53 protein-coding genes and 1 pseudogene (1 of these 54 running past the window's edge) are annotated in these 56771 nt (G+C 70.8%); 33 read left to right on the top strand and 21 right to left on the bottom strand.

The features are described 5' to 3' along the window. A protein-coding gene (locus OG349_RS12905; RefSeq protein WP_327234743.1) for a hypothetical protein crosses the window boundary here: on the bottom strand, positions 1-327 show its 5' portion. The gene continues 210 nt to the left of window position 1, outside the view; 327 of the gene's 537 nt are visible here — the first part of the coding sequence; it begins with the start codon at positions 325-327; its stop codon lies off the left edge, out of view. 56 nt (positions 328-383) lie between these two features. Here OG349_RS12905 and OG349_RS34830 point away from each other — a divergent pair. Both OG349_RS34830 and OG349_RS12900 read left to right on the top strand, forming a co-directional pair. After that, positions 384-590: pseudogene (locus OG349_RS34830) on the top strand (SDR family oxidoreductase); the annotation flags it as partial. A gap of 22 nt (positions 591-612) precedes the next feature. Next, the gene (locus OG349_RS12900; protein WP_327238555.1) at positions 613-906 is read left to right on the top strand and encodes an SDR family oxidoreductase; all 294 of its coding nucleotides are present in this window, start codon (positions 613-615) and stop codon (positions 904-906) included. Positions 907-977: 71 nt separating this feature from the next. Here OG349_RS12900 and OG349_RS12895 read toward each other — a convergent pair whose 3' ends face one another. From OG349_RS12895 to OG349_RS12880, 4 genes are all read right to left on the bottom strand, one after another. Beyond that, a complete protein-coding gene (locus tag OG349_RS12895) occupies positions 978-1433 on the bottom strand; it encodes an SCO4983 family protein (protein WP_327234742.1) in 456 nt (151 codons plus the stop codon). Between the two features lie 115 nt (positions 1434-1548). After that, positions 1549-2760: a pyridoxal phosphate-dependent aminotransferase gene (locus tag OG349_RS12890; protein WP_327234741.1), complete on the bottom strand. Its 1212-nt coding sequence runs from the start codon at positions 2758-2760 to the stop codon at positions 1549-1551. A gap of 119 nt (positions 2761-2879) precedes the next feature. After that, positions 2880-3833 carry a polysaccharide deacetylase family protein gene (locus OG349_RS34825; RefSeq protein WP_442806242.1) on the bottom strand — a complete coding sequence of 318 codons (954 nt, stop codon included), beginning with the start codon at positions 3831-3833 and terminating at the stop codon, positions 2880-2882. A 153-nt stretch (positions 3834-3986) separates the two neighbouring features. Beyond that, a complete protein-coding gene (locus tag OG349_RS12880; protein WP_327234740.1) occupies positions 3987-4847 on the bottom strand; it encodes a helix-turn-helix domain-containing protein in 861 nt (286 codons plus the stop codon). A 167-nt stretch (positions 4848-5014) separates the two neighbouring features. Between OG349_RS12880 and OG349_RS12875 the strand changes: the two genes are divergently transcribed. After that, positions 5015-5362: a DoxX family protein gene (locus OG349_RS12875; RefSeq protein ID WP_327234739.1), complete on the top strand. Its 348-nt coding sequence runs from the start codon at positions 5015-5017 to the stop codon at positions 5360-5362. A gap of 52 nt (positions 5363-5414) precedes the next feature. On the opposite strand, the gene OG349_RS12870 is transcribed toward OG349_RS12875, so the two are convergent. Next, positions 5415-7025: an N-acyl-D-amino-acid deacylase family protein gene (locus OG349_RS12870; RefSeq protein ID WP_327234738.1), complete on the bottom strand. Its 1611-nt coding sequence runs from the start codon at positions 7023-7025 to the stop codon at positions 5415-5417. Positions 7026-7085: 60 nt separating this feature from the next. After that, positions 7086-8456 carry an alanine racemase gene (locus OG349_RS12865; RefSeq protein WP_327234737.1) on the bottom strand — a complete coding sequence of 457 codons (1371 nt, stop codon included), beginning with the start codon at positions 8454-8456 and terminating at the stop codon, positions 7086-7088. Positions 8457-8674: 218 nt separating this feature from the next. On the opposite strand from OG349_RS12865, the gene OG349_RS12860 reads away from it, so the two are divergent. The 4 genes from OG349_RS12860 (at position 8675) to OG349_RS12845 (ending at position 12547) form a co-directional block, all read left to right on the top strand. After that, positions 8675-9715 carry a sugar kinase gene (locus OG349_RS12860; protein WP_442806380.1) on the top strand — a complete coding sequence of 347 codons (1041 nt, stop codon included), beginning with the start codon at positions 8675-8677 and terminating at the stop codon, positions 9713-9715. Then, the gene (locus OG349_RS12855; RefSeq protein WP_327234736.1) at positions 9712-10476 is read left to right on the top strand and encodes an IclR family transcriptional regulator; all 765 of its coding nucleotides are present in this window, start codon (positions 9712-9714) and stop codon (positions 10474-10476) included. The genes OG349_RS12860 and OG349_RS12855 overlap by 4 nt, the downstream gene beginning before the upstream one ends. Then, entirely contained in the window at positions 10473-10901 is a 429-nt protein-coding gene (locus OG349_RS12850) for a RidA family protein (protein WP_327234735.1), read from the top strand. The genes OG349_RS12855 and OG349_RS12850 overlap by 4 nt, the downstream gene beginning before the upstream one ends. Before the next feature lie 173 nt (positions 10902-11074). Then, positions 11075-12547, top strand: a complete 1473-nt coding sequence (locus OG349_RS12845; protein WP_167027840.1) for a GntP family permease — start codon at positions 11075-11077, stop codon at positions 12545-12547. Here the strand turns inward: OG349_RS12845 and OG349_RS12840 are convergent. Then, the gene (locus OG349_RS12840) at positions 12544-12684 is read right to left on the bottom strand and encodes a hypothetical protein (RefSeq protein WP_327234734.1); all 141 of its coding nucleotides are present in this window, start codon (positions 12682-12684) and stop codon (positions 12544-12546) included. The genes OG349_RS12845 and OG349_RS12840 overlap by 4 nt on opposite strands. Here OG349_RS12840 and OG349_RS12835 point away from each other — a divergent pair. Then, positions 12683-14047: an Nramp family divalent metal transporter gene (locus OG349_RS12835; RefSeq protein ID WP_327234733.1), complete on the top strand. Its 1365-nt coding sequence runs from the start codon at positions 12683-12685 to the stop codon at positions 14045-14047. The genes OG349_RS12840 and OG349_RS12835 overlap by 2 nt on opposite strands. A gap of 105 nt (positions 14048-14152) precedes the next feature. Here the strand turns inward: OG349_RS12835 and OG349_RS12830 are convergent, their stop codons facing one another. Then, complete coding sequence (locus OG349_RS12830; protein WP_327234732.1) at positions 14153-15874, bottom strand: chitinase; 1722 nt, start codon at positions 15872-15874, stop codon at positions 14153-14155. A gap of 337 nt (positions 15875-16211) precedes the next feature. On the opposite strand from OG349_RS12830, the gene OG349_RS12825 reads away from it, so the two are divergent. The 14 genes from OG349_RS12825 (at position 16212) to OG349_RS12760 (ending at position 27926) form a co-directional block, all read left to right on the top strand. Then, a complete protein-coding gene (locus OG349_RS12825; protein WP_327234731.1) occupies positions 16212-17090 on the top strand; it encodes a zinc ribbon domain-containing protein in 879 nt (292 codons plus the stop codon). A 91-nt stretch (positions 17091-17181) separates the two neighbouring features. After that, complete coding sequence (gene cpaB / locus OG349_RS12820) at positions 17182-17892, top strand: Flp pilus assembly protein CpaB (RefSeq protein ID WP_327234730.1); 711 nt, start codon at positions 17182-17184, stop codon at positions 17890-17892. A 7-nt stretch (positions 17893-17899) separates the two neighbouring features. After that, the gene (locus OG349_RS12815) at positions 17900-19201 is read left to right on the top strand and encodes an AAA family ATPase (RefSeq protein WP_327234729.1); all 1302 of its coding nucleotides are present in this window, start codon (positions 17900-17902) and stop codon (positions 19199-19201) included. Then, on the top strand, positions 19198-19641 hold the full coding sequence (locus OG349_RS12810; RefSeq protein WP_327234728.1) for a pilus assembly protein: 444 nt from the start codon (positions 19198-19200) through the stop codon (positions 19639-19641). The genes OG349_RS12815 and OG349_RS12810 overlap by 4 nt, the downstream gene beginning before the upstream one ends. Next, positions 19638-19991 (top strand): TadE/TadG family type IV pilus assembly protein, encoded by a 354-nt coding sequence (locus OG349_RS12805; RefSeq protein ID WP_327234727.1) that lies wholly within the window; start codon positions 19638-19640, stop codon positions 19989-19991. The genes OG349_RS12810 and OG349_RS12805 overlap by 4 nt, the downstream gene beginning before the upstream one ends. A gap of 85 nt (positions 19992-20076) precedes the next feature. Then, a complete protein-coding gene (locus OG349_RS12800; RefSeq protein WP_161306621.1) occupies positions 20077-21417 on the top strand; it encodes a CpaF family protein in 1341 nt (446 codons plus the stop codon). Between the two features lie 118 nt (positions 21418-21535). Beyond that, positions 21536-22477, top strand: coding sequence for a type II secretion system F family protein (locus tag OG349_RS12795; RefSeq protein WP_327234726.1), 942 nt, complete (start codon positions 21536-21538; stop codon positions 22475-22477). A 51-nt stretch (positions 22478-22528) separates the two neighbouring features. After that, complete coding sequence (locus OG349_RS12790) at positions 22529-23416, top strand: DUF5936 domain-containing protein (RefSeq protein WP_327238553.1); 888 nt, start codon at positions 22529-22531, stop codon at positions 23414-23416. 56 nt (positions 23417-23472) lie between these two features. Beyond that, complete coding sequence (locus OG349_RS12785; protein ID WP_327234725.1) at positions 23473-24753, top strand: sensor histidine kinase; 1281 nt, start codon at positions 23473-23475, stop codon at positions 24751-24753. Between the two features lie 2 nt (positions 24754-24755). Further along, on the top strand, positions 24756-25520 hold the full coding sequence (locus OG349_RS12780) for a response regulator transcription factor (RefSeq protein WP_327234724.1): 765 nt from the start codon (positions 24756-24758) through the stop codon (positions 25518-25520). Positions 25521-25730: 210 nt separating this feature from the next. Further along, positions 25731-25964: a hypothetical protein gene (locus OG349_RS12775; protein ID WP_327234723.1), complete on the top strand. Its 234-nt coding sequence runs from the start codon at positions 25731-25733 to the stop codon at positions 25962-25964. Further along, entirely contained in the window at positions 25964-26629 is a 666-nt protein-coding gene (locus OG349_RS12770) for a pilus assembly protein TadG-related protein (protein WP_327234722.1), read from the top strand. Before OG349_RS12775 ends, OG349_RS12770 begins: the two co-directional genes overlap by 1 nt. 29 nt (positions 26630-26658) lie before the next feature. Continuing rightward, positions 26659-27252, top strand: a complete 594-nt coding sequence (locus OG349_RS12765; protein ID WP_327234721.1) for a hypothetical protein — start codon at positions 26659-26661, stop codon at positions 27250-27252. Continuing rightward, complete coding sequence (locus OG349_RS12760; protein WP_442806241.1) at positions 27252-27926, top strand: OmpA family protein; 675 nt, start codon at positions 27252-27254, stop codon at positions 27924-27926. Before OG349_RS12765 ends, OG349_RS12760 begins: the two co-directional genes overlap by 1 nt. A gap of 126 nt (positions 27927-28052) precedes the next feature. Here OG349_RS12760 and OG349_RS12755 read toward each other — a convergent pair whose 3' ends face one another. Then, complete coding sequence (locus OG349_RS12755) at positions 28053-28439, bottom strand: DUF192 domain-containing protein (RefSeq protein WP_327234720.1); 387 nt, start codon at positions 28437-28439, stop codon at positions 28053-28055. A gap of 41 nt (positions 28440-28480) precedes the next feature. Between OG349_RS12755 and OG349_RS12750 the strand changes: the two genes are divergently transcribed. Both OG349_RS12750 and OG349_RS12745 read left to right on the top strand, forming a co-directional pair. Beyond that, the gene (locus OG349_RS12750; RefSeq protein ID WP_327234719.1) at positions 28481-29239 is read left to right on the top strand and encodes an A24 family peptidase; all 759 of its coding nucleotides are present in this window, start codon (positions 28481-28483) and stop codon (positions 29237-29239) included. A gap of 87 nt (positions 29240-29326) precedes the next feature. Beyond that, positions 29327-30112, top strand: coding sequence for a class I SAM-dependent methyltransferase (locus OG349_RS12745; protein ID WP_327234718.1), 786 nt, complete (start codon positions 29327-29329; stop codon positions 30110-30112). Positions 30113-30436: 324 nt separating this feature from the next. On the opposite strand, the gene mgrA is transcribed toward OG349_RS12745, so the two are convergent. Then, positions 30437-31474 (bottom strand): L-glyceraldehyde 3-phosphate reductase, encoded by a 1038-nt coding sequence (mgrA, locus tag OG349_RS12740; RefSeq protein ID WP_327234717.1) that lies wholly within the window; start codon positions 31472-31474, stop codon positions 30437-30439. Positions 31475-31631: 157 nt separating this feature from the next. On the opposite strand from mgrA, the gene OG349_RS12735 reads away from it, so the two are divergent. The 5 genes from OG349_RS12735 (at position 31632) to OG349_RS12715 (ending at position 37552) form a co-directional block, all read left to right on the top strand. Then, positions 31632-32393: an isoprenyl transferase gene (locus tag OG349_RS12735; protein ID WP_327238551.1), complete on the top strand. Its 762-nt coding sequence runs from the start codon at positions 31632-31634 to the stop codon at positions 32391-32393. Between the two features lie 394 nt (positions 32394-32787). After that, the gene (locus OG349_RS12730) at positions 32788-34110 is read left to right on the top strand and encodes a PhoH family protein (RefSeq protein WP_161306634.1); all 1323 of its coding nucleotides are present in this window, start codon (positions 32788-32790) and stop codon (positions 34108-34110) included. Positions 34111-34498: 388 nt separating this feature from the next. Beyond that, positions 34499-35218, top strand: a complete 720-nt coding sequence (locus OG349_RS12725; RefSeq protein ID WP_327234716.1) for a lytic transglycosylase domain-containing protein — start codon at positions 34499-34501, stop codon at positions 35216-35218. 148 nt (positions 35219-35366) lie between these two features. After that, a complete protein-coding gene (locus OG349_RS12720; RefSeq protein WP_327234715.1) occupies positions 35367-36782 on the top strand; it encodes an AI-2E family transporter in 1416 nt (471 codons plus the stop codon). Then, entirely contained in the window at positions 36779-37552 is a 774-nt protein-coding gene (locus OG349_RS12715; protein WP_327234714.1) for a hypothetical protein, read from the top strand. Before OG349_RS12720 ends, OG349_RS12715 begins: the two co-directional genes overlap by 4 nt. A gap of 53 nt (positions 37553-37605) precedes the next feature. Here the strand turns inward: OG349_RS12715 and OG349_RS12710 are convergent, their stop codons facing one another. Together OG349_RS12710 and OG349_RS12705 are read right to left on the bottom strand one after the other, a co-directional pair. Continuing rightward, positions 37606-38145 (bottom strand): alkyl hydroperoxide reductase, encoded by a 540-nt coding sequence (locus OG349_RS12710; RefSeq protein ID WP_327234713.1) that lies wholly within the window; start codon positions 38143-38145, stop codon positions 37606-37608. 6 nt (positions 38146-38151) lie between these two features. Beyond that, positions 38152-38706 (bottom strand): peroxiredoxin, encoded by a 555-nt coding sequence (locus tag OG349_RS12705; RefSeq protein ID WP_167027767.1) that lies wholly within the window; start codon positions 38704-38706, stop codon positions 38152-38154. A 318-nt stretch (positions 38707-39024) separates the two neighbouring features. Here OG349_RS12705 and OG349_RS12700 point away from each other — a divergent pair, with 318 nt between their 5' ends. Next, complete coding sequence (locus OG349_RS12700) at positions 39025-41265, top strand: transglycosylase domain-containing protein (protein ID WP_327234712.1); 2241 nt, start codon at positions 39025-39027, stop codon at positions 41263-41265. Positions 41266-41373: 108 nt separating this feature from the next. Here OG349_RS12700 and OG349_RS12695 read toward each other — a convergent pair whose 3' ends face one another. From OG349_RS12695 to OG349_RS12675, 5 genes are all read right to left on the bottom strand, one after another. Then, positions 41374-42837 (bottom strand): catalase, encoded by a 1464-nt coding sequence (locus OG349_RS12695; RefSeq protein WP_327234711.1) that lies wholly within the window; start codon positions 42835-42837, stop codon positions 41374-41376. Positions 42838-43116: 279 nt separating this feature from the next. Beyond that, the gene (locus OG349_RS12690; protein ID WP_327234710.1) at positions 43117-45030 is read right to left on the bottom strand and encodes an ATP-binding SpoIIE family protein phosphatase; all 1914 of its coding nucleotides are present in this window, start codon (positions 45028-45030) and stop codon (positions 43117-43119) included. A gap of 388 nt (positions 45031-45418) precedes the next feature. Next, positions 45419-46105 carry a cytidylyl-2-hydroxypropylphosphonate hydrolase gene (gene fomD, locus OG349_RS12685; RefSeq protein ID WP_327234709.1) on the bottom strand — a complete coding sequence of 229 codons (687 nt, stop codon included), beginning with the start codon at positions 46103-46105 and terminating at the stop codon, positions 45419-45421. Positions 46106-46154: 49 nt separating this feature from the next. After that, a complete protein-coding gene (locus OG349_RS12680; RefSeq protein ID WP_327234708.1) occupies positions 46155-47600 on the bottom strand; it encodes a class II fumarate hydratase in 1446 nt (481 codons plus the stop codon). Positions 47601-47744: 144 nt separating this feature from the next. After that, positions 47745-49421: a fumarate hydratase gene (locus OG349_RS12675; RefSeq protein WP_327234707.1), complete on the bottom strand. Its 1677-nt coding sequence runs from the start codon at positions 49419-49421 to the stop codon at positions 47745-47747. Between the two features lie 247 nt (positions 49422-49668). Between OG349_RS12675 and OG349_RS12670 the strand changes: the two genes are divergently transcribed. Beyond that, positions 49669-50355, top strand: coding sequence for a DUF1707 SHOCT-like domain-containing protein (locus tag OG349_RS12670; protein WP_327234706.1), 687 nt, complete (start codon positions 49669-49671; stop codon positions 50353-50355). A 206-nt stretch (positions 50356-50561) separates the two neighbouring features. Then, positions 50562-50936 (top strand): WhiB family transcriptional regulator, encoded by a 375-nt coding sequence (locus OG349_RS12665; RefSeq protein ID WP_161309903.1) that lies wholly within the window; start codon positions 50562-50564, stop codon positions 50934-50936. A 70-nt stretch (positions 50937-51006) separates the two neighbouring features. Here the strand turns inward: OG349_RS12665 and glpX are convergent, their stop codons facing one another. Continuing rightward, the gene (gene glpX, locus OG349_RS12660) at positions 51007-52038 is read right to left on the bottom strand and encodes a class II fructose-bisphosphatase (RefSeq protein WP_327234705.1); all 1032 of its coding nucleotides are present in this window, start codon (positions 52036-52038) and stop codon (positions 51007-51009) included. Between the two features lie 142 nt (positions 52039-52180). Between glpX and OG349_RS12655 the strand changes: the two genes are divergently transcribed. Further along, positions 52181-52711 (top strand): DUF4245 domain-containing protein, encoded by a 531-nt coding sequence (locus OG349_RS12655; RefSeq protein WP_327234704.1) that lies wholly within the window; start codon positions 52181-52183, stop codon positions 52709-52711. A gap of 994 nt (positions 52712-53705) precedes the next feature. On the opposite strand, the gene OG349_RS12650 is transcribed toward OG349_RS12655, so the two are convergent. Next, positions 53706-53939: an exodeoxyribonuclease VII small subunit gene (locus OG349_RS12650; protein WP_327234703.1), complete on the bottom strand. Its 234-nt coding sequence runs from the start codon at positions 53937-53939 to the stop codon at positions 53706-53708. Between the two features lie 387 nt (positions 53940-54326). Beyond that, the gene (xseA, locus tag OG349_RS12645; RefSeq protein WP_327234702.1) at positions 54327-55535 is read right to left on the bottom strand and encodes an exodeoxyribonuclease VII large subunit; all 1209 of its coding nucleotides are present in this window, start codon (positions 55533-55535) and stop codon (positions 54327-54329) included. Positions 55536-56771 lie beyond the last annotated feature (1236 nt).

Genomic DNA, 56771 nt, shown 5'->3' with positions numbered 1-56771 from the left:
GGCCGTGGGGCGGGGGACCGCGTCGGGCCACTTTTTGCGCGCGCCCTGCCGGGTGATGCCCCAGACCGCACCCATCTGCTCGTAACTCGCGCCGTAGGAGCCGGCCGTTCCCGCCGCGATCGCCGTCAGTCGCTTGACCTCCGTATCCACCACCTTCCAGGCGGCGAGGACGGACAGGGTCACCTCAACCGGGTCCGCCTCCCACATTTGCGCTTCGGGAACCCCCGACTCGCGTGAGCGAATGGCCGCCGCGAGTGGGTTGAGGGCATCGGTAAGGGCTCTCGCCAGTTCGGCGCGCTCTTCAGAGGTGATCTCTGTCGAAGTCATACGACAACTATAGTTACCGCCGCCCATCTCGACAACTGTAGTTAACGGCGCGCCGTCTGGCCGCGGCCGGAGCGGATGTCGCGATCGCCTACGAGAAATCGGCCGACAAGGCCGGTGTCGGCGTGCGGGACGTGAAGCACCTCGGGGTCCGCGCGGTGGCCCTACGGGCCGACCAGGGGCGGCGGGACGACGTGGTGCGTCTGGTCGCGGAGGTCGCTCGGCGATTCGGCCGTATCGACATCCCGGTCAACAGCGCGGCCGTCTTACCATCACCGCGCAACGCGCCTGGACAGCCTGTTTCGGCGATACAGCGCGACCAAGGCCGCCCTCAGCATCTCCTGGGCACACGAGCTGGCTCCGCGCGGGATCACCGTCAACACGGTCGTGTCCGCCTTCGCCGAGACGGACATGGGAATCCCGCAGGACACCGACCTGGGGCGGGCGGCTCTCTCCTCCCTCCCGTTCCACCGTTACGGGAGGCCGGAGGAAGTGGCGGCGGCCGTCGCGTTCCTGGCCGGCCCGGCCGCCTCGTACATCACGGGTACGGACGTCAACGTCAACGGCGGCTGGAACGCCTGAGTAGCCGCCGACGCCAGGCGGGGTGTGTGGCACCCGGTCCGCGCGCCTCCGCGGCCCGTGGACCGGGGCCGTCAGTGGGCGCCGACCAGTCGGCGGGGGGTGCCCGGGGTGGCCGGGGGTTCGGCGAGGGCGGCGGTGTGCGCGTCCATCCGCTCGGCGGACAGGATCGCGGCGGCGGTGTCGGCACGCGAGGCGGCGACGACCAGGGCGCGACCCGCGAGGGCGAGGGCCCGGGCGTGCAGCTCGGCGCGGTGGGCATGCGGCAGATCTGCGGTGGGGATGTCGTCCGTGTCGTTCGCCGGGTGGGTCGCGGCGGGGGCCGGGCGCACCGGCGCCGCACCCCGCAGCCGCTCTATCTGCCGCGCGATGCTCCCACCCGCTTCGTCCAGCCCCAGCTCGTCGGTCACGGCAAGGAGCGCGGAGAGGTGGCCGGCCAGCTGGATGTCCAGCTCTTCCTCCCGGCTGCGGTGGGGGAAGTCGGCGTCGGCCATCGTGTGGACCGACTTGGCGCGGATCGGTTCGTACATGAGATGGCCTCCTGGCAACGTCAGGAAACCATCCTACATTGGAATCGGTCTAAAGTTGAGTCCCGTCGGAATCGAGGGAGGGACAGGGGGGAGAGGGCGTGGGCCGGGCGAGGGCCTACGGCTGGGAGTAGCCGTCCAGGAAGTTTCCGATTCGGGTTACCGCGTCCGTCAGGTCCTGGGTGGTCGGGAGGGTCACGATGCGGAAGTGGTCCGGTTCCGGCCAGTTGAAGCCTGTGCCGTGGACGACCATGATCTTTTCGGCGCGGAGGAGGTCCAGGACCATCTCCCGGTCGTCCTTGATCTTGTAGACCTTCGGGTCGAGCCGGGGGAAGAGATACAGCGCGCCCTTCGGCTTCACGCACGTCACCCCAGGGATCTGGGTGAGCAGGTCGTACGCCGTGTCCCGCTGTTCCAGGATCCGGCCGCCCGGCAGGACCAGGTCCTGGATCGACTGCCGGCCGCCGAGGGCCGTCGCCACCGCGTGCTGCGACGGCATGTTGGCGCAGAGCCGCATGTTGGCCAGGATCGTCAGGCCTTCGATGTACGACGTGGCGTGGGCCTTGGGGCCGCACACCGCCATCCAGCCGGAGCGGAAACCCGCGACACGGTAGTTCTTGGACAGCCCGTTGAACGTCAGGGTGAGCAGGTCGGGCGCGATCGCCGCCGTGGGGGTGTGGGTGGCGCCGTCGTACAGGATCCGGTCGTAGATCTCGTCCGAGCACACGATCAGGTTGTGCCGGCGGGCGATCTCGGTGAGCGAGGCCAGCATCTCGTCCCCGTACACCGCGCCCGTCGGGTTGTTCGGGTTGATGATCACGATCGCCTTCGTGCGGTCGGTGATCTTGCGCTCGATGTCGGTGAGGTCCGGCATCCACTCGGCCTGCTCGTCGCACCGGTAGTGCACGGCCGTGCCCCCGGCGAGCGACACGCTCGCCGTCCACAGCGGATAGTCCGGTGCCGGTACGAGCACCTCGTCGCCGTCGTCCAGCAGCGCCTGCATCGACATCTGGATCAGCTCGGAGACGCCGTTGCCGAGGTAGATGTCCTCGACGTCCAGGTCGATGCCCTTGGTCTGGTAGTGCTGCATCACCGCGCGCCGCGCGGACAGCAGGCCCTTCGCGTCGCCGTAGCCGTGCGCGTCGCCGAGGTTGCGGAGCATGTCCTCAAGGATCTCGGGCGGGCACTCGAAGCCGAACGCCGCCGGGTTCCCGGTGTTGAGCTTGAGGATGCGGTGGCCCGCCGCCTCCAGCCGCGTCGCCTCCTCCAGGACCGGGCCCCGGATCTCGTAACAGACGTTGGCGAGCTTCGTCGACTGGATCACCTGCATGTCCGCCACCTTACGGCCGGGTGACGAGGGCCGCGTCGTGTTTTTGCCCACGTTGCTCCGTACTGATGACGGGGGACTGATGACGGGGGCTCGGTCGCGCGGTCGCCGCGCCGGCGCACTCAGCGGACCGGGAAGCCGAAACCGTATCCGTGGTGGCGCAGCCACGGCAGCAGCTTCCTGAGCGCCGCCGCCGTCTGGGAGCGGTCGCCGCCGCCGTCGTGGAAGAGGAGGGTCGGGCCGTTGTCCAGCTCGTGCCGCACCACGTGCAGGATCGCGCCGACGCCCGGCTCCTCGTAGTCCTTCGTGTCCACGTTCCAGCCCAGCGGGCGCATGCCCGCCGACGCGGCGATCTGCCTGCTGTACGGGGTGAACGCGCCGCCCGGCGCCCGGTAGTACAGCGGCTCGACGCCCCCCGACGCCCGGGTGATCTGCTGGGCCGCGGCCAGGATCTGCTGCTTCTGGTAGCGCTTCGAGCGGTGGTCCATCGCGGTGTTGTGCGTGACGGTGTGGTCGCACAGCCGGTGGCCGTCGGCCACCACCCGCCGGACCAGGCCGGGGTGGGCGGCGGCCTGCGGGCCGATCATGCAGAAGGTCGCCCGGGCCCCGTTGTCCCGGAGGATCTTGAGGATCTTCGGGGTCCAGGTGGGGTCGGGGCCGTCGTCGATGGTGATGTTCACGGCGCGGCGGCTGCCGCCCTCGACCGCGTGGGCGATGTCCATGTTCACGCGGGGTGGGGGGAGCTTCGGGTCGGGGGAAGAGGTCTGGCCGGGTGGGGTGGGGGGAGTGGATGGGGTGGGGGGAGTCGATGGTGTGGTTGGGGTGGTCGGGGCGGCTGGGCCGGCTGGGGTGGCTGATGGGGTGCGGCCGTGTGGGGCCGGGGCCTTCGGGGTGGCCCTGGACCGGACCGTGGAGCCCTTGTCGTCGGGGCCGCCGGCGCCCTGGGATCCGTCCGCGAGCTGGCCGCCGCACCCCGTGACCAGGGCCGCCGCGATCAGAACGAGCAAGGCGGACCGTGCCCCCCGTACCCCCGCCGTTCGAGCTGTTCGAGCCGGTCGAATGCCCGTGCGTGCCATCGTGCCCACCACTCCCGCTGTCGCCTCGCGTCGTCCTCGGAGAGAGACGAGCGGAAGGGGCGGGAGGATCCGGTCATCACCGGATGGTCATAAGTTCGTGGGACCCGATCGCTCACCAGTGCCTTTCCAGGCCGTACGGCACGCGCCGGACGGTTACCCCGCCACCGCGTGCAGCGCCCCGGGCCTGCGCCCCGTCAGGTTGTCCAGCGCCGCCGACGTGGCGTCGTCCGCCGGCAGGTGAACCACCACGTGCAGGCCGTCCAGGCCCGGCAGGTCCAGCGTCTCGGTCGCCAGGCTGAGTGCGCCCGCGGCCGGATGTGCCACCCGCTGTGACAGCGGGCTCTCGGGCGTGAGGGCGGCGCGCGCCCAGCGGTCCGTGAAAAGAGCCCCGGCCGCCCCGGACAGCTCCTCCACGAACGACGCCAGGAAGCGGTCCTCCGGTACGGAGTCGGTCTTGAGGCGCGAGACCAGTACGTCCGCCTCGCGCTCCCAGTCCATCAGGACCCTACGGGCCCGCCGGTCCGTGAAGACATAGCGGGCGAGATTCGGGGCGGGGGAGTCCAGCAGGCCCAGCGGGGCGACCAGCCGCGCGTACCCCTCCGTGTACGCCAGCACCTCGGTCAGCCGGTTGACCAGGACTGAGGGGGTGGGCTCCAGCCGGTCGAGCAGGGCCCGCACCGTGGGTCGTACGGTACGGGTCGGCGGCGTGCCCGCGCCCGGGCAGAGTCCCAGCGTGCCGGTGGTGACCTTCTCCGCGCGCATGAGCGCGAAACGCTCGTCGGCCGTCAGCCGCAGCGCGTCGGCGAGGGCGCTGAGCACCTGGGGCGAGGGGTGACGGCCCCGGCCCTGTTCGAGGCGGGCCAGGTACTCGACGCTGATACCCGCCAGCATCGCCAGCTCGGACCGGCGCAGACCGGGCGTACGGCGGCGGCTGCCGCCGGGGAGGCCCACCTGGGCCGGTGTCACGGCCTCGCGGCGGGCGCGCAGGAAAAGGCCCAGCTCGTTGTGGCTCACCTCAGCAATTTACGCCGGATCGGCGCGCGGATCGTAGCCCTGCCAGTACCCGCCTCGGCCGGGGCTTCCTCGGTGCGCGCGGCCACGACAGGTTGTGCGGAGGCCGGGCCCGGGGTCCGGCCTTCCTCACCTCGACCTCCGCCTTCACCTTCTCCAGAGGGGCACCTGTGTTCATCGCCTATGCCGTCGTCGGCCTGTTGCTCGCCGCCGGACTGACCATGTCCGCCGTCGGTACGTTCACCCGCAACGAGAAGGTCATCGCGTCGATGCTCGGACTCGGCGTACCGGAGTCCTGGCTTCCGCGGCTGGCCACGCTGAAAGCGCTCGGCGCGGTGGGACTGGTCGTGGGGCTGTGGGTGCCGCTGATAGGCGAGGCGGCGGCGGTCGGGGTTCTCCTCTACTTCATCGGGGCCGTCATCACCCATCTGCGCGCCAAGGACCACGAGATCGCCCCGGCGGGGGTGTTCGTGGTGCTGGCCGTCGGCGCGTTTGTGCTGCGCCTCGCCTCGGCCTGAGCGTCGTACGCGAGCAGCCACCCCACTTACCCCCGTACGAGCAGCCGGTACCTCACCCCGTACGCCGCACCGACCGCCCCGCCAGCGTGTCCGTCCGCCGGCCGTCCTCGATCACGAAGCGGCCGTCGATCAGCACATGCGGGATGCCCACGGGGAGAGTGCGCGGGGACTCGAACGTCGACCCGGCCGCCACCGTGGCCGGGTCGAAGAGGACCAGGTCCGCGCGGTAGCCCTCCCGTACCAGACCGCGATCGGGAAGGCGGAGGCGCGCGGCCGGGCGCGAGGTCAGGTGCGCCACGCACTCCTCCAGGCTCAGGACGCCCAACTCCCGCGCGTACCGCCCGAGATACCGCGGGAACGTGCCGTACGCACGCGGGTGCGGCTTCGCGCCCTGGAGGATGCCGTCGCTGCCGCCCGTGTGCACGCGGTGGCGCATGATCTCCCGGACGTTCTCCTCGTGGCCCACGTGCTGGAGGATCGTCGAGCCGAGACCGTCCTCGATCAGCAGCCTGCGGGCCGTGACCCAGGGGGCTTCAGCGCGTTCGGCCGCCGACGCGGCGACCGTCTTGCCCACGTACGGGTCCAGTCCCGGCGCCGAGACCCCCGAGATCTCGATCGTGTCCCACTCGATGGGCACCCCGTGGCAGCCGTCCGCCCCGACCACCTCCATGTGGTGGCGGATCTTCTCGGCGGTGGTGTGGTCGCGCAGCCGCGCCAGGATGCTGTCCGGGCCGCCCTCGCTCGCCCAACTGGGCAGCATCGCAACGAGGGTGGTACATCCGGGGGTGTACGGATAGGTGTCCAGGGTGATGTCGGCGCCCGCGTCCAGCGCCCTGTCCAACAGGGCCAGCAGATCAGGGGCCTTGCCCTCGTTCACGCCGAAGTTCATGGTGGCGTGGGCCAGATGGAGCGCGCACCCCGCCCGGCGGGTGAGCGTGACCATCTCCTCGTACGCCTGGAGCGCGCCGGCGCCGTACGACCGGTGGTGCGGGCAGTAGTAGCCGCCGTACCGCGCCACCACCCGGCAGAGCGCGGTCAGTTCGGCGTCGTCGGCGTACATGCCGGGCGTGTACGTCAGCCCGGAGGACATGCCGACCGCGCCCTGCTCCAGGCCCTCGGCCACCAGCTGTTCCATACGGGCCAGTTCGGCGCCGGTCGCCGGGCGGTCGTCCCAACCGACCGCGTACATACGGACCGTGCCCTGGGGGATCAGGTACGCGGCGTTGACCGCGATGCCCTCTCCGTCGAAGCCGTGGTCGAGCCGGTCCAGGTACTCACCGACCGTCCGCCAGTCGAAGTCGATGTCCGAACCGCCGCCGTTCCAGCCGGTGATGGACTGCCTGACCTGGGCGAGGGTCGGGTCGTCCACGGGCGCGTACGACAGGCCGTCCTGCCCGATCACCTCCAGCGTCACCCCCTGCGCGGCCTTCGCCGCGTGGCCGGGGTCGCGCAGCAGGGCGAGGTCGCTGTGCGCGTGCATGTCGATGAAGCCGGGGGAGAGGGCGAGCCCGGCGGCGTCGAGAGAGCGCGCGGCGCTCAGGCGGGGGCCGGCGCCCTCCCTCCGTATCGCGGCGATGCGACCGTCCGTGAGGCCCACGTCCGCGCGGTAGGAGGGGTCGCCGGTGCCGTCGACGACCTGTACGTCCTGGATGACGAGATCCATGGCCTGCGCTCCTGGGTCCTGGGTCCGGGGGTCCTGACGGCTTCCTGAAAGAACGTATTTCTAGAAGAACGTACGGATCACGTCCGTGACCGTGCCGTCCGCCTCCACCAGCGGGATCAGCTGCCACTTGTCGAACGACGTGCACGGGTGCGACAGCCCCAGCCCGACCCAGTCACCGACCTCCAGCTGCGCCCCCTCGGCCGTGGACACCCAGGTGTGCTGGTCGGACAGGCCGGTGACGGTCAGCCCGGTGGCGGGCCTGACCTCACCGGTATGGCCGTCCCGGATCACCTGGGCCTCCGGGAGGTCCAGGTCGTACGCCGCGTCCCGCTTGCCCGCGTTCAAGAACGCCTGCCCGGCGGACGGGCGGGAGACCACCTGCGCCCACAGCCGGAACGCGGGCTCCAGGGCGCCTTCCTCGGGCACGCGGTTGAAGGGGGAGAGGCGGCGGTAGTGGCCGTCGTCGTGCGAGACGTACGCGCCGGAGCGCAGCAGTTTCAGTACGGGAAGGGAGAGCGCCGGGATCTCGGCGAAGACGTCGGCGACCGCGTCGAACCAGGCGCTGCCGCCCGCGCTGATCACGATCTCGTCCGGTCCGTCCGGTCCGTCCGGTCCGCCCGGCCTGCCCGGCCCGTCCGGCCCCGAGAAGCGGCCCGCCTTGTCGAACTCCGAGGCCAGCGCGACCAGTCGGCGCAGCCAGGCGCGTACCCGGTCACCGTCGGCGTCCGGCACCTCGCCCTCGTACCCGGCGACTCCCGCCAGGCGGAGGGTGGTGACGGCGGCCACCGCGTCGGCGACCGCCGCGCAGTCCGCCTCCGTACGTGCTCCGGTACGGGCCCCCTCGCCCGCGCCCAGTTCGACCACGACCTCCACCGGGCGGGTGGCACCGGCCGCGCGCAGGGCCTCGTCCATCAACTCGACCCCGCGCACGGAGTCCACGTAACAGAGGAAGCGGAAGTCCGGGTCGCGGTCCAGCTCGCCGGCCAGCCAGCGCAGCGCCGCCGCGTCGACCACCTCGTTGGCGAGGAAGATCCGCCGGATGCCGAACGCCCGGTAGACGCGCGCCTGGTGGGGCAGGGCGGCGGTGATGCCCCAGGCGCCGTGGGCGAGTTGGCGCTCGAAGAGCTGGGGGGACATGGAGGTCTTGCCGTGCGGGGCGAAGGCCAGGCCGTGGCGTTCGGCGTAGGTCTCCAGCAGGGTGAGGTTGTGCGCGAGCGACTCGGCGGAGAGGGCGAGCACGGGGGTGGTGAAGCCGCCGGTGAACAGGTCGCGGCGCTGGGCGGCGAGCGCGCCGACCGTCAGGCCCTCGGCGTCCGGCGGGAGCCCCTTGAAGCGGTGGTCCACGCGCTCGTCGCGGAGGTGGTCGACCCGTCCGTCGCCGAGGTGGTCCACGTGCTCGTCGCCGAGCGGGGCGGGTCGGTCGGTCGCCATGCGGGCCTCCGGAGTCGAAGTGGGATCGTTTTGATCGCTATCGTTGCAACATTTGCAACACCCATTGCGCATATTGCTTGTCGCTGTCTAACATCCGAGCCGATGTCGGGTCAATGGTGGCCCCTCCACGCATCGGCCGAGCGGTGAGGAGCCCCAGAGTGACCGGAGTGACCGGACCCGTGCCCGCGCGGGTGGACGTCGTCTGCCTCGGTGAGTCCATGGTCACGTTCCTGCCCTCCCGCCCCGGCCGCCTCGCCGACGTGCCGTCCTTCGACCGCGCCATCGGCGGCGCCGAGTCCAACGTCGCGTGCGCGCTGGCCGCCGCCGGGCATGCGGTGAAGTGGGTCAGCCGGGTCGGCGCGGACGGCTTCGGCGACCATCTGGTGGCCGCCGTCGGCGCGTACGGCGTCGACACGTCGGGGGTCCGGCGCGACCCGGAGCGCCCCACCGGCATCTACTTCCGTACGGCGACGGACCGCGCGACCGACGCGCACGAGGTCGCGTACTACCGGGCCGGGTCCGCCGCCTCGGCGATGTCCCCGGCGACCGTGCCGTACCGCGACCTGTGGGCCGGCCGGGTCCTGCACCTGTCCGGGATCACCGCCGCGCTCTCCGCGGACTGCCTGGCCCTGATGCGCGAGCTGACCCGCCGCAGGCCGGGCCGCCCCCTCGTCTCCTTCGACGTCAACCACCGGCCGGGGCTGTGGCGGGACGGCTCGGGCGCGGAGATCCTGCTGGGACTGGCGCGCGGCGCGGACCTGGTCTTCGTCGGCGAGGACGAGGCGGCGGAGGCGTGGGGGCTGCGGGGCGCGGACGCGATCCGCGCGGCGCTGCCCGAGCCGCGGACGGTGGTGGTCAAGCGGGGGAGCGCGGGGGCGACGGTGCTGACGCGGGAGGGGGAGGACAGCACCCCGTACAGCGATCAGGACCTTGCTCAGGACACCACCCACGTCACCGCCCCCGACACCATCACCGACATGCCCGCCCTCCACGTCGACGTCGTCGCGCCCGTCGGCGCCGGTGACGCCTTCGCCGCCGGCTTCCTCTCCGCGACCCTCCGCGGCCTGCCCGCCGCCGCCCGCCTCCGCCACGGCCACCTCATGGCCGCCGCCACCCTCACCGTCCCCGGCGACCTCGGCACCCCGCCCGCCCGGGCCGACGCCGACCGCCTCGCGGGCCTCGACGGGCGCGCCTGGGAGAGACTTCGTCTCGGCCCCGGCTGGACGGCGGCCATCGAGCAGGAGGTACGTACCCGATGAGCCAGACCGTCGACCGCGCGCTGAGCATCCTTCCCCTGCTCGCCCAGGGGCCCGCCGACCTCGGACAGGTCGCCGAGCGCCTCGACGTGCACAAGTCCACCGCGCTGCGGCTGCTCCGTACCCTCCACGAGCACGGGCTCGTCTACCGCCAGCAGGACAACCGCTACCGCCTCGGCGCCCGCCTCTTCGCGCTCGCCCAGGAGGCCGTGGAGAACCTGGACGTACGGGAGATCGCCCACCCCCATCTCGTCAAGCTGAACGAACAGGTCGGCCACACCGTCCACTTGGCGGTGCACGAGGAGAACGAGGTCCTCTACATCGACAAGGTGGAGAGCCGCTATCCGGTCCGGATGTACTCCAGGATCGGCAAACCGGTCGCCATCACGGTCGCCGCCGTCGCCAAGCTGCTCCTCGCCGACCTCCCCGAGGCCGAGCGCCGCGCCCTCGCCGAGCGGCTCGACTTCCCCCTGTACACGCCCCGTTCGATCCCCAACGCCTCCGCGTTCCTGCGGGAGTTGGCCACCGTACGCGAACAGGGCTGGGCCACCGACCTCGGCGGCCACGAGGAGTCCATCAACTGCATCGGCGCCCCGATCCGGGGTACGGACGGCAGAGCGGTCGCCGCCATGTCGGTCTCCGCGCCGAACGTCGTCGTCACGGCCGAGGAACTCCTCACCCTGCTCCCGCTGTTGCGCCGCACCGCCGACGTGATCAGCCGGGAGTACTCCGGCACCACCCACTCCAAGGAAGCACGCACATGAGCGAGAACACGCCCCAGCTCCCGAAGACCGCGCTGACCCCCGCCACGCACACCGCGCCGCCGGCGAAGTTCTCGCACGGCGTCCGCAAGGGCAACATCCTCCAGGTCGCCGGGCAGGTGGGCTTCCTCCCCGCCGCGGACGGCAAGCCGCCGGTCCCGGCGGGCCCGACCCTGCGCGAGCAGACGCTCCAGACGTTCGCCAACGTCAAGGCGATCCTGGAGGAGGGCGGGGCGAGTTGGGACGACGTCCTGATGGTGCGCGTGTACCTCACGGACGTGGACCACTTCGCCGAGCTGAACGCGATCTACAACCAGTACTTCGAGGAGCAGGGCCTCAAGGAGGCCGCCGCCGCCCGAACCACGGTCTATGTCGGCCTGCCCAAGGGGCTGTTGATCGAGATCGACGCGCTGGCCGTCCTCGGTTGAGCCTTTCCGCCTTACCCCCGGTGAGCCCTTCCGTCTTACCCCCCGCCGCCCGGTACGGCGCCCCCCTCATGTCCGGCCGAACGACCGGCCGAACGACCGCGCGAACGACCGCCCGAGGGGGCGCCGTACCGCGATTCCCGCTGCCCGGAATGCCCAGAACAAGAGGTCCCCCCATGCTGCTCGCTGCCGACGCACCCCCTCAAACCCCGCCCCACACCGGGGGCTTCCTCCTGATACTCGGCGGTACCGGCGGGCTGCTCACCGTCGCCGCCCTCGGTATCGCACTCCTCCTCTTCCTGATCATCAAGGTCAGGATCCAGCCCTTCGTCGCCCTGCTCGGCGTCTCCATAGCCGTCGGCCTCGCCGCCGGGCTCTCCGTCACCGAACTCTTCGGTACGGTCCAGCGGTCCACCTCCGTCTCGATGATCGAGTCGGGCATGGGCGGCATCCTGGGCCACGTCGCGATCATCATCGGCCTCGGCACCATGCTCGGCGCGATCCTCGAAGTGTCCGGCGGCGCCGAGGTGTTGAGCGCCCGGCTGCTGAACCTCTTCGGTGAGAAGCGCGCGCCGCTCGCCATGGGCGTCACCGGTGTCATCTTCGGCATCCCGGTCTTCTTCGACGTCGGCATCTTCGTCCTCGCGCCGATCGTGTACGCGGCCACCAAGCGGTCCGGCAAGTCGATCGTCCTGTACGCGATGCCGCTGCTCGCCGGTCTCTCCATGACGCACGCGTTCCTGCCCCCGCACCCGGGCCCCGTCGCCGCCGCCGGACTCTTCCACGTGGACCTGGGCTGGATGATCCTGATGGGCGCGCTCGTCGGGATACCCGCCGTCCTGGCCGCCTGGGTGTACGCGGCCTGGATCGGAAAGCGCCTCTATGTGGAGGTCCCGCAGGACATGCTGGAGGCGGCCGAGGAGGCCAAGGCCGCCGTCGCCGAGGAACAGCGTGCCGCCGGGGTGGCCCCGCAGGAGGCGCCGGTCGGCCTGGGCACGGTCCTGGCGATCATCGGCACCCCGCTGGTCCTGATCCTGCTGGCGACCTTCTCGTCCATCGCGCTGGACCCGTCGACCGGCCGCTCGGTGATCGAGTTCTTCGGCCACCCGTTCGTGGCCCTGACGATCGCGCTGCTGCTCGCGTACTACCTGCTGGGCCTGCGGCGCGGCTGGTCGCGCCAGTCGCTGGAGCGGGTCTCCACCGCGTCCCTCAAGCCGGTCGGCAACATCCTGCTCGTCGTCGGCGCCGGCGGGGTCTTCGGCGCGGTCCTCAAGGGCAGCGGCATCGCGGACGCCCTCGCCGACACCTTCCACGACGTGGGCCTGCCGGTCATCCTGCTGGCCTGGCTGATCTCGGTCGTGCTGCGGGTCGCCCAGGGTTCCGCGACCGTCGCGATCGTCACCACCGCGGGCATCGTGGTCCCGCTGGTCGAGGGCCAGGGCTTCTCGCAGGCGCATCTCGCCCTGATCATCATGGCCATCTCCGCGGGCTCGATCTTCGCCTCGCACGTCAACGACGGCGGGTTCTGGATGGTCGCCAAGTACTTCGGCATCTCGGAGCGCGACACCCTGAAGTCGTGGACGGTCCTGGAGACGGTCCTGTCGGTGGCGGGCTTCGTGGTGGCGGCGTTGCTGAGCCTGGTCATCTAGAGGAGCCCGTACGAGACGGATCCGTACCGCTCGAACCGCTGTCCGTGGCGCCGCAGGCCCTCTTGCGCGATCACCGCCCGCCCCGCTTTCGTGACGTGGGTCACGTACGGGGACGAGAGTGGAGGCGCGAGACGCATGGCAGGCACCACGGACAGCGGCACGGGCGAGTACAGCGGTACGGACGGGACCGTCCCCGCCCGGCCGGGGACGGCGCGGCCCGCCTCCACCCCCACCTCCGGCCCCCGCAGGTCCAGTTGGCGGTACATCGGCCCCGGGATCGTCGTCGCCGCGACCGGCGTCGGCGCGGGTGACCTGGTCGCGACGCTGATCGCGGGCAGCCAGTTCGGCTACACCCTCCTGTGGGCCGCGATCATCGGCTGCGTCGTCAAGATCTCGCTCGCCGAGGCCGCCGGGCGCTGGCATCTCGCCACCGGGACCACCCTCTTCGAGGGCTGGCGCAGCCTCGGCCACTGGACGACGGTCTACTTCGCCGTCTACGTCGTCGTCTGGGGTTTTGTGTACGGCGCGACCGCCATGTCCTCCAGCGCCCTGCCGCTCGTCGCGCTCTTCCCCGAGGGCCCCGGCCTCAAGACCTGGGCGGTCGCCACCGGTCTGGTGGGGCTGGCCTTCGTCTGGTTCAACCGGTACGCCGTCTTCGAGAAGGTCATGACGGTGCTGATCGGCATGAAGTTCCTGATCGTCATGTACGTAGCGATCCGGGTGGCTCCCCGCCTCGGCGACGCGTTCGCGGGGCTCGTACCGGTGCTGCCGGACGGCTCGCTGCTCTACACGCTGGGGCTGATCGGCGGCGTCGGCGGCACGATCACGATGGCCGCGTACGGCTACTGGGTCAACGCCAAGGGGTGGACCGACTCCCGCTGGATGCGGGTGATGCGGCTGGACAACCGCGTCGCGTACGTCACCACGGGGTTCTTCGTCGTCGCCATGCTGATCATCGGCGCCGAGCTGCTGCACTCCTCCCAGATCGCGCTGACCTCGGGCGACCGGGGGCTGATCGACCTCGGCACGATCCTGGAGGACCGCTTCGGGGTGGTCACGGCGAAGCTCTTCCTGGTGGGCTTCTTCGCCACGTCGTTCGGCGCGCTGATCGGGGTGTGGCACGGCGTGAGCCTGATGTTCGCCGACTTCGTGGACCGTATCCTCCGGGAACGGCGGGGGGCCGGCACCGAGGACATGGTGGAGACGGTCGCCTCGGGGGAGCGGGAGCGCTCGGTCCTGTTCCGCGCGTACCTGCTGTGGCTGACCTTCCCGCCGATCGGGCTGCTCTTCCTGGACGAGCCGTTCGGACTGGTCGTGGTGTACGGCGTCCTGGGCGCGTTTTTCATGCCGTTCCTGGCGCTGACGCTGGTCTGGCTGCTCAACTCCTCCCGTACGCCCGCCCAGTGGCGCAACGGGGTGCTGAGCAACGTGATGCTCGCGGTCGCGGGACTGCTGTTCGTCGTGCTGTGCGCGAAGCAGGTCAAGGATCTGATCTGGTAGGTCCGTCGTGCGGGGTGCGTCCGGGGCCGGACGCGCGACAGCGCCGTCGGGTGGGGTTCGACGGCGCTGCCGGCCCTGTGGGGGGTCTTCGGTCGTGCGGGTCCGCTACGGGAGGGAGTGGACCTTCGGGCCGACGGCGTTCGACCAGGCGTTGCCCGCCGTCGCGTCCCAGTTGGTGGACCAGGTCATCGCGCCACGCAGGCCCGGGTAGGTCTTCGACGGCTTGAACGAACCGCAGTTGGTGCCCCGGGTGAGGCAGTCCAGCGCGTTGTTCACGATCGTCGGGGAGACGTAACCGCTGCCCGCGCCCCGCGTGGAGGCGGGGACGCCGATGCCGACCTGGGCCGGGGCGAGGCCGCCTTCGAGCTGGATGCAGGCGAGCGCGGTGAGGAAGTCCACCGAACCCTGCGAGTAGACCTTGCCGTCGCAGCCGAGCATCGAACCGCTGTTGTAGTACTGCATGTTGACGACGGTGAGGATGTCCTTCACGGCCAGCGCGGTCTTGAAGTACTCGCCGCCCGTGTTCTGCATGTCGATGGTCTGCGGCGCCATCGTGAGGACCATGTTCGGACCGGCCTTCGCGGCCAGCTGGTGCAGGGCGCTGCTCATGTACGTGGAGTTGAGGCCGTTCTCCAGGTCGATGTCGACCCCGTTGAAGCCGTACTCCTGCATCAGCGCGTAGGCGCTGTTGGCGAACGCCGTCGCGGAGGCGGCGCTGTTGATGGAGATGGTGCCCTTCTCGCCGCCGATCGAGAGGATGACCGACTTGCCGGCGGCCTTCTTCGCGGCGATGTCCGACTTGAACTCGGCGGCGGAGCCGTAGCCGACGGCCGGGTCCAGGTTGAAGGTGATCTGGCCGGGGGTGGCGGTCGCGTCGGCGAACGACACGGCGATGATGTCGTACTGCGCCTGCACGTCACGGAGCTTCTGGACGGTCGCGCCGTTGTTGAAGTTCTGCCAGTAGCCGGTGAGCGCGTGCTTGGGCACGGTCGGGTTGGTGCCGCCCCCGCCCCCGCCGCCGGTCGCCGAGGTGGTCGCGTTGACCGTGGCCGACTTGGGGCCCTCACCGGCCGCGTTGGTCGCGGACACCTGGAATGAGTACGACGTGCTGGCCGCCAGGCCCGTCACGGTCGCGGACGGGGAGGTCGACGACTGCACCTTCGTACCGTTGCGGTAGATGTTGTATCCGGTGGCGTTGGACACCCCGCCCCAGTTGAGGGTCACGGACGACGAGGTCACGGAGCCGGCCGTGAGACCCGCGGGAGAGCCGGGGATCGTCGGGCCGGGGTCGCTGCCACCGCCGCCGTCGGGGCCGAAGACGGAGATGTCGTCGGCGAAGTAGGTGGGGGTGCCGTACCAGCCGTGGGTGTAGACCGTCACGGACCTGGTCGAGGCGCCCGTCCTGAAGCTGGTGGTGAGCTGCTTCCACGAGGTGCTGTCCGGCGTCCAGGTCGACACGTCGGTCGTCCCGGTCCCCTCGGCCCCCAGGTAGGCGAGCCCGCCCTGCACCCAGGCGCTCAGCGTGTACGTCGAGTTGGGCTGTACGGCGACGACCTGCGAGCACTTGGCGTTGTCCTGGCCGCTGGGCGCGCCCTTCAGGGCCGCCGCGCCACCGTGTACGGGCGAGCCGACCGTGGAGCCGCTGCCGGCGGAACAGGTCCAACTCCCGAGACCGGACTCGAACCCCGCGTTCTTCGCCACGTTGATGTCGGCCGCCTGCGCGGTCCCGGCGAGCCCGGTGACACTCAGCGCTCCGGCGGCCGCGACGGCCACCGCCCCGCCGATCCATGTTCTGACGCGTCCTCTGGAGCCTGGTGCACGTTCCACTTGCTGCCTCCGCTGGGGGATCGGGGATGGAGGTACGTAAAGAGTGAGAGGAACGGTGGCCACCGTTGGACGTAGAAACTGGTCCAGACCAATCAAGTTGTCAAGACCTCTGGCAGAAGGTCGTATACGGGAGCGCTCCCCGACCGGCCCGAATGACGTCCGGCGGGCTGCTTCGCCCGATTTTGTAGCTGCCCGTCATGTGACGGCCACAGCCCGGGTATCCGAAAGGTGTTCTCTGCACCGTAAGACGTGGATAAAGTGCTGGGGCAGGAGAACGGAGCAGGAGAGATCTGCGGTCGCCGGGGCTCCGGCGTCCCGGGCTGAACGGGGAACCAACGTGCCGACCGCGATCGCTGTCACCAGCCCCGATCTGGTGCTGCCGCCGACCGACCAGCAGACGCCCACCGCGACCCTGCTCCAGCCGCCCGACGCCCAGCCGTTGGGCGACGCGCTGGCCGACATGCAGGTGCTCGTCGAGCAGTACGGCTATGTGGTCGCCGTCTATCCCGCGACCATTCCCACCCCGCACGAACGGCGGCTGCACACCGTCCGCAACCTCCTGGAGAGCGACCGGATCGCGCTGCTCAAGGTGGACCTGCCGCCGCTCGCGGTGGCCGTTCTGGTGCGCCAGCTACGGCAGTTGTCCCTCTGCGACTTCCACCCGGGGATCATCGCCTCCGCCGCCCGGCTGCTCTCCCACTACATCCACGCCGGTGCCCTCCTCAACTCGGTCGCCCGGCTCGACCGGGTCCCGGTGAGCCTGAAGACGCACGCCAAGTCCTGGGTGCCCGGAGCGCAGTTCGGCGTTGTCGCCAACCCCGTACCCCAACTGGTCAAGATCGGGTCCGGTGAATTGGACGGACCGGATTTCGCCACCCATCTTGTGGTCGCCCAGGGGTCGTCGCAGTCCGACTGGGTGACGGAGACCCTCGCACCCGCCTGGCGCGTCCAAGGCATTCAGGAGTGCGCGCTGCCGGCGGAATCGCCGGCCTGGTGGGGCACGGCGAAGATGATCGAATTCGCCGCGTTCCTGCCGGACATCTCCGTGCTCTACCAATTGGTCGCGTCGGTCCGCCGCGAGGTGTGCGGCTGGTGCGGCTCCGAACTCATAGGAGACCGCTGCGGATTCTGTTCCGCGCCCCTCGGTCCGCCCGAGACCCGCGGCCGCGTCAGCGGTGTGCTGACCAGGGGAAGCCCCACGCGCCAAGGGGCGTAGCCCGTCGGCCGGACACCCGGCGGCCTCCCCGTACCCGCTCCGATCTGTCACGCTTCCCTGACCCACGTCTTCGAACGAGGTTGCCCCTCCCATGAATGCACGGCAACGCCGCGGCGTCATACTCCTTCTCCTCTCGATCCTCTGCGCCGTCGCGGCCTTCGCCGGTGTGCTCTCGGTGATACGGGACGTGAATTCGAAGGTCGGCCCCGAGGTCGCCGCGTACCGGCTGAAAGCGGATGTGGCGCCCTACACACCGCTCCGGAGCGGGCAGTTCGAGAAGATCGAGATGCCGGAGCGCTGGCTGTCCGAGAACGCGGTGACCGACCTCTCCGTACTCAACGGAAAGATCGCCGTCACCACGCTGAAAAAGGGATCCCTGCTCCAGGACGACATGATCGTCAAACGCCCCGAACTCGCGGCGGACGAGCAGGAGATCGCCATCATGATCGACGCGGAGACCGGCGTCGCGGGCAAGATCAGGCCGGGTGATCTGGTCAACATCTTCGCGACCTTCCCCGGCGACAACGACGGCGCCACGGCGCAGTCCCGGATCATCGTCCCCAACGCCAGGGTCCTCGACGTCGGCAAACTCACCGCCCTCGAAGCCAAGGAGAGCGACCGGACCCGCACCGGACTCCAGCAGGCCGTCCCCATCACGTTCGCGCTGAAGACCAAGGACGCCCAACGGGTCGCGTACGCCGAGTCCTTCGCGGACCACGTGCGACTCGCCCTCCTCCCCGACGGCAATCCGACAACGCTGCGCCCCGGGGAGAGCACCTACACGCTCGAAGGGGACAAGTGAGGGACGCATGACCACCCGAATCCTTCCGGTCGTCGGTGACGCCGACGCCGCCCGGTCCATCACCACCCTGCTCAGCCAGCTCCCCGACGCGGAGCCGGCCGCACCGGTCGGCGACTCGACCTCGCTGATCGACACCCTGGCCCGGCTGGCCGCCGAGTCGATCGACGAGCTGCCGGAAGTGGTCCTGGTCCACGAGCGGATCGGACCGGTGCCCGCGCTCGAACTCATCCGGGAAGTGGCCCTGCGCTTCCCGGCCGTCGGCGTCGTCCTGGTCACCTCCGACGCCAGCCCCATGCTCTTCTCGGCCGCCATGGACTCCGGCGCCCGGGGCCTGGTCGGACTGCCGCTGTCGTACGAGGAGTTGGCGCAGCGCGTCCAGTCCGCCGCCGGGTGGTCCGTGGGCGTACGGCGCCATCTCGGCCAGGGCGCCGAGGTGTTCAGCGGGCCCGGGGGCATCGTGGTCACGGTCAGCGGGGCGAAGGGCGGTGTGGGGACGACCCTGACCGCCGTACAACTCGCGCTGGCGGCGCGGGCGTCGGGCATGACCACGGCGCTCGCCGACCTGGACCTCCAGGCCGGGGACGTGGCCTCGTACCTCGATGTGCAGTTCCGCCGGTCGATCGTGGACCTCGCCACCATCCAGGACATATCGCCCCGGGTGCTCCAGGACGCCGTCTTCATCCACCACACGGGGATCGGCCTGCTGCTGGCGCCGGGGGAGGGGGAGCGGGGCGAGGAGGTCAACGAGCGGTCCGTACGGCAGATCGTGAGCGCGCTGCGCCACCGGTACGACGTCGTGGTCATCGACTGCGGCACGCAGATGAACAGCGCGAACGCGGCGGCGATCGAGATGGCCGACACCACCCTGCTGCTGACCACCCCGGACGTGGTGTCGGTACGGGCGACCAAGCGCATGGTGCGGCTGTGGGACCGGCTCCAGATCCGCAAGGCGGAGGAGACCGTGACGGTCGTCAACCGCCATACGAAGAACACCGAGATCCAGCCCCAGCTGATCGAGCGGATCACCGGCACCCGGGTTTCCCGGTCGGCGATCCCCGCGAACTTCAAGGAACTCCAGGCGGTCGTGGACGCGGGCCGGTTGCAGGATCTGGAGTCCAAGTCCACCGTGAAACAGGCGATCTGGGGCCTGGCGGGCGAACTGGGCCTGGTGAAGGCCCAGGAGGGCGAGCGGAAGCACGGCAAACCGGGCAGGACCAGGACCAGGAACAGGGCGGAACGAGACCGGGTCGGGAACCCCGGACCGAGCGCGATCGGAGCGAGACGGGTGAGAGGGCAGATCGAGCCATGAACCGTCCCGGGACACCTACGGGGATACGTACGCGGTACGGAGAAGCGCGGCGCGGTGACACGTGTGACGCGGAGAGGATCGGCGCGCGGCTGCGCGAGGACCGGGGCCAGGCCGCGTTCGAGTTCACCGGCATGATCCCGATCATCCTCGGCACCCTGGTGCTGCTCTGGCAGGCGGCGCTGATCGGCTACACGTTCTCGCTCGCCGGCAACGCGGCGGACAAGGCCGCGCGGGCGGCGGCGGTGGGCGAGCCCTGCGGCGCCGCGGCGGCGGAGGATCTGCCCGGCGCCTGGAGCATGGGCGCGGTCAACTGCGGCGGGGGCGGCGGCGATCTGGTGACCGTCGACATCGGCCTCAACACGCCCGTGCTCTTCCCCGGCTTCAACATCCCGGTCAACATCACGGCCCACGGGTCCGCCCTGAGGGAGACCACGCCATGAGCGCGCGGAGGGATCGGGAGAAGGGCCAGGCGGCCCTGGAGTTCGCCGGTGTGATCACGCTGCTGCTCATCGTCGGGCTCTCCGCCGTCCAACTGGGCCTGGCGGCCTACGCCGTACAGCAGGCGGGGACGGCGGCGCGGGCGGCGGCCCGTACGGCGTCCTACCAGGAGGCCGACGTGGCCCCCCAGACGGCCGGGGAGGCGGCCGTCAGCGGCTGGCTCACCGCCGACATCGGTATGACGGACACCGGGGAAGCGGTGACAGCCACCGCCACGGTCGACGTCCCGTCCGTCCTGCCCCTCTTCCAGTTCGGCCCCGCGGTCAGGAGCGCGACAATGCCGAAGGACTAAGCGCCGGGCCCGTACACCGGCCGCAACAGCAACGAGCAGATCCGGCACATCCGCAACACATGAGCGAAACGTGGGAGTTGAGGACATGAGCCTGCGGGCACGCATCAACAGCCCCGAGCCGTCCAACGGGCACGGCGAGGAGAGCCTGCTCGTCGGGGTCTACCGCGCGAAACTCCTCGAAGAGATCGACCTCGCGGAGATGTCCGCGCTGGCCGCGGCCGAACGCCGGGCCCGCCTGGAGCGCGTCCTCGGCCACATCATCAGCCGGGAGGGCCCGGTCCTCTCCACCGTCGAGCGGTCCCAGCTCATCCGCCGCGTCGTGGACGAGGCCCTGGGCCTCGGCATCCTGGAGCCGCTGCTGGAGGACGCGTCCATCAGCGAGATCATGGTCAACGGCGCCGACCAGGTCTTCGTCGAGCGCGGGGGCCGGCTGGAGATGCTGCCCCTGCGCTTCGCGTCGAACGAGCAGCTGATGCAGACCATCGAGCGCATCGTGTCGACCGTCAACCGCCGCGTGGACGAGGCCAATCCGATGGTCGACGCCCGGCTCCCGTCGGGCGAGCGTGTCAACGTCATCATCCCGCCGCTGTCCCTGACGGGACCGATCCTCACCATCCGCCGCTTCCCCCGGGCCTTCACCCTCCAGGAGATGATCGGCCTCGGCTCGCTGGACCAGCAGATGATGCTGCTCCTGGGCGGACTGGTGCGCGCGAAGTTCAACGTCATCGTCTCCGGGGCCACCGGCACCGGGAAGACGACCCTCCTCAACTCCCTCTCCGGACTGATCCCCGAGGGCGAGCGCATCGTCACCATCGAGGACTCCGCCGAACTCCAGCTCCAGCAGTCCCACGTCATCACGCTGGAGAGCCGCCCCGCCAACGTGGAGGGCAAGGGCCAGGTCAGCATCCGCGACCTCGTCCGCAACTCCCTGCGTATGCGGCCCGACCGGATCATCGTCGGTGAGGTACGAGGCGGCGAGACGCTCGACATGCTCCAGGCGATGTCCACCGGTCACGACGGCTCGCTCGCCACCGTCCACGCCAACAACGCGGAGGACGCGCTGATGCGGCTCCAGACCCTGGCCTCCATGTCGGAGGCCGGGATCCCCTTCGTGGCGATCAAGGACCAGATCAACAGCGCTGTCGACGTCATCGTCCAGCTGACCCGGCACGCCGACGGCTCCCGCCGCGTCACCGAGATCGCCATCGTCGACTCGCAGGGCAGGGAGGAGTACCGGATCGTCTCCGTGTGCAAGTTCCTCGCCCAGCCCATGGCACCCGACGGGCGGATCTACGGGAAGTTCGAGTACTACCCGCTGCCGCGCCGGGTCGCCGAGCGCCTCTACCTCAAGAGCGAACCGGTGCCGCCGGCCTTCGGAGTCGCCCGTACGGAAGCGCAGTTGGCGATACGAAGCTCACCTGCGTGACGCGCTCGCCATAGGCGCGTCCCCCTGCCCAAGCCCCCGAGCCGCCCAAACCTCCGACCCGTCCAAGCCTCCGACCCGCCCACGTCCCCGTCCCGTCCACCGAGAAGGTCCGTACGCCATGGTCAACCTCCCGCTCCTGACGGTCGGCCTCACCCTGTCCACGGGTGTGCTCGCCGTCGTCGGCGTGCACGTCTACGCGTCGGGCAGGGCCCAACACCGGGCGCTCGTCGACCGCATGACCCAGTCGGGCCAGCTCGCGGCGGACACCGGCCGCCGCAGGCGGTTCACCGGGGTCGACCGGCGGCTGCGCGGGACCACCACGGGCAAGCGCATCGAACGGAAGATCGCCGCGACGGGACTCGACCTGACCCCGGGCGAGTACACCGTCTACGTGGCGGCCGGCCTGCTCGCCCTCTACTTCGTCGTCGGCGCGGTCTTCGCCCCGTTCTTCGGCTTCCTGGCGGCGCTGGTCGGCCTGTGGGGAGGCAACGCGTTCCTCAACTGGCAGCGGGTGAAGCGTACGGAGGCGTTCATCGGCCAACTCCCGGAGCTGACCCGGGTCCTGGCCAACGCCACCCACGCCGGGCTGGCGATGCGTACGGCGCTGGCCATGGCTGCCGAGGAGTTGGACAACCCCGCGGGCGAGGAACTGCGCAGGGTCGCCGACCAGCTCAACATCGGCCACTCCCTGGACGACGCGCTGGGCGAACTGGCCGACCGGCTGCCCTCCCGCGAACTGGTCGTCCTGGTCACCACGGTGGTGCTGTCCAGCCGGGCGGGCGGCCAGATCGTCAGCTCCCTGCGCAACCTCACCGAGACGCTGGAGGAGCGCAAGGAGACCCGCAGGGAGGTCACGACCATGCTCGCCCAGGTCAAGGTCACCGCCCTCGCGGTGCCCCTGCTCGGCCTCGGCTTCCTGCTGATGATCAACGCCATGGCGCCGGGCGCCCTGGACAAGATGACAGGCTCGGTGATCGGCCAGGTCGGCACGATCGTCGCCTTCGCGATGTACGCCGCCGGCTACATCCTGATCCGCCGCATGTCCCGTATCCAGGTCTGACCCCCGGCCCGGAGCGGAGAGAAAGGACAACTCATGGGATCAGGAACGGGACTGGGGCTCCTGCTCGCGGTTGCGATGGGCGTGGCGGTGTACGGCGTCTTCCACGGCATCCGCCTCTACCGCGCGGACGCCAAGCTCCCCGGCGACCTCGCGGTGGCCCTGGAGATCGGCGCCACCCGCACCACGGCCGTGGGCTCCGGCATCGACCGCCTCGGCATGCGCTGGGCCCCCACCGTGCTGAATCTGATGGGCCCCAAGCGGGTCGAAGCCCTGCGCCACCGGCTCGACATGGCGGGCAACCCCGGCGGCATCACCGTCGACCGCTTCGCCGCCCGCCGGGCGGTGTACGGGATCCTCGGCGCGTTCGCCGCCCTCGGGATGGTCGCGCGGGGCCAGACCGTCATCGCGGTGGTCGCCCTCACCTTCGGCCTGGTCTGGCCCGACGTCATCATCCGGGCGCACGTGCGCAGGCGGAAGGCGGACATCGAACGGACCCTCCCCGACTTCCTCGACGTCCTCGCGGTGGTCGTGTCGGCGGGACTCGGCTTCCGGCAGGCGCTGGAGCGGGTCGCCGACAAGTACTCAGGACCCTGGTCGGACGAACTGCGCATCACCCTGCGGCAGATGGACATGGGCGTCAGCCGCCGCCATGCCTTCGAGCAGCTGCGCAGGCGCAACGCCTCCGAGCAGGTGTCGATGTTCGTCACCGCCCTCCAGCAGGGCGAGGAGCTGGGTGCCCCCATCGTGGACACGCTCATACAGATCGCCAACGACATGCGCCGTACGGACGCGCAGAACGCGCGCCGCAGCGCCGCCCAGGCGGTGCCGAAGACAACCCTCGTCGTCACGATGGTGATGCTTCCCGCCACCATGATCCTGATCGTCCTGAGCTTCTACTACGGCTCGGGAGTCGACTTCGGAAGTGTCCTCTCGGGCTGATGGGACGTTGACAGGCAGGACGAGCCGACCACCACGAACCCGAAGGGAGGTGACCCATGACGGCGACCACGGCACCGCACGTCCCGCCGCTCCCGATCCAGGTCAACGCCCTGCAAGCGCTGTGCCGGCAGACCTTCGGCTTCCGGCTCGCGATGATCGCGCTGGCCGCGCCCTTTGCCCTGGACCGCGTGCTGAGCACGCCGGGGACCTGGCTGGTCGGCTCCGCGGTACTGGTCACCTTCATGGTGTCGTACGTCCTGCTCCGCGACTGGGAACGCTTCGGCCCCGTCCTCCTGCGCCACCCGGCGCTGCTCGCCGCCGACATGTTCTTCGGCGCGCTCCTGCTCGCCACGGCGTCGCCCGACTCGACACTCGCGTACGTCACCATCTGCACCCCGCTCCTGGCCGGGCTGGTGTACGGCTGGCGCGGCGCGGCCCTCTTCGCCGTCCTGCAATCGCTGATCATCGGCGCCGCGTACGCCGTCAACGGCGAGGTGGAGGCGGGCTTCAACGCCCTTTTCCTGCCCGGCCTTTGTGTCATCGCGGGCGCGGTGGGCAGCACGCTGCGCAAGCTGGTCCTGGGCTTCGGCATGGCGAGCCAGGCCCTGACCGAGGCCCGCGCGCGGCTCGCCGCGCACGGCGCCGTCGAGGAGGAACGCGCCCGACTGGCCCGGGAGATGCACGACTCGGTGGCCAAGACCCTGCACGGTCTGGCGATGGCGGCGGAGGGCCTCGCGCGCACGGTGGACCGTACGGACCCGCTCACGGTGCGCCGCCAGGCCGAACTGGTGGCCCGCGCGGCCCGGCGCGCGGCGGCGGAGTCACGGGAGCTGCTGGCCGACCTGAGAACGGACCCCGGCCCGCCGCGCCAACCGCCGGCCGGCGTGGACATTCTGGCCGAACTGCGCTTACAGACAAGCCGTTTCGCGACCCGGCACGGCGTACGGACGACCTTCCACCGGCTGGGGGACACGGCCGTGCCGCTGCTCCCGCCGGTGGCCGCGCGGCACGCGCTGACGATCGCGTCGGAGGCGATGGACAACGCCCACCGCCACGCGGACCCCGCCGAGATCTCGGTCTCGGCGGGGCTGACGGGGGACGTCCTGCGGATCAGCGTGTACGACGACGGCCGGGGTCTCCCAGCGGACATCTCCCTCAACTCCCTCGCCCGCACGGGCCACTTCGGCATGGTGGGCATGGTGGAGCGGGCCGCGTCGATCGGAGCCCGTATCCGCATCGGCAGGGGCGGGGCGGCGAACGGCACGGAGGTACGCCTGGAACTCCCGTCCGCCGCTCTGGGGACGACGGACACCGCACCGCTGGTGAGGAGGCCCTAGGGATGCCGGCGGACCACCAGAGAACGACACATCCGGCGGAGGAGCCGGAGCCGTCCCGCCCGCTCCGCATCGTGGTCGCGGACGACAACCCGGTGGTACGGGCGGGCCTGGCGGTCCTGCTGTCGGGGCGCGACGACATAGAGGTGGTCGCGGAGGCCTCGGACGGCCGGGAGGCCTACGACCAGGCCGTACGCCACCGCCCCGACGTCATCCTGCTGGACGTACGGATGCCGGGCGTGGACGGCCTCGCCGCCCTGCCCCGCCTGGTGCCGCTGGCCCCCGTCCTGATGCTGACGTACAGCCGCGAGAACGAGATCGTGTACGAGGCGCTCAGGCGCGGCGCGGGCGGGTATCTCGTGCATGGCGAGTTCACGGCGGACCAACTGGTGCGGGCGGTGGGGGACATCAGGGCGGGACGGGCGCATTTCAGCCACTCGGCGGCGGGTGCGCTGCTGGCGAATGTTCGGCAATTCACGCAACACTCTTTGCATACGCAATCGAATGTGGGACATTCTTCCGGGGGGCGCCAGTTGTCACCCGCTGTTCCGTGCGAGGAGTTGAGTCGGCGGGAGGGGGAGATCATGGGGTTGATCGCGTCGGGAATGACCAATCAGCAAATCGCCGCGGCGTGCTTCATCAGCCAGAAGACGGTGAAGAATCACATCAACCGCATCTTCGCCAAGCTGAACGCGCGCAACCGCGGTGAGGCGATCGACCGGTGGCACGGGGTCGCGCCGGGAAGACCCGGAAAGGCCGGGGAGTCATGACCGACACCGTCCCGATCGGAACGAAAGCCCCCGCCACCCCTTGCTGGGCCCGGCGTTGGGCCCAAGGACCCATGGCGAGAGGGGCTGGCCCGGCGTACGTTTCTCATGTCACGCGTGAGACCGGCCGGGAGGAAGCCGGTAGCGCGCGCGACGCACAGGAAGCGCACGAGCCGGCCGGCAGTCGGCCGGCCGACACCGGAGGGGAACGCCATGTCGAACATCCCGCTGAAGGCCGCCACCGCGACAAAACACTACGTCGGCACCTGGACGAACACGGCGATCACCGCGATGAAGCGGCGCGGCGACAAAGGCCAGGGCGCGGTGGAGTATGTCGGGGTGATCGTGCTGGTGGCGCTGATCATCGCGGCGCTGGTCAGCTCCGGCGTCGCCGCGGACATCGCGGCCGGTCTCTCCGACAAGGTTGCAGAGATCCTCGGCAACTGATGAGCCGTCGCGGTTCCGGCGAGGCGGGGCAGGCCGCTCCCCTTTACATCATGATGGTGGTGGGCCTGCTCTTTCTCGCGCTCGCGCTTTTTGCCGTCGGTCAGGCCGGGGCCACGCGCAACGGTGCCCAATCGGCCGCCGACGCCGCCGCGTTGGCAGCGGCCCAGAAGTCCAGGGACGAGTTCGAGACGGATCTCCTGCCGCATCTCCTGGACCCCGATTATCTGGACGACATTTTCAACGGCAATCCCTTGGGGACCTTCAACGGCTGCGCGGAAGCGGCCTACTTCGCCGGACAGAACGGTGCCGACATCGACGGTGGGGGATGTGGCTGGGCCTCAGGTGGCCGATGGGGTTTCACCGTCCATGTCGTGACCCAGGAGTCGATGGGCGAGAGCATCCTCCCAGGGACCGAGAACCAGCACGCCAAGGCGCATGCCACGGCCGTTGTCGAGCCCCGGTGCGCCTTTGTGCCCGCCCAGGACGGCACGACGCCGCCGGACGACGCGCCCCCGCCGGACGAGCCGGGTGAGGAAGGCGATCCCGAGCCCGTGTCACCGGGCGCACTCCAATGCGACGACGACAAGTGGACCATTGATCCTGAGGATTTGAACCTCCTCCCGGACATGGCTGATCTATTCTCCGTGCGACTGGCCCAGGACTGACCGCGAGCGAACGCAAAGGAACGGCACTCATGAATATGTGGCGTGGAGCGAGGGCGCGCGCGGCTGCGGGATCCGCCGTCGCGGCCGTGGCCCTGACCGTTTCCTTGACCGCCTGCGGTGGTGGTGAGGACGGGAAGTCGGGGAGCGGCAGTACGGCGTCGTCGTCCGCTCCGGTCAAGGAGACTCCGTCGGCGGAGGACGAAGGCACCACGGTGCCGGACACCAGCACCACTCTCGCGACCATCAACGGCAGCAACGGTTTCCAGATCATCGTCCACACGGCGGAGCGTGACGACGGTGGCTTCCTGACAGTCACCGGGACGATCAAGAACATGAGTAACCAGAACGAGGGCGCGCCCATCGAATGGAGTGGGCAGGAGCCCCAGATCCAGCGGGCCGGGAGGTCGCTGGGCGGGATCACCCTGGTGGACAAGGCCGAGAAGAAGCGTTACTACGTGCTGCGTGACACCGACGGGTCGCCTCTCACCACCACGGGGATCAGCCGCGTGGACGGGGGTGCCAGTAAGAGCTTCTACGCCCAGTTCCCGGCACCGCCCGACTCCACGAGCCAGGTGGACATCCAGGTACCGACGATGCCCACCGCGACGATTGCGATCTCCTGATGCGTGCCCCCCTGCCCCGCGCACGCAGCGGGCACGCTCCCACGCCCTACGCACGCACCCCCCGCCCCCTGACCGCCACCCTCGCCGCCGTGGTCCTCCTCGCCGGCATGCAGTTCACCCTCGCCGCCGGCGCGCGCGCCGATGACGGGCCCAGCGTTCCGCCCGGGACCGGGTCGACCTCCCCGCCGCCCGAGGTCGACGGAGGCGCCCCCGGACTCAAGCTGCGCGACGGCGCCACCCTCGCGCCCGCCAAGGTCCTCGACATCATCTCCATCGTCGAGACCGAGGGCGGCGAGGAACGCCGCGAAGACACCAACGAGAACGTCAAGTTCGCCCTCCAGGCCGAAGTCCTCTTCGGCAAGGACAGCGCCAAGCTGTCCCCCGCCGCCACCTCCCGCATCGCCGCCATCGCCGACGAGATCAAGCAGCAGGGTTCCACCAAGGTGCGCGTCTTCGGCTTCACGGACAACCTCGGTTCGTCCGCACACGGCGACGTGCTCTCCAAGCAGCGCGCCGAGGCGGTGCACGGCGTCCTGGACACGGAGTTGGCCTCCGCCGGCATCACGTACGAGATCCGTGGCTACGGCGAGGACTACCCGATCGCGGACAACGGCACGGAGGAAGGCCGCAAGAAGAACCGCCGCGTGGAGGTCTCCTTCCCCCGCAACGACTGACCGGTGCGGGTGCCGGCATCGGTCCCGCCACCGGCACCGCCACCAGCACCGCCACCAGCACCGCCACCAGCACCAGCACCAGCACGGAACCCCGCCCCGAGCCACCAACCCCGGGGCGGGGTTCCGCTATCCCGCCGCCCGCACCCCCACCCGCGTCCCCACGCGCAGCCCCCACCCCGCCATCGCCCCCGCCTCCGCCTCCAGCACATGGCGGGCCCGCCACCGGGGCAGCGGCAGGCGGCCCGGTCTCAGGGTGTGGACGTCGAGGACCGTCAACTCCCTGTCCAGGTACGCCACATCGATCGCGAAGCGCATCCGGAACGTGTGCACGCTGCCGCACGGGGTGATCAGCAACGCGCCGTCGATCCCGTCCCGCCCCAGCAGCCCGCGCCGCCTCGCCCCGTACGACGCGGCGATCTCCAGATCCACCTCCGCCTCCTCCGCCACCTCCGCCTCGCTCCCCGCCCCGGCCCCGACCGTCAACGTCCCTCTGCCGTCCCGCCAGTTCGCCATGCCCCGACCGTAGACCCGAGCCGCGTCCTAGAGTCGGTGACGTGTACGCCACGCTGATCGCCGTCGCCGCCCTCTGGGGCGCCGCCACCGGGCTGCTCGTGCCGCGCGCCGCGTACCGGCTCTCGGTCGAGCCGGAGGACGCCTGGCGGGCCGACTGCCCGGCCGGACACCCGATCACCGGCCGGGCCGGGGGCTGGCTCGGCGCCCCACGATGCGCCCCCTGCCACGCGACCGGCAGCATCCCCTACGCCCCCTCCCTCCTCCTCCCCCTCCTCACCGCCCTCTCCTGCGCCGCCCTCGCCGCCGCCACCGGCCCCCGCCCCGCGCTCGCCGTCTGGCTCCTCCTCGCGCCCTTCGCCGCCCTCCTCGCCCGCGTGGACGGTGCCGTCCGCCGCCTCCCCGACGTCCTGACCCTCCCGCTGGCCGCCGCCACCGCCGCGCTGCTCGGCGTCGTCGCGCTGCTCCCCGGCGAGGACGGCCCGGACGGTGGCTCGTGGACGACCTCCCTCCTCGGCGGACTCGCCCTCGGCGCCTGCTACTTCGCCCTCTTCCTGGTCAACCCGAACGGCCTCGGCTTCGGCGACGTCAAACTCGCCCTCGTCCTCGGGGTCGCCCTCGGCTGGTACGGCTGGGGCGTGCTCTTCGCCGGCGCCTTCGCCGGCTTCCTGCTGTTCTCGCTGTACGGCTCCGCCCTGATGCTCCGCCGCCGGACGACCCGTGGCATCACGCTCCCCTTCGGCCCGTTCATGATCGCCGGAACATTCCTCGGCCTGCTCGCCGGAGGCCTGACGACCCGCTAGGACCTGAATCCCGGTGAAAACCTGTGAAACGCCGGACGGCCCGCGAAAACAGTCGCCAACTCGCCGTCCCGATGCCACGATCTCCTCATGTCTGACACCGGTGCCCGTACCTTCGAAGAACTGATCGCGGAGGCCGAAGCCGCGTCCGTGGACGGCTGGGACTTCTCCTGGCTCGACGGCCGGGCCACCGAGGAACGCCCCGACTGGGGCTACGCGCGTCTGCTGGCCGAGCGGCTGTCCCGCGCCACCGCCGCCCTCGACCTCCAGACCGGCGGAGGCGAAGTCCTGGCCGAGGCCCTCGCGGCCGGCCGCGAGCGGCCCTCGCTCACCGTCGCCACCGAGTCCTGGCCCCCCAACATCGCCCGCGCCACCGTCCTGCTCCACCCCCTCGGCGTCGCGCTCGTCGCCGACCCGGACGAGCCCCCGCTGCCGTTCGCCGACGGAGCCTTCGACCTGGTGGTCAGCCGCCACCCCGTGCGGGCCTGGTGGGACGAGATCGCCCGGGTGCTGCGACCCGGCGGCACGTACCTCTCCCAGGAGGTCGGCCCGGCCAGCGTCTTCGAACTGGTCGAGTACTTCCTCGGCCCGATGCCGCCCGAGATCCGCTCCGGCCGCGACCCCGACCGCGCGGCCAAGGAGGCCGAAGCCGCCGGACTCGACATCGTCGATCTGCGGACGGCCGCCCTGCGCACCGAGTTCCGCGACATCGGCGCCGTCGTCTACTTCCTGCGCAAGGTGATCTGGATGGTCCCTGGCTTCACGGTCGAGCAGTACCGGGACCGGCTCCTGGAGCTGCACCGCCGTATCGCCTCGGACGGCCCCTTCGTGGCGACGACAACACGCTTCCTGATCGAGGCCGTCAAGCCCGCGTAAGCGCACCGGGCCCCGGGCCCGCCCCACCCCCGCGTCAAGTCCGCGCCGTCACCCCTTCGCTCCTGAGAGTGACGACGAAGCGTGGCGAGTTCTCGCCATTTCCCCGGGGCCGTAGCGCGAAAAAGCCCGGAATCCCGGGCCCCGCAAGGGGTCGAACCGCTGTCCGCACGCCAACCCGGGCCCTTCGGGGCGCATCAAGGGGCGCACCAACACTTACGAAGGGTTATGGTGGAACTCCCCCCCCTCGGGCCGGTCCGTATCCCCCCCCACGGACCGGCCCGTTTTTTCATGTCCGGGGCGAGCCCCGGGCACGGCGCCGGAGCGTCAGTTCCGCCCGGCCCAGATGTTCGTGCCCTCGGTGTCCACCGCGAAGCTGTCGATCTCCGCCAGCTCGTCCTCGGACAGCGGCGCCGCCGACAGCGCGGCCACGTTCTCGTCCAGCTGCTTCACGCTGGAGGCGCCGATCAGCGCCGACGTCATCCGCGGGTCACGCAGCACCCAGTTCAGCGCCAGCTGCGCCAGCGACTGACCGCGCCGCCCCGCGATGTCGTTCAGCCCGTTCAGGCGCCGGACGACCTCGTCCGACAGCAGGTGCGGGTCCAGGGACTTGCCCTGGGTCGCCCGCGACCCCTCCGGGATCCCCTTGAGGTACTTGTTCGTCAGCAGGCCCTGGGCCAGCGGGACGAACGAGATGCAGCCCATCCCCGCCTGCTCCAGGACGTCGAGGAGCCCGTCGTCCTCGATCCAGCGATTTATCATCGAGTACGACGGCTGGTGGATGAGCGCCGGGACACCCATCTCCTTGAGGATGCGGGCCGCCTCCGCGGTCTCCGCCGCCTTGTACGACGAGACCCCCACGTACAGCGCCTTGCCCTGCTGCACGGCCGACGCCAGCGCGCCCATCGTCTCCTCAAGAGGAGTGTTCGGGTCCGGGCGGTGCGAGTAGAAGATGTCGACGTAGTCGACGCCCATCCGCGCCAGGGACGCGTCGAGCGACGACAGCAGGTACTTACGGGAACCCCACTCGCCGTAAGGACCCGGGTGCATCAGGTAGCCGGCTTTGGTCGAGAGAACCAGCTCGTCCCGGTAGGCCTTGAAATCCTGCCCGAAGATCTTGCCGAAGTTCAGCTCGGCCGACCCGGGCGGTGGACCGTAGTTGTTCGCCAGGTCGAAGTGCGTGACGCCCAGGTCGAAGGCACGGCGCAGAATCGAGCGCTGTGCCTCCAATGCGTAGTCGTCACCGAAGTTGTGCCAGAGGCCGAGCGAGATCGCGGGCAGTTTGAGGCCGCTGCGACCGCTGCGCCGGTACTCCATCGAGTCGTACCGGTCGTCGGCTGCGGGGTAAGAAGGAAAATCAGTCACACATACTTCCTTATCACGGACTTGTGACAGAGCGGGTTGGGTGCGCGTGGTGCCCGCGCAGTACTGTGACGGCTTCGGGGTCCCTGGGCCGGCCCCAGGATCCCGTCAGTGGACTTAGTGGACGCGCCGGTCCCCACGGAATCGAGAGGTGGACTCAGTGAACCTGCGCGACCTGGTGTACAGGCTCTACGCACGCCGGGTGGAAGGCCGTCTCGACCACGACCAGGTGCCCAAGCACATCGGCGTCATCCTGGACGGCAACCGTCGCTGGGCGAAGGCGTCCGGCGGTACGGCCGAGCAAGGACACCAGGCGGGCGCCAGCAAGATCCTCGAACTGCTCGGCTGGTGCTCCGAGACCGACGTCCAGGTCGTCACCCTCTGGATGCTCTCCACGGACAACTTCGACCGCCCCGAGGACGAGCTGGTCCCCCTCCTCGGCATCATCGAGAACACGGTCCGCCAGCTGGCCGCCGACGGCCGGTGGCAGGTGCACCACGTGGGCACGCTCGACCTGCTGCCCGCCCGTACCCAGACCGTCCTCAAGGAGGCCGAGCAGGCCACCCTCGGCAACAAGGGAATACTCGTCAACGTCGCCGTGGGTTACGGCGGCCGCCAGGAGATCGCGGACGCGGTCCGCTCCCTGCTCCTCGACCACGCGAGCAAGGGCACCTCCTTCGAGGAGCTCGCCGAGATCGTCGACACCGACCTGATCTCCTCGCACCTCTACACGCGCGGCCAGCCCGACCCCGATCTGGTCATCCGCACCAGCGGAGAACAGCGGCTCTCCGGCTTCATGCTCTGGCAGAGCGCCCATTCGGAGTACTACTTCTGCGAAGTCTTCTGGCCGGCCTTCCGTAAAGTCGACTTTCTCCGCGCCCTGCGCGATTACGCGGCGCGTCACCGCCGCTACGGAACCTGACCGGAACCTGACCGAGCCCTTGTTCCGCAAGGCCTCCGCGTCCCGGTAGCGCCGTCGGGCCAGGCCCGTACCCCTGCGGCCCGTGCCCACGTCACCCGAGGTTCACCCGCCGTCCGTCATATGCCATGGCATGGCTGAGCGCGTTCCAGGGAATACAGCTTCCAGGTCGACGTCCGAAAAGCCTTCCGGGAGCAGCTGCCGGGCGGATGTCGCATCTCAGCGGACGGCATGGGGCCGTCCGCCCGGGAGGCCCTTTGCACCAGGACGACCGTACGGTCAGACGTACGGGCGACGTGGAGGGCCGGAGCTCGGCCCGCGCACGGGGTCCGCAGCCCGGTCCACCCGCCCGCGACGCCGTCGCACCCCGACCTCATCCGAGGGGGTACGTCCTTCCGTGGTGACAAGCTCGAAGCGCCGCATGCCTGACCGGCGCACCTACGTTCTCGACACCAGCGTCCTGCTGGCCGATCCGAACGCCATGTCCCGCTTCGACGAGCACGAGGTTGTGCTGCCGATCGTGGTGATCACGGAGTTGGAGGCCAAGAGGCACCATCCGGAGCTGGGGTATTTCGCCCGGCAGGCCCTGCGCCTGCTGGACGACTTCCGCATCCGGTTCGGCCGCCTCGACGCCCCCATCCCGCTGGGCGATCTGGGCGGCAGCCTCCGTGTCGAGCTCAACCACTCTGATCCCGGCATCCTGCCCGCCGGCTTCCGATTGGGGGACAACGACTCACGGATTCTCGCGGTCGCGCGAAATCTCCAGGCCGAGGGGTACGACGTCACGGTCGTCTCCAAGGACCTGCCGTTGCGCATCAAGGCGTCGTCGGTCGGACTCCTCGCCGAGGAGTACCGCGCCGAGCTCGCCATCACCGATTCGGGCTGGACGGGGATGAGCGAGCTGACACTCGCCGCCGACCAGATCGATCTCCTCTACTCGGAAGAGTCGGTCTTCGTGCCCGAGGCGGGCGACCTGCCGGTGCACACCGGGCTGGTCCTCCAGTCCGACCGCGGCAAGGCGCTCGGCCGGGTCACCCCCGAGGGCAATGTACGGCTCGTCCGCGGTGACCGGGAGGCCTTCGGGATCCACGGCCGCAGCGCCGAGCAGCGCATCGCCCTCGACCTCCTCCTCGACCCGGACATCGGCATCGTGTCGATGGGCGGCCGGGCCGGCACCGGCAAGTCGGCGCTGGCCCTCTGCGCGGGCCTGGAGGCGGTCCTGGAGCGCAGGCAGCACCAGAAGGTGATGGTCTTCCGGCCGCTGTACGCGGTCGGCGGCCAGGAGCTGGGCTATCTGCCGGGCTCCGAGGCCGAGAAGATGAGCCCCTGGGCGCAGGCGGTCTTCGACACGCTCTCCGCGGTCGCCGGCCGTGACGTGATCGAGGAGGTGCTGGGGCGCGGCATGCTCGAAGTGCTGCCGCTCACGCACATCCGCGGCCGGTCCCTGCACGACGCGTTTGTCATCGTCGACGAGGCCCAGTCCCTGGAGCGGAACGTCCTGCTGACGGTCCTCTCCCGGATCGGGGCCAACTCCCGGGTGGTGCTCACGCACGACGTCGCGCAGCGCGACAACCTGAGGGTGGGTCGGTACGACGGCATCGTGGCGGTCGTCGAGAAGCTCAAGGGCCATCCGCTCTTCGCGCATGTCACCCTCACCCGCTCCGAGCGTTCGGAGATCGCCGCGCTCGTGACCGAAATGCTGGAGGACGGCCAGATCTAGGCACGTATCACCCCAGTTGGCGCCGCCCGGCGAAGCCCAGGAGCTTAGCCGGGCGGCGTCGCGCCGCGCGCCCTTTTCCTCAAAACTCCTGGGGCAAACGGGGTGTGAGCTATCCCACGCAACGATTAATTGCCTCGCGGCGTCGGCTTCCGGCAGAGTCTTGCTTCCGTCAGGCCCCCGCATGCGGCACACCCGCACCTCCAGAGGTGCAGCACCACACAACTCCACACTTGCCGCCGCATGCCGCCCGAGCACCAAGTGGCGATCCCCGAGCGGGGATTGCCCGTCGGGCCCGAGTCTCCCGTGACCCAGTAGTGCGGAGTCCAGTGCCAGGGGCACGATCGCGTCCGCGAGGTCACCTATGCGGGCGATGCTGGAAGGACACCGTGTGAGCCGGATCTCGGTCCGGGGGTTCGCCGTGGCTTCTGCCACCGCGGTCACCACCGTCGGCGCAGTCGTGGGGGTCGCCTCGGGCGCCACCGCGCAGGTTTCGGACGACAACTTCGAGGCCACCGCAGCCGACACGACGCTCCTCGCAGACATCCCCGCGGGCCAGCAGGCGCAGGTCCAGACCGCGTCGCTGACCCAGCAGGCGGAGGCACAGGCCTCCGCCGCCGACACGGCCGCGCAGAAGTCCGCCGAGGAAAGCGCCCGTCTCCAGGCCGCCAAGGACGCGACGGCCAAGAAGCAGGCCGCCGAGGAGAAGGCGGAGCAGGAGAAGAAGGAAGCCGCGGAGGCCAAGGCCAAGGCCGAAGCCGAGAAGAAGGCCAAGGAGTCGACGGTCTCGATCGCCTCCTTCTCCGCCCAGAGCTCCTACACCGTTGCCGAGGTCCAGGCGATCGCCCGCCAGCTGGTCCCCGCGGACCAGTTCCAGTGCTTCAGCAACATCGTGAACCACGAGTCCACCTGGAACTACAAGGCCCAGAACGCCTCTTCGGGCGCGTACGGCCTCGTCCAGGCACTCCCCGGCTCCAAGATGGCCTCGGCCGGAGCCGACTGGCAGACCAACCCGGCCACGCAGATCAAGTGGGGCCTGGGCTACATGGACGACCGCTACGGCAGCCCGTGCGGTGCCTGGTCGTTCTGGCAGGCCAACAACTGGTACTAGGCCCCGCCCGGCGGACCTGGTCCGCCCCGCGCTCAACCTTGTGAAGCCCCTCACCGTCCTACGGTGGGGGGCTTCGCCCGTGTACGGTCGTTTCCGACGGCCCCCGGAGGGACGCGTGGGGAGACAGTCGGGGGGAAGAGGAAGCATCATGTCAAGAGTGCCGGGGTGGCTGGGGCGGGTAGGTACGGGTCTGACCCTCATGGGGGAGCGCCTGGACCGGCGCAAGGCCGAGGTCCGGGCGGAGGCGGAGGACGACCTCACCGCCGACCTACCGACGCCGGCGGCCGTACCCGCGCCCGCGCGGGAGCGGGAGAACGTCCCGCCGCCGCCCGCGTACGCCCCCGCCGTGGCCGCCAGGCCCGACCCCGTCGCCGCCATACCGTGGGGGATCCGTGTCGCCGGTGAGGCCGCCTGGCGGTTGCTGGTGCTGGCGGGCACCCTCTGGGTGCTCATGCGGGTCATCAGCGCCGTCCAGCTGGTGGTCCTCGCCTTCGCCGCCGCCCTGCTGATCACGGCACTGCTCCAGCCGACGGTCGCCTGGCTCAAGCGGTTCGGCGTACCGCGCGGCCTCGCCACCGCCCTCACCGCGATCGCCGGGTTCGTCCTGATGGGACTCATCGGCTGGTTCGTGGTGTGGCAGGTCCTGGAGAACCTCGACGACCTCTCCAACCGGGTCACGGACGGCATCGACGAGCTCAAGCGGTGGCTGCTCAACAGCCCGTTCCATGTCACCGAGAAGCAGATCAACGACATAGCGAACAACCTGAGCGACGCGGTCGGCACGAACACCGAGGAGATCACCTCAGCCGGCCTCCAGGGCGTGACCGTGATGGTCGAGTTCCTGACGGGCGCGCTGCTCGCCATGTTCTCGACGCTCTTCCTGCTGTACGACGGCAAGCGCATCTGGCGCTGGACGCTGAAGCTGGTCCCGGCGCAGGCGCGGGAAGGCGTCGCGGGGGCCGGGCCGCGTGCCTGGCACACCCTGACCGCCTACGTACGCGGCACGGTCCTGGTGGCCCTGATCGACGCGGGCTTCATCGGACTCGGCCTCTACTTCCTCGACGTCCCGCTGGCCGTGCCGCTGGCGGTGTTCATCTTCCTCGGCGCGTTCATCCCGCTGGTCGGCGCGGTGATCTCGGGCGCCCTGGCCGTGGTGGTCGCGCTGGTGACCGACGGGGTGTTCACGGCGCTGATGGTCCTGGCCGTGGTCCTCGCCGTGCAGCAGATCGAGGGGCACATCCTCCAGCCCTTCATCCTCGGCCGGGCGGTACGGGTGCATCCGCTCGCCGTCGTCCTGTCGGTCGCCGCGGGCGGGCTGGTCGCGGGGATCGGGGGAGCGGTGGTGGCGGTGCCGCTGGTGGCGGTGACCAACACCGTGGTCGGCTACCTCCGTTCGTACAGCCAGGAGCAGGCGCTGCGCCAGGCGTCCGCGGCGGCGGACCCGCCGGCTCCGGAGGACGGCCCGGAAGCGCCGGCCCCCGAACCACCGGCACAGGTCACGACCCCGGCTCCGGCTCCGGCCCCCGCGCCCGTCGCGACGGACACGCTGGCGGGGCAGGAATGATCTCGGACCTCGAACTGGTCGGCGACGAAGCGCAGCCGCCGCCCGGCGGGACTCCCGGGTCCGGCTCCGGCTCCGGGGCCGGTCGCGACTCCGGCTCAGGGACCGTCATCGGTGACGACGGCGTACGGGACGTCTCCGGGCGCTTCCGCCCCTGGCTGTGGGCGTTGGGCGGCGCGGTGGCCGCCTCCGCCGTCTGGGGTGCCTGGGCGTACGCGGAGAGCCAGGCCGAACCGGACCTGCGGGGATACCGGGTCAGCCGCGACCTGTGCGACGACGCGAAGCTGTCCGCCCTGTCGGCCGCGTACGGGGAGCGGAGGGAGTCGGGGAGCCACCGGGTCGACGAGCGGGCCGAGGTGGACCACGCCGTCTGCTCGGTCGACCTCGTGCGCCCCCCGAAGGGCGAGTCGTTCGCCTCGGAGTACGCCTCCGTCGACCTGGCGTACATCCGGCACAAGGTGACCGACCCGGAACCGGAGTTCGACGCCTCGGTCACCGCCCCGAAAGCCTGGCACGTCACCGACAACAAGGCGCGGCGCATCGCGGACCTGGGGGAGCGCGCCTATCTGCTCAGCGAGGTCGACGGGGAAGGCAAGGAACTCCGGGTCCTGGACGGCCAGATCGAACTGAGTCTCGTACTGAACGGGGTGGTCGTGGGCCAGGAGGACCCGGTCACCGGCGAGATGATCGTGCCGGACGGGATCGACTTCGAGGGGATCGAGCCGTCGATGATCGAGGACATGAGGGATCTCATGGCCACGCTCAAGAAGTGACCGGGACGGGTGAGGGGCCCGGCGGTAAGCCTGATCCCCTCACCCGCCCCCGCTCACTCCACCTCTGCCAGCACCGCCTCCGCGTCGAGCGTCGTGCCCACCGCCTGGACCACCGAGGCGATCTTGAACGCCTCCTGGACCGTCCCGCGGTCCACGCCCGCCTTGCGGAGTGCCTCCTCGTGCGAGTCGAGGCACTGGCCGCAGCCGTTGACGGCGGAGACCGCCAGCGACCAGAACTCGTAGTCGGCACCGTCCACGCCGTGGTTGCCGATGACGTTCATCCGCAGGCCGGCCCGGAGCACCCCGTACCCGGGGTCCGACATCAGGTGCCGGGTCCGGTAGAAGACGTTGTTCATCGACATGATCGCGGCGGCCGACTTCGCGGCGGTGTACGCCTCCGGGGAGAGCCTGGCCCTCGCCTCGGGCGCCAGCGCGCGCAGGACGCGGGGGGAGCGGGAGGCGATCGCGCAGGCCAGAACCGTGCCCCAGAGGCGCTGTTCGGGCAGCTCGCTGTTGCCGATGACCGAACCGAGGTTCAGCCGCAGGTCCTTGGCGTAGTCCGGCAGGGCGGACTTCAGTTCGTCGAGTGACACGGTGGATCACTCTCCCGAGAGGAGAGCGGCGGCGTCGAGGGTCCGGTCGCCCTTGTTCCAGTTGCACGGGCACAGTTCGTCCGTCTGGAGTGCGTCGAGCACTCGCAGCACCTCCTTGGGGTTACGGCCCACGGAGCCGGCCGTCACCATGCTGAACTGGATCTCGTCGGACGGGTCCACGACGAACACCGCGCGCCGCGCGAAGCCCTCCGCGTCCTCGATGCCCAGGTCGCGCATCAGCTCGTGCCGGGAGTCGGCCAGCATGGGGAACGGCAGGTCCCGCAGGTCCGGGTGGTCCTTGCGCCAGGCGTGGTGGACGTACTCGGAGTCGCCCGAGAAGCCGAGCACCTGCGCGTCCCGGTCGGCGAACTCGCCGGTCAGCCGCCCGAAGGCGGCGATCTCGGTCGGGCACACGAAGGTGAAGTCCTTGGGCCACGCGAAGAAGATCTTCCACTTGCCCTCGTAGGTCTTGTGGTTGATCTCCTCGAACTCCGCGCCCTTCTCCAGGGAGACACAGGCGGTGAGTTCGAACGACGGAAACGTGTCACCAACAGTGAGCACACGCACTCCTTGTGGGGGGTGGAAGTCCCCTTTCGGGGGCTTGCAGCGCATTCAGCGGGGTCGCGTTGCGTCACCGATGGTGGCACAGCGGACACAAGGACGGAAACGCTCCACAACCTTCCGTAACCCTCATGAGTCGGTTTCGGTGGGACGGGTGCTGATTCTCACGTCCCAAAAGAACGGATCACCCGTCCTTTGTCACAGGGTCGGATGTTAGCTTTCTGAGCTGATTCCGGTAAAAGCCGGTGAAACGACAAGATCAACGACAAGAACAACAACAGGGTCGACGACAAGATCTGGGAGCGGAGCGACACAGCGATGGGCCGTGCTGACGAGAGACGGGCCCGGCACCGAGGAACCCGCCGGGCACCCAAGCCCAGGAGGAGCGGCATACGCCGGCTCTTCACATGGAAGAAGATGCTCGGCACGTTCTTCGGCCTGTGCCTGCTCGTCATGGGCGCGTTTGTCGTGCTGTACCTCACCGTGTCCGTGCCGGACGCCAACGCGCAGGCCAAGATGCAGAGCAACGTCTACAAGTACAGCGACGGCACGGTCCTGGCCCGTACCGGCGAGGTCAACCGGGAGATCGTCGGCCTGGAGGAGATCCCGCAGCCCGTCCAGCGGACCTTCGTCGCCGCCGAGAACAAGTCCTTCTACCAGGACGCGGGCGTCGACATCAAAGGCACCGCCCGCGGCGTCCTCAACACGCTGTCAGGGAAGGGCAAGCAGGGTGGTTCGACCATCACCCAGCAGTACGTCAAGAACTACTACCTGACCCAGGACCAGACGGTCTCGCGGAAGCTCAAGGAACTGGTCATCTCCTTGAAGGTGGACCGGAAGCTGAGCAAGAACGAGATCCTCGCCGGCTACATCAACACCAGCTACTACGGGCGCACCGCGTACGGCATCCAGGCCGCCGCGCAGGCGTACTACGGCGTCGACGCCGCCAAGCTGAATGTCGCGCAGGGCGCGTACCTCGCGGCGCTGCTCCAGGCCCCCAGCCAGTACGACTGGGCCGAGGCCACGCCCCTCGGCAAGAAGCTGGTGACGGCCCGTTGGAACTACGTCCTCGACAACATGGTCGAGCAGCACTGGCTGGACGCCTCCGCGCGCGCGGGCCTCACGTTCCCCGTACCGCACGAGCCCAAGGTCGCGCCCGGCCTGGAGGGCCAGACGGGCTACCTGGTCAAGGCCGCCGACGAGGAACTGGTCCGCCACGGCGTCGACAAGGAGCAGATCGACGCGGGCGGCTGGACGATCACGCTCAACATCGACCGGAAGAAGCAGCGGGAGCTGGTCAAGTCGGTCGGCGAGCAGCTGGAAGACAAGATCGACCGCAAGAAGAACAAGACCGACGCCACCGTCCAGGCGGGGGCCACCTCCGTCGACCCGAAGACCGGGAAGGTGCTCGCGCTCTACGGCGGGGTGGGCGCCACCGAGCACTGGCTGTCCAACGCCACCCGCCAGGACTACCAGCCGGCTTCGACGTTCAAGCCGGTCGTGCTCGCCTCCGCGCTGGAGAACGGCTCCAAGACGCAGGACGGCAAGAAGATCGACATCGGGACCGTGTACGACGGCACCAGCAAGCGCCCGGTCAAGGGCAGTGACACGCCGTTCGCCCCGGAGAACGAGGACAACCACAGCTACGGGCCCGTGGACGTCCAGAAGGCGATGAGCGACTCCATCAACTCCGTCTTCGCGCAGATGGTCGTGGACGTCGGCCCCGCCAAGGTCAAGCAGACCGCGCTCGACCTGGGGATGACGGACGTCGCGGACAGCTTCCCCGAGCGCCCCGCCATCTCGCTCGGCACGATGGACGCCTCCACCTGGGACATGGCGGGGGTGTACGCGACCCTCGACAACCACGGCAGGAAGGTCACGCCGACGATCCTCAAGTCGGCCGAGCACAAGAACAAGCTGGTCGACCTCCCGGACCCGATCGGCAAGCAGGTGATCGACCGGGAGACGGCGGACACCGTGACCCACGTCCTCCAGGGCGTGGTCGCCAACGGCTCGGGCAGCGCGGCCAGGACCGACGCCTACGAGGCGGCGGGCAAGACCGGCACCTCGGAGAACAACAAGTCCGCGTGGTTCGTCGCGTACACCCCGCAACTCACCACGGCGGTGGCGCTGTTCGGCGAGGCGCCCAAGGGCGGCACGCAGGTCAGCCTGACCGGTACGGCCAACTCGGGCCGCGCCAACGGTGGTGGTTTCCCCGCCCGCATCTGGGCGGACTACACGCTGGCCGCGCTGAACGGCGGCTCGGACGCGACGTTCGACCTGGACTACCGGAAGCCGGTACGGGAGAAGCCGACGCCGACCCCCTCGCCGACCCTGTCCACCCCCACGCCGAGCGCGACGTCCCCGTCGCCCAGCCGCTCCACCGAGCCGCCGGAGCCGCCGACGGACACCCCGAGCGCCCCGCCCACCCCGAGCGAGAGCCCGTCCGGGTCCCCGACCCAGTCCCCGCCGGCCACCGCGCCCGTCACCCCGCCGGACGAGACGTTCGAACCCTTCGAGCCGTTCGGTCCTCCCGACAACCGGCGGGGCGGCGACTAGAGCGGCGACCGGACGCCGTACCAGCGAAGCCCGCACGCATGCGGGCACACGCGTGCGGGGCGGGCCACAGAGGGCCCGCCCCGCACGCGCCGTACCGCATGCGGCCTGTCAGCCGCCGTTGACCTGGTGGGCGATCCGGTCGCCGATGTTCTTGTCGATGTTGCGCCAGTACTGGAGCGCCCGGTCCAGGACCGGCCGGGACACGCCCTGCGCCAGGTGCCCCGACACGTTCGACACCAGCCGGTCGCGCTGCGCGTCGTCCAGCACCTGACGGACCTGGGTGCCCGCCTGGCCCCAGTCGTCGTCCTCGCTGTGCAGCTTGTACGCCTCGCGCACCATGTCACCCGCCGAGGCCCAGCCCGCCGGACCGCCGAACTGCGCGGGGTCGGCCGCGGGGCCGCCGTACGAGTTCGGCGCGTACGGCATGGCCGCGTCCGACGCCTCGTACCGCATCGGGCCGTCCTTGGAGTACGAGTGCACCGGCGCGTGCGACCGGTTGGGCGGCAGCTGCGTGTAGTTCGGGCCGATCCGGTACCGGTGCGTGTCCGGGTACGAGAAGAGCCGGCCGAGCAGCATCTTGTCCGGGGACGGGCCGATGCCCGGCACCAGGTTCGACGGCTCGAAGGCGGCCTGCTCGATGTGGACGAAGAAATTGTCCGGGTTCCTGTCGAGCGTCATCCGGCCGACGTCGATCAGGGGGTAGTCGCCGTGCGGCCACACCTTGGTCAGGTCGAACGGGTTGAAGCGGTAGTCGGCCGCGTCGTCGAACGGCATGATCTGGACCTTGAGGCTCCAGGTGGGCGCGTCGCCCGACTGGATCGACTCGTACAGGTCGCGGCGGTGGTGGTCACCGTCGGAGCCCGCCATCCGGTCGGCGTCGGCCTGCGTCAGGTAGTCGATGCCCTGGTCGGTCTTGAAGTGGTACTTCACCCAGAAGCGCTCACCCGCGCCGTTGACCCACATGTACGTGTGCGAGCCGTACCCGTTCATGTGGCGGAACGACTTGGGGATGCCCCGGTCGCCCATCAGCCAGGTGACCATGTGGGCCGACTCGGGGGAGAGGGTCCAGAAGTCCCACTGCATGTCGTTGTTGCGCAGCCCGGTGGCCGGGTGGCGCTTCTGCGAGTGGATGAAGTCCTGGAACTTGATGGGGTCACGGACGAAGAAGACCGGCGTGTTGTTGCCGACCATGTCGTAGTTGCCGTGCTCCGTGTAGAACTTCAGCGCGAAACCGCGCGGGTCGCGCCAGGTGTCGGGCGAGCCCAGCTCACCGGCGACCGTCGAGAAGCGGGCGAGCATCTCCGTCCGCTTCCCCGGCTGGAACATGTCCGCCTTGGTGAACTGGCTGACGTCGTTCGTCACTTCGAAGAAGCCGTACGCGCCCGCACCCTTGGCGTGGACCACCCGCTCGGGGACCCGTTCACGGTTGAACTGGGCCATCTTCTCGATCAGGTAGTGGTCCTGCATCAGGATCGGGCCGTCGGAGCCGATGGTGAGCGAGTGCTCGTCGCTCTCCACCGGGATGCCGACGTTGTTGGTCGTGAAAGGAGTCTGAGGGGATGACTCGGACACGAGCGTCCTCCCGTTGATAGAGGGCCCGGGGGGCCGGGGTGACCCAGGGAGTGTCCGCGAAGTGGTGTCTTGCTTGCGAGCCCCGCCCTGCGGGCGGACGACCCCACTTCGCGGACACTCCCTGGGACGTGGCAGCGGTCACATCGGCCGCCTGCCCCAGTGAACCTCCGCGACACCCCGTCGGCAACATTTGTCCCCTATTGCCCGCCCGGACTTCTCTTCCTCCGCCCTCGCCCGATAGATCGCCTTTATCGATGGATCGCCTTTACCGACCCGGCCTCACGACCCGGCGGGTTCGGTGGGACCCGTGGCGATCTCGAACCACACCACTTTGCCGGTCGACAACCGGGTCGCACCCCAGCGCCGCGCCAGGCGGTTGACCAGGAACAGGCCCCGGCCGCCCTCGTCGGTGTCGCGGGCCCGCCGCTGCCGGGGCAGCTGCGGCGAGTCGTCCCCGACCTCGCAGCGCAACACGTCCGTACGGAGCAACCGCAGCGTCACCGGTCTCTCCGCGTACCGCACCGCGTTGGTCACGACCTCGCTGATCAGCAGCTCGACCGAGTCGCTCAGCTCCTCCAGGTCCCAGCGGGCCAGCGCCCGCCGGGCGAGCCGCCGCGCCCGGCCCGGGGCCGCGTCCTCCGGCTCCAGGAACCAGTACGCGACGTCGCTCGGCGCGATCCCGTCGAAACGGGCCGCGAGCAGCGCGATGTCGTCGTCCCGGTCACCCGGGCCCAGCACGTCGAGCACGTCGTCGCAGAGGGCCTCCAGCGGCGGCGCGTGGTCGGGTCCGGTCAGCTGGGCGGTCGCGGCCAGCCGCTCCCGCAGCTGCTCGATACCGGTCCAGACGTCCCGCAGCCGGGACTCCACGAGCCCGTCCGTGTAGAGGAGGAGGGTCGCACCGGCCGGCGCGTCCAGCTCGACGGCCTCGAAGTCGACCCCGCCGACCCCGATCGGCGCTCCCGGCGGTACCCGCAGGACCTCCGCCCGGCCGCCCAGGTGCAGCAGTATGGGCGGCGGGTGGCCGGCGTTGGCGATCGTGATCCGGTGCGAGACGGGGTCGTACACCGCGTACAGGCAGGTCGCCATCCGGTCCGTGCCGAGGCGCTGCGCCTGCTCGTCCAGGTGGTGCAGCACCTCCTGCGGCGGCAGGTCGAGACCCGCGAGGGTCTGCGCCGTCGTCCGCAGCTGGCCCATGATCGCGGCGGAGGTCATGGAGTGGCCCATGACGTCACCGACGACCAGCGCCACCCGGCTGCCGGGCAGCGGGATGGCGTCGTACCAGTCACCGCCCACCCTGGCCGTCTCGGCGGCCGGCAGATAGCGGGAGGCGAGCCGCACCCCGGTCGGCTGCGGCAGGTTCTCCGGGAGCATCGTGCGCTGGAGCTCGTCGGCGATGTAGGCCTCGCGCCCGTACAGCACCGCCTTGTCGATGCCCAGCGCCGTGTGCGTGGCCAGCTGCGCGGCGACCAGCAGATCGTTCGGCTCGAAGGCCGCCCGGTCCGGTCTGCGCAGGAAGACGGCGGCGCCGATGACCCGCCGCCGCCCGCGCAGCGGCGCGAGGATCGCGCGGTGCCCGGTCGGTACGGTCCGGTCGGCGCCCAGCAGCTCGGGCAGCGCGGCCCTGGCCGCCGCGGAGTCGCCGAAGACCGGCCGCACCCCGCGCAGCACCTCGGAGAGCGCGCCGCCGGAGAGCACCTCGCACAGCTCCGCCGCCGGCATGACGTCGGACTGCGGGTCCAGGACCGGCAGCAGGTCGCCCTCGGCGATCTGGACCGGGAATCCGCCGAGGAACGTCCCCTCGGAGTCGACCCGGCCGTCCGTGAGCCGCAGCCGGTCCGTGCGGCGCAGCCGCAGGACGAACGGCGCGATCGGCCGCTCGTCGCCGACGGGCAGCGGATCACGCAGATAGACGAGTATCGCGTCGGAGAACGTGGGCACGGTCGCCCGGCACAGGCCGAGGACGATCTCGTCCAGGTCTATGCCGCGGGCGATCCTGCGGGTGGCCGCTCCCACGAAGCGCAGCCGGTCGCCCTCGCGCCGCGCCGTCCCCGTGGGGTCGAGCGACGCCGTGGTGGGCAGTGCGGGGCCCGGCACGGCGGCGGTTCCCGCCGCCTCCTGCCGCGGCCGCGCGCGTTCCTGCGGCCGGGCAACCAGGGGCTGCCGGCCTTCGTGGGAGGTGGGATGCTCCGTCACGCGTGGGATTCCGTCCGTCCGGGCCGGTGGTGCGATGCGATCGCTTCGACTGGGTCCTGTCCGGTCGATCTTCGTGGATCGGCTGGCGGTTCGTGCGCGTACGACCGGACGGAGCGATGCCCGACACACATGGCTCCACCCCCTCGTAGTGATGTGCGGTCGTGCTCGTCGTGAAGTGCGGTCGTGATGATGTGCGGTCAGGTCGCGCGCTCCGCGGAACCGTTGAGCCGGTGCGGCCTTGCGGAGGACGATCCTACGTTTGAAGCCTGTGGTCGTAGCAAGAGTCTCATGAGCCCGGATCCGGAAGAGCGGGATCCAGTACCGGAATCGGGCCGGAATTCGCCCTCACGGGACGTTCGCCGGGGTCGTGGATTCGCCCTCACGAGGGTCACGCCGTGGTCCTGGAGTTGACCCGCCGCGTCCCCGAGGGCGCCCGGTCCCAGTCCGCGGGCAGCTCGGGCACCTGCCACGCCGGGTCGGGCCGCCACTTCTCCCAGCCGTCCCTGAACGGCGCGCCCCAGGCGCCGATCACCTCCAGCGCCGCCCGCCCGGCCTCCTGGACCCGGAGCGCCTGGCGGGCGTCCATCAGGCCGTCCTGCTGGGCCTGGGCGAACTCGTCCTCGTCGCGCCAGCGCCACGTACGGTCCGGATAGACGTCGATGTCCAGAAAGTGGTCCTCGGAGTCGACGCCCCCGGCCCAGCGGGTGTGGGGTTCCTCCAGGTTCACGTACCAGCTCTGGAACCGCCAGCCCCGCTCCCACCACAGCCACACCGACCACGGGTCCCCGGGGCGGGCCAGCTTGAGCACCCCCATGCCGTACCACTGGTCGCGCACCACCGTGCGCGGCTTGGTGTAGCGGGTGGGCAGCGGCTCGTGGTGGAGGGGCGTGCCGTCGGCGAGGACCGGCTTCACGCACGGCGTACCGGGCGCGAGCCAGGCCGCGAGCAGTTCGTCGGTGTCCTGGACGACCGTGACAGGGCGGCAGATGTGGACGTGGTCCCCGGCGTTCTGCCGGTACCGCCACAGGATCTGGGTGCCGGGCGCCCAGGGCCCGGCCGCTGCCGTGTCTGTCATGCGCAGATCTTAGTGGGAGCGCGCCCAGCCCGCCGGGGTACTTGTCGGATCACGGCCGTGTCATCCGCAGGACGTCCAGGGCCTCGTCCAGCTGCTCCAGGGTGAGGTCCCCGCGCTCCACGTACCCCCCGTCCAGGACGACCTCACGGATCGTCCGGCGCTGAGCCAGGGACCGCTTGACGACCTTCGCGGCCTCCTCGTACCCGATGTACTTGTTCAGCGGGGTGACGACGGACGGGGACGACTCGGCGTACGCGCGCGCCCGCTCGACGTGGGCCGTGATGCCGTCGACCGTACGGTCCGCCAGGAGGACGGACACATGGGCGAGCAGCCGTACGGACTCCAGGAGGTTCTTGCCGATGACCGGGAGCATCACGTTCAGCTCGAAGTTGCCGGCGGCGCCGGCGGCGGCGACCGTCGCGTCGTTCCCGGTCACCTGGGCCGCGACCATCAGCACGGCCTCGGGGATCACCGGATTGACCTTGCCGGGCATGATTGAGGAGCCGGGCTGGAGGTCGGGGAGGGAGATCTCGGCGAGTCCGGTGCGAGGGCCCGAGGCCATCCAGCGCAGATCGTTGGCGATCTTGGTGAGGGAGACGGCGAGGGTACGGAGCTGGCCCGAGGTCTCCACCAGTCCGTCGCGCGCGCCCTGCGCCTCGAAGTGGTTGCGGGCCTCGGTGAGCGGCAGCCCGGTCGCGCGGGCGACCTCGGCGATGACGGCGGCGGAGAAGCCGGGCGGGGTGTTGATGCCGGTGCCCACCGCCGTACCGCCCAGCGGCAGCTCGGCCAGGCGCGGCAGCGAGGCGGCGAGGCGCTCCACGGCGTAGCGGATCTGGGCCGCGTAGCCGCCGAACTCCTGGCCGAGGGTGACGGGCGTGGCGTCCATCAGGTGGGTACGGCCGGACTTCACGACCGTCGCGAACTCGACGGACTTGCGCTCCAGGGAGGCGGCCAGGTGCTCCAGGGCCGGGGTCAGCTCGCCCGTGACGGCGGCGGTCGCGGCGATGTGGATGCTGGAGGGGAAGACGTCGTTGGACGACTGCGAGGCGTTGACGTGGTCGTTCGGGTGTACGGCGCGGCCCAGGCGCTCGGTGGCGAGCGTCGCCAGCACCTCGTTGATGTTCATGTTCGAGGAGGTGCCGGAGCCGGTCTGGAAGACGTCCACCGGGAAGTGCTCGTCCCAGCGGCCCCCGACCACCTCGGCCGCCGCGTCCTGGATGGCGTCGGCGACGTCCTTGCCGATCACCCCGAGGTCGGCGTTCACCTTGGCGGCGGCGGCCTTGATGCGGGCCAGGGCGGCGATGTGGGCGGGCTCCAGGCGCTGGCCCGAGATGGGGAAGTTCTCCACGGCGCGCTGCGTCTGGGCCCGCCATTTGGCGTGGGCGGGGACCCGTACCTCACCCATCGAGTCGTGCTCGACGCGGTACTCGGCGGGGTCGTGCGGGCCTTGTGTGTCCTGTGTGTCCCGTGTGTCTCGTGCGTCTTGTGCGTTCATGCGTGAAGACCTCCTGTCAGGGCGAAGCGGCTGCCCGACAGGTGTATTCCCACCGGCGCCGCGTCCGCGCGCCGCCGGTGGGGTGGGGCAGGGGGTGGGACCCGTACGGGTGAGGCGTACGGGTCAGGCCAGGCGTACGACGGGTCAGGCCAGGCCGGGGCCGCGGACCGGGATGCTGGTGAAGGTCGGCGCGGGGGCCGGTTCGGTGAAGAAGTCGTTCCCCTTGTCGTCCACGACGATGAACGCCGGGAAGTCCTCCACCTCGATCCGCCAGACGGCCTCCATGCCCAGCTCCTCGTACTCGACCACCTCGACCTTCTTGATGCAGTCCTGCGCGAGGCGCGCCGCCGGGCCGCCGATCGAGCCGAGGTAGAAGCCGCCGTGCGCGCCGCACGCGTCCGTCACCTGCTTCGAGCGGTTGCCCTTCGCGAGCATGACCTTCGAGCCGCCGGCCGCCTGGAACTGCTCCACGTAACTGTCCATCCGCCCGGCCGTCGTCGGGCCGAAGGAGCCGGACGCGTACCCCTCGGGGGTCTTCGCCGGGCCCGCGTAGTAGACGGGGTGGTCCTTCAGGTACCGCGGCATCTCCTCGCCCGCGTCCAGCCGCTCCTTGATCTTGGCGTGCGCGATGTCCCGCGCCACGACCAGCGGTCCGGTGAGCGAGAGCCGGGTCTTGACCGGGTATTTGGTCAGCTCGGCGAGGATGTCGTCCATCGGCCGGTTGAGGTCGATCCGTACGACGTCCCCCGCCTCGTCCAGGTGCTCGTCGGTCGTCTCGGGGAGGAAGCGCGCCGGGTCGGTCTCCAGCTGCTCCAGGAACACGCCCTCGGCGGTGATCTTCGCGAGGGCCTGGCGGTCCGCCGAGCAGGAGACGGCGATCGCGACCGGCAGCGAGGCGCCGTGGCGGGGGAGCCGTACCACCCGGACGTCGTGGCAGAAGTACTTCCCGCCGAACTGCGCGCCGATCCCGATCCGCTGGGTCAGCTCGAAGACCTTCTGCTCCAACTCCTTGTCCCGGAAGCCGTGGCCCGTGGGCGAACCCTCGGCCGGCAGCTCGTCCAGGTAGTGCGCGGAGGCGTACTTCGCGGTCTTGAGCGCGAACTCCGCCGACGTACCGCCGACGACGATCGCCAGGTGGTACGGCGGGCACGCGGCCGTCCCCAGCGAACGGATCTTCTCCTCCAGGAACTTCATCATGGAGGTCTCGTTGAGGACCGCCTTCGTCTCCTGGTAGAGGAACGACTTGTTGGCGGAGCCGCCGCCCTTCGCCATGAAGAGGAACTTGTACGCGCCGCCGTCGGTCGCGTACAGCTCGATCTGCGCGGGGAGGTTCGAGCCGGTGTTCTTCTCCTCCCACATGGTGAGGGGAGCCATCTGCGAGTAGCGGAGGTTGAGCTTGGTGTACGCGTCGTAGATGCCGTGCGACAGGGCCTCCTCGTCACCGCCCCGGGTGAGGACGTGCTGGCCGCGCTTGCCCATCACGATCGCCGTGCCGGTGTCCTGGCACATGGGGAGGACGCCGGCGGCCGCGATGTTCGCGTTCTTGAGCAGGTCGAGCGCCACGAACTTGTCGTTCGAGGAGGCCTCGGGGTCGTCCACGATCCGGCGCAGCTGGGCGAGATGGGCCGGGCGCAGGTAGTGCGAGATGTCGTGCATGGCCTCGGCGGCCAGGGTGCGCAGCGCCTCCGGCTCGACCGTGAGGAACGTACGCCCGTCGGCCTCGAAGGTGGAGACACCTTCGGCGGTCACCAGGCGGTACGGCGTGGTGTCCTCTCCCAGGGGGAGCAGATCGGAGTACACAAACTCTGGCATTACGGCCATTCCTCACTCGACAGGCAGTGGCGCGGCCTCCATTGGCCGCGCGTTCCCCAGCGTAGGCGGCCGGGCGGGCCCTGTGCCGGTGAGGTGCGCCTCACGAACCGCTTCACGAACGCCTCGCGGGCCGGCTTGCGGGCCGGCTCGTCGGCCGGATCGCGAGGCGGCTTGCGGGCCGCCCGGCCGCCGTCTCGTGGTCCGCGCCGCGGACTGCCTCTGGTCGCGATCTATCGCGTTTCGCTACCCTGAGGGTGTGGACCTCGAAAAGCACTCCCAGAAGCCGGTCGCACCGGTGGAGCCCGCGGGTATCCGGGCCTCCGACGCCGACCGAGACCGGATCGCGGACATCCTCCGGGAGGCCCTGGCGGAGGGCCGTCTGGACGCCGAGGAACATTCCGACCGGATCGACGCCGTCTACCGCGCGAAGACCCTGGGTGAACTGCAACCGCTGGTACGGGACTTGCCGGTGGCAGGGGCCGGCACCGGGGACGCCGCCGGCTCCCCGGTCCCGGGCGGCCGGGCGTACGGCTACGGCCCCGACGACCCGACGGCGCCCGCCGAGAGCCTCGTCGCGGTGTTCAGCAGCTCGACCCGGAAGGGCCGCTGGCGCATCGGCCGGAGCACGCGCGCGTTCGCGCTCTTCGGAAATGTGGAGATCGATCTCACGGAAGCGCTCTTCGGGCAGCGGACAACCGTGATCAACGCGACGTCCATTTTCGGCAATGTCGAGGTCCGCGTCCCCGAGAACATCTCCCTGCGCGGCAACGGCACCGGCGTCTTCGGCAACTTCGAGGTCCTGACGCTGGAGGCCGCCGATCCCGACGCGCCGGTGGTCATCGTGAACGGCTATTCGGTGTTCGGGAACGTCGAGGCCAAGCCCAAGCGCGGCAAGTGGATCACCGATCTGCACCGGCGGTCCCGGAGGCACCTCGGGCACTGAGGGGCGCTGGAGCCTGGTGGGCTGGGGAGGCTGGTCCGGTGCGATGTTTTCCGGCCAAAGGTGTCCGGTTGTGGTTACGCGTCCGGAATTCCGCACCGCGTTCCGGACTCCGGAACCGCGTGCCACGCAGTGCATAGCGGCGCGTACAGCGGGTAAGGACTGCTGCATCGTCTCTCGCTCGCGAAGCCGTCGTCAGGAGTAGACCCGTGCCGCATCCGCCGCACCAGCCCTTGCAGGTCGCCGCCGTACCGTCCCCGCGGAGTCCCGCCCGGGAGGATCAGGCAGGCCCCTGGCACTCGGAGGCGGTATGCCGCCGGGACGAAGCCGGGTTGTTCTTCGCCCCTTCCAAGGAGCCGACCGCCTCACGGCTGTCGCGTGAGGAGTCCGCCAAGCGCGTGTGTGGCCGCTGTCCGGTCATGGTCGAGTGCCGGGAGCACGCGCTGCTCCAGCCGGAGCCGTACGGCGTGTGGGGCGGCCTCACCGCCGCCGAGCGCCGCGTGGTGCTGGCGCGGCGCAGACGGCGTGAGGTGGAGCTGAGGACGGCCGCGGCGGCGAACGACCACATCGCGGCGGCGGGCTGAGCGCCCGTACCGCACGGAAAGGGGCGCCCCGCCGCGCACGCGGGGCGCCCCTGACGACGGGCTGATCGTCCTACTTGGCGCGGTCGAAGTCGATGGCGCTGTAGGCGCGCAGTTTCGACAGCCGGTGGGTCGAGTCGATCTGACGGATCGTGCCGGACTTGGAGCGCATGACGAGGGACTGTGTCGTCGCGGTCTCCGAGCGGTAGCGGACCCCGCGCAGCAGTTCACCGTCCGTGATGCCGGTGGCGACGAAGAAGACGTTGTCACCGCTGACCAGGTCGTCGGTGGACAGGACACGGTCCAGGTCGTGTCCGGCGTCGATCGCCCGCCTGCGCTCCTCGTCGTCCTTGGGCCACAACTTGCCCTGGATGACGCCGCCCAGGCACTTGATGGCGCACGCGGAGATGATGCCCTCGGGGGTCCCGCCGATGCCCAGCAGCAGATCGACCCCCGTACCGTCGCGGGCAGCCATGATCGAACCGGCCACGTCGCCGTCCGAGATGAACTTGATCATGGCGCCGGTCTCGCGGATCTCCCGCACGACGGTGTCGTGGCGGGGCCGGTCGAGGACCACGACCGTGAGGTCCTCGGGGGAGACGCGCTTGGCCTTGGCGACGCGGCGGATGTTGACGGACACAGGCGCGTTGATGTCGACGAAGTCGGCGGCCTCGGGGCCGGTCACGAGCTTGTCCATGTAGAAGACGGCGGACGGGTCGAACATCGCGCCCCGGTCGGCGGCGGCCAGCACGGCGATCGCGTTGGGCATGCCCTTGGCGTTCAGGGTCGTACCGTCGATGGGGTCCACGGCGATGTCGACCTCGGCGCCGGTGCCGTCGCCGACGTGCTCGCCGTTGAACAGCATCGGGGCTTCGTCCTTCTCGCCCTCACCGATGACCACGAGGCCGTTCATGGACACCGTGGAGACGAGCGTGCGCATGGCGTTGACCGCGGCGCCGTCGGCACCGTTCTTGTCACCGCGCCCGACCCACCGGCCGGCCGCCATGGCGGCCGCCTCGGTGACCCGGACCAGCTCCAGCGCCAGGTTGCGGTCGGGGGCTTCGGGAGACACTTCCAGCGGGGGCGGCAGCTGACTGTCGGACATCGGAGCGCACCTTTCTGTGCGGTGACGACCGGAAAAGAGGGTGATACGACTCTATCTGCACATCGACAGATTGAGCAGTGGGGCCCACGGATGAGCGGCGTGGGCGTGATGCGACGATGGGGCCGTGGCAGAGGAGAGAGCCGTGGCAGAGAAGCGAGGCAGACAGTCCGTACGGGACATGTTCCTGTCGATGGTGGTCATCGGCGCGGTAGTCGCCGTGATCTACGTGTTCATCCCGCACGACGAGAAGGCCGACCCGGTCCGGGCGGTCGACTACCGCGTCGAACTCCTCACGGCGCGGCGCGCGGCCCCGTACCCCGTGGTGGCGCCGACGGGCCTGACGGGCGGCTGGAAGCCCACGTCGGTCTCGTACGAGCGGCAGAACGCGGACGCGTGGCATCTCGGCTACCTGGACCCCGACGGGGAGTACGTCGCCGTGGAGCAGTCCACGATGCCGGCGAAGAAGTACGTCACGGGCGTCACGCAGCGGGCCGAGAACACCGGCAGGACCCAGGAGGTGGCCGGCGAGACGTGGCAGCGCTGGGACGGCCCGAAGTACGACGCGCTGGTCCGCACGGAGGCGGGCGCGACGACGGTGGTCACGGGCACGGCGTCGTACGAACGCCTGGCGCAGATGGCGGCGGCGCTGGGGACGGACCCGGCGGCGGGCTGACGCGGTCGCTGCGGGTGCTCTGGGGGCGTCCCTGTCTGTCGGTGTTCTTCGCGGCAGACGGCCTCTCCGCAGCGGACGGCTTCTTCGCGGCGGGCCGCGACGCCTTGTCCTCGGCTGCCGCTTCTTGCCGCAGGCCGAGGGCGGCGCCGGCCGCTGCGGGCGCGACGGCGCGGGTTGTTTCCGCGCCGCCGGCGGCCGCTGGTTGCCCGCGCTCTTAGTGGCCGGGGGCCAGTTCTCGCCGCAGGCCGGCGCCGGCCGCCGCGCGCGTGATGGCCTTGGGTTGGCTCCTTTCGGTTGGTTGGCCCGCCCGCCCGGTGGCCCCTCGGACCGGCGCGCCCTCGCCGTCGGCCGGTGTTCGCGCGGGCGGCGACCGCTCCTTTGCCGTCGGCCGACGCCGATCCTGCGGGCTGACGGCGGCCGGCACTCAAGCTTGACCGGCTGCCCCTCGGGTCGGCGCTCGCGCGGGCGGCCGATCTGTTGGCGTTCCGGGCGGCCGACTGCCACTCCTTGCCGCAGGCTGACGCCGGTCGCTGTGGCGTGACGGTCTCGGGTTGTCTCCTTGCCGCCGGTTGACATGGACGCCCGCCCGCTCGGCCGACCCCGGGGGTGGGCGGTCCTCGGTGGTCTTCGTGGCCGGCTGCCGTTGTTTGCGGTGGGCTGACGCCGGTCGCCGGTCGCCGTGTGCCGACGCCTGTCGGCGCACAGCCGCGACTCACGGCCGATCGGCTGGTGGCCCCCATCGGATGGGGGCCCGGCCGGTGCTCGCGTGGGCGGCCCGTCTGTCGCCGGTCCTGGCGGCCGGGGGCCGCTCCTGGCGGTGGGCCGATGCCGCTCGTCGCGTTGATGCCCGCCGGCGCCGGCCGGGACGCACGGCCGACCGGCTGGACACGCACAGGGTCGGCGGTCCTGGGCGCCGACGGGTGTTCGCGCGACCGACTGATTCGCTCTCGATCCGCCAGTCCTCCCGGTCCGCCGAGTTCCCCGGTCGGCTCGGTCAGCCCTCGCCCGGCTCGGAGCCGGTGGTGTCATCCGCCAAGGACGCGTCCAGGCGGGCGCGGGCGCCCTCCAGCCAGCGGCGGCACACCTTCGCCAGCTCCTCGCCCCGCTCCCAGAGCGCCAGCGAGTCCTCCAGCGTCGTCCCGCCCGCCTCCAGTCGGCGCACGACCTCGATCAACTCGTCCCGTGCCTGCTCGTAGCCGAGCGCGGCTTTCTCATCCGTCGTGGCCATGCGATCCATCCTCCATACGGGCCGGCGTACGAGCCGACAGGCGAACCGGCGGGTGAGCCGGCCCGGTGGAACAAGTCGAGCGTCCGGAACGGTCCGGGCGGACCGCGGCAGCGGTACGGAGGGCGCGCGCGAGATAGGTCCCTCGGACGGTGCCGGCCGGCCGGGCGGGACCGGTGAGACGGGCGCCATCCGTGGCGCGGGCCTCGCGGGCCGCGCCCACGGCGCCCACGGCGCCCACGGCGCCCACGGCGCCCACGGCGCCCACGGCGCCCACGGCGCCCACGGCGCCCACGGCGCCCACGGCGCCCACGGCGCCCACGGCGCCCACGGCGCCCACGGCGCCCACGGCGCCCACGGCGCCCACGGCCTCGACCCGGTAGGACCCGCTCACTCCGCGACCCGCACCGTGAAGTCCCCCTTCGCCACCCGCGCCCGCAGCTCCTCGCCCGCGGTGACGTCCTCGGGAGACCGTACGACCGTCCCGTCGGGACGCTGGAGCACCGCGTACCCCCGCTCCAGCGTCGCGGCCGGCGAGAGCGCCACCACGCGTGCGCGCGTGTGCGACAGTTCCGAGTCCGCGCGGTCCAGCAGATGCCGCAGCACCCGCCGCGACCGGTCCGCCAGCGCGTCCACCTCGGCGGCGCGGTCCGTGACCATCCGCTGCGGCCACTCCATCACCGGCCGGCCGAGCGCGTGGGCGAGGCCGCGCTCCTCCCGGTCGAGCAGCCCCCGTACCGTCCGCAGCGCGCGGTCCCGCAGCGCCTGCACCCGGTCCAGCTCCTCGCCGACGTCCGGCACGACCTTCTTCGCCGCGTCCGTCGGCGTCGACGCCCGGACGTCCGCCACCAGGTCGAGCAGAGGGGAGTCCGGCTCGTGCCCGATCGCGGAGACCACCGGCGTCCGGCACGCGGCCACCGCCCTTACCAACTGCTCGTCCGAGAACGGCAGCAGATCCTCCACGCTCCCGCCGCCGCGCGCCACCACGATCACGTCGACCTCCGGCAGCGCGTCCAGCTCCTCGACCGCCGCCACGACCTGCGCCACCGCGTTCACGCCCTGCACGGCGGTGTTGCGCACCTCGAAGCGGACGGCGGGCCACCGCCGCCGCGCGTTCTCCAGCACGTCCCGCTCGGCCGCCGACGCCCGGCCGCAGACCAGCCCGATCAGCTGCGGCAGGAACGGCAGCGGCTTCTTGCGGTCGGCCGCGAACAGCCCCTCCGCGCCCAGAGCCTGCTTCAACCGCTCCAGCCGCACGAGCAGTTCGCCGATGCCGACCGGCCGTATCTCCGTGGCCCGCAGCGACAGCTGCCCCCGCGGCGCGTACCACTCCGGCTTGGCCTGCACCACGACCCGCGCGCCCTCCGAGACCACATCGGCGATGGCGTCGAACACCTGGCGGTAGCACGTCACCCCCACCGAGATGTCGTACGACGGGTCGCGCAGCGTCAGGAAGACCACCCCCGCGCCCGGTCTGCGCGAGAGCTGCGTGATCTGACCCTCGACCCAGACGGCCCCGAGCCGGTCGATCCACCCACCGATGAGCCGCGACACCTCACCGACGGGCAGCGGGGCGTCCGCGGACGTGTTGAGAGCCATACCGAGGAGCGTATCGGCAGCCTCTGACATCACCGGGCGCCCGCAGGACGTGAGCGGCACGTCCGGCGGCGTGGCCGGGGCGCCGGGGCAGCGCTGGTGAGGCCCCCGCGCGGCTTCAGCCGTCCGCCCGGACGGGCGTGGACGACTCGCCCGCACGGCGCCGGGCCGCCTCCGTGCACGCGCCGACGCGGTCCAGGCCGTCCGCCCGGGGACGGGGTCGACCGGACCATATCCGTGGACGGCCCACCCAACGGCGCCAGCATGGCGCCCCAACCGCTTCCATGCGCGCGCCCGGACGGCCCGGGCCGTCCGCCTGGACGGCGTGTGCGGGTCGGCCGGACCGTGTCTGCGGAGGGCCCTGCGGCGTCAGTACGGCGCCCGGGTCGCTTCCGTGCGCGCCCATGCGGCCCGGGGCGTCCGCCTGGGCGGCTTGTGCGGGCCGCCGACACGGCGTCAGCACGCCGCCCGGACGGCGTCAGTAAGGCGCCGGGGTCGCTTCTGAGCGTGCGTCCGTGCGGCGGCCCGGGCCGTCCCCGGCTGAGCGGCGTGTACGGGTCCGGCGGGACCGCGTCCGGACGGACCCACGGCGCCCGGCATGGCGCCTGGCCCCTTCCGTGCGGCGCGCCAGCGCGGCAGCAGCGGTACGGGTGGTCGCGCGGGGCTTCAGCGGGCCTCCCTGACGGGGGAGGCCCCTCGCCCGTACGGCGCCGGCATGGCGTCCGGGCCGCAGCCGTGCGTCCGTGCGGCCCCGGTCCTCCCCGCCTGAGCGGCGTGTGCGGACCAGCCGGACCGCGTCCATGGACAGCCCCACGGCGTCCGTACGTTCCTGGGTCGCCTCTGTGCGCGCCCGCGCGGCCCGGGTCATCCGCCTGGATGGCGTATGCGGGCCGACGACACCGCGTCAGCAGGCCGCCCGGACCGCCAGCGTGGCGCCCGGACGGCGCCTGTGAGGCCGTTGCGCGGCTTCAGCCAGAGCAAGGAGGGGCATGAGCGGGTCGCCTGCACGGCGTGAGTGTGGCGCCCGGGCTGCCTCCGTGCGCGCGGCCAGCCCGGCAGCAGGGGTACGGGTGCTCCCGCGCGGCCATCAGTCGGCCGCCTGCACGGCCTACCCGGGCCCGCCCGACCCGCCTCCCTGCACCCTCCACACACGCTCCACCGCGTCAGCCGACCCGCCCGGCCACGTCGGCGTCCACGAGACCCGCCCCCGTCAGCGCGACCTCGAACGCGCCCCACGCC

It is taken from the genome of Streptomyces sp. NBC_01317 (assembly GCF_035961655.1).
Lineage (GTDB): Bacteria > Actinomycetota > Actinomycetes > Streptomycetales > Streptomycetaceae > Streptomyces.
This window is presented reverse-complemented; position numbering and strand designations above follow the sequence as displayed.

What these genes read in the sequence shown, in the direction of transcription:
- OG349_RS12770 (WP_327234722.1), top strand. Translation starts at nt 25,964, where the DNA reads ATGAGCCGTCGCGGTTCCGGCGAGGCGGGGCAGGCCGCTCCCCTTTAC.
- OG349_RS12755 (WP_327234720.1), bottom strand. Translation starts at nt 28,439, where the DNA reads ATGGCGAACTGGCGGGACGGCAGAGGGACGTTGACGGTCGGGGCCGGG.
- OG349_RS12715 (WP_327234714.1), top strand. Translation starts at nt 36,779, where the DNA reads ATGATCTCGGACCTCGAACTGGTCGGCGACGAAGCGCAGCCGCCGCCC.
- OG349_RS12870 (WP_327234738.1), bottom strand. Translation starts at nt 7,025, where the DNA reads ATGGATCTCGTCATCCAGGACGTACAGGTCGTCGACGGCACCGGCGAC.
- glpX (WP_327234705.1), bottom strand. Translation starts at nt 52,038, where the DNA reads ATGTCCGACAGTCAGCTGCCGCCCCCGCTGGAAGTGTCTCCCGAAGCC.
- fomD (WP_327234709.1), bottom strand. Translation starts at nt 46,105, where the DNA reads ATGACAGACACGGCAGCGGCCGGGCCCTGGGCGCCCGGCACCCAGATC.
- OG349_RS12775 (WP_327234723.1), top strand. Translation starts at nt 25,731, where the DNA reads ATGTCGAACATCCCGCTGAAGGCCGCCACCGCGACAAAACACTACGTC.
- OG349_RS12850 (WP_327234735.1), top strand. Translation starts at nt 10,473, where the DNA reads ATGAGCGAGAACACGCCCCAGCTCCCGAAGACCGCGCTGACCCCCGCC.
- OG349_RS12800 (WP_161306621.1), top strand. Translation starts at nt 20,077, where the DNA reads ATGAGCCTGCGGGCACGCATCAACAGCCCCGAGCCGTCCAACGGGCAC.
- OG349_RS12675 (WP_327234707.1), bottom strand. Translation starts at nt 49,421, where the DNA reads ATGGCCGTAATGCCAGAGTTTGTGTACTCCGATCTGCTCCCCCTGGGA.
- OG349_RS12845 (WP_167027840.1), top strand. Translation starts at nt 11,075, where the DNA reads ATGCTGCTCGCTGCCGACGCACCCCCTCAAACCCCGCCCCACACCGGG.
- OG349_RS12760 (WP_442806241.1), top strand. Translation starts at nt 27,252, where the DNA reads ATGCGTGCCCCCCTGCCCCGCGCACGCAGCGGGCACGCTCCCACGCCC.
- OG349_RS12795 (WP_327234726.1), top strand. Translation starts at nt 21,536, where the DNA reads ATGGTCAACCTCCCGCTCCTGACGGTCGGCCTCACCCTGTCCACGGGT.
- OG349_RS12835 (WP_327234733.1), top strand. Translation starts at nt 12,683, where the DNA reads ATGGCAGGCACCACGGACAGCGGCACGGGCGAGTACAGCGGTACGGAC.
- OG349_RS12680 (WP_327234708.1), bottom strand. Translation starts at nt 47,600, where the DNA reads ATGAACGCACAAGACGCACGAGACACACGGGACACACAGGACACACAA.
- OG349_RS12855 (WP_327234736.1), top strand. Translation starts at nt 9,712, where the DNA reads ATGAGCCAGACCGTCGACCGCGCGCTGAGCATCCTTCCCCTGCTCGCC.
- OG349_RS12860 (WP_442806380.1), top strand. Translation starts at nt 8,675, where the DNA reads ATGGTCACGTTCCTGCCCTCCCGCCCCGGCCGCCTCGCCGACGTGCCG.
- OG349_RS12700 (WP_327234712.1), top strand. Translation starts at nt 39,025, where the DNA reads ATGGGCCGTGCTGACGAGAGACGGGCCCGGCACCGAGGAACCCGCCGG.
- xseA (WP_327234702.1), bottom strand. Translation starts at nt 55,535, where the DNA reads ATGGCTCTCAACACGTCCGCGGACGCCCCGCTGCCCGTCGGTGAGGTG.
- OG349_RS12805 (WP_327234727.1), top strand. Translation starts at nt 19,638, where the DNA reads ATGAGCGCGCGGAGGGATCGGGAGAAGGGCCAGGCGGCCCTGGAGTTC.
- OG349_RS12865 (WP_327234737.1), bottom strand. Translation starts at nt 8,456, where the DNA reads ATGGCGACCGACCGACCCGCCCCGCTCGGCGACGAGCACGTGGACCAC.
- OG349_RS12765 (WP_327234721.1), top strand. Translation starts at nt 26,659, where the DNA reads ATGAATATGTGGCGTGGAGCGAGGGCGCGCGCGGCTGCGGGATCCGCC.
- OG349_RS12780 (WP_327234724.1), top strand. Translation starts at nt 24,756, where the DNA reads ATGCCGGCGGACCACCAGAGAACGACACATCCGGCGGAGGAGCCGGAG.
- OG349_RS12720 (WP_327234715.1), top strand. Translation starts at nt 35,367, where the DNA reads ATGTCAAGAGTGCCGGGGTGGCTGGGGCGGGTAGGTACGGGTCTGACC.
- OG349_RS12745 (WP_327234718.1), top strand. Translation starts at nt 29,327, where the DNA reads ATGTCTGACACCGGTGCCCGTACCTTCGAAGAACTGATCGCGGAGGCC.
- OG349_RS12815 (WP_327234729.1), top strand. Translation starts at nt 17,900, where the DNA reads ATGACCACCCGAATCCTTCCGGTCGTCGGTGACGCCGACGCCGCCCGG.
- OG349_RS12895 (WP_327234742.1), bottom strand. Translation starts at nt 1,433, where the DNA reads ATGTACGAACCGATCCGCGCCAAGTCGGTCCACACGATGGCCGACGCC.
- OG349_RS12840 (WP_327234734.1), bottom strand. Translation starts at nt 12,684, where the DNA reads ATGCGTCTCGCGCCTCCACTCTCGTCCCCGTACGTGACCCACGTCACG.
- OG349_RS12890 (WP_327234741.1), bottom strand. Translation starts at nt 2,760, where the DNA reads ATGCAGGTGATCCAGTCGACGAAGCTCGCCAACGTCTGTTACGAGATC.
- OG349_RS12810 (WP_327234728.1), top strand. Translation starts at nt 19,198, where the DNA reads ATGAACCGTCCCGGGACACCTACGGGGATACGTACGCGGTACGGAGAA.
- OG349_RS12650 (WP_327234703.1), bottom strand. Translation starts at nt 53,939, where the DNA reads ATGGCCACGACGGATGAGAAAGCCGCGCTCGGCTACGAGCAGGCACGG.
- cpaB (WP_327234730.1), top strand. Translation starts at nt 17,182, where the DNA reads ATGAATGCACGGCAACGCCGCGGCGTCATACTCCTTCTCCTCTCGATC.
- OG349_RS12785 (WP_327234725.1), top strand. Translation starts at nt 23,473, where the DNA reads ATGACGGCGACCACGGCACCGCACGTCCCGCCGCTCCCGATCCAGGTC.
- OG349_RS34825 (WP_442806242.1), bottom strand. Translation starts at nt 3,833, where the DNA reads ATGGCACGCACGGGCATTCGACCGGCTCGAACAGCTCGAACGGCGGGG.